Raw genomic sequence first — 57,671 nt, forward strand, 5'->3', positions numbered from 1 at the left:
ACGACCCTGTACCCGGCAAGGGCAACTTCCCGTCCTTCTCCATGACGGGCGCCTTCACGGTCACCGCACCGGGTGAGATCACGCTCTCGCCCGGCGACTACAACATCCACACCAGCTACATCATGGAGCTGGACACCCCCTGCACGGTGACGAACCCGCCCGCCCCCGTCTCCCAGACGGTCATCGCGACGAACGGCGGCGGCCAGGTCAACGAGCGTGCCATCCAGCTCGGTACGGCCTCCGGCAAGGCGGGCGATCCGGTCACCGTGACCGGATCGAAGTTCACCGCGGGCGCGAACGTCACCCTGGCGGGCCGGGCCGGAGGCACCCAGACCGCGGACACGGTCACGGTGACGGCCGACAGCCACGGCGGTTTCACCGGACAGCTCACCGTCAACGATCCGGCGACCACCGGCATCGTCGCGTACGAGGGCTCCGGCTGGGACGCCGACAAGGGTGCGGGCCCGCAGGCGTACACCGTCACCGGTGGCGGCGGGGAGATCCCCGGCGACAGCCAGCGACTCACCTCGTCCGTCAAGGCGGGCACCCTGTCCATGACCCAGGCCGGCGACACCGTCGAGATGTCGGCGGTCGACTTCGGCACGGGCGGCGCCTCCCGCGGCTCCCTGCAGACGGTGACGGTCCAGGACTTCCGCGGCGGTCCTGCGGGCTGGTCCCTGACCGGCAAGGTCACCGACTTCAGCGGCCCCGGCGGTGCGACGATCGGCGCCTCCGCGCTCAGCTGGACCCCGGTCTGCGGGACAAAACCCGGGAGCCCGAGCACCTGCGCCGCAGGTTCCGAGGGTTCGGTCGGCAGTGCGGGCGCCACCCTGGCGTCCACCCCGAACGGGGCGTTCACCGGCGGTGAGTTCGCCGTCGACGCCCGGCTCGCCCTGGACGTACCGGCGTACACCGCGACCGGCACGTACTCCGGCGTGCTGACGCTCACCCTCACCTGAGCGTCGGTCCCCGACCGACCGGTGGGCCGGGCGGTGAACCCGGCCGGCCCACCCTGTCCGTACCGAGCACCCTGGGGGTTCCGCACCGTGCGCAAGCTGTACGTACTCCTCCTGGCCGCCGTCCTGCTGCTGTTCGGCGCACCCGCGGGCCATGCCGCCGACAACGGCAGCTGGTCCGTCTACCCGGCCACCACGAAGTACGGGCAGCGCCCGTACTTCTATCTCTCCGCCGACCCCGGTGCCACCCTCACCGACAAGGTCACCGTCACCAACAAGACCGCCGAGCCCCTGACCTTCCGGCTGTATGCCGCCGACGCCTACAACACCGAACGCGACGGCGGGTTCGCCGTCCGCTCCCCGGACGAGAAGCAGCGTTCCGTCGGCGCCTGGGCGAGGACCGGCCGCGACAAGGTCACCGTGAAACCGCACGGCTCCGTCACCGTGCCGGTCACCGTCACCCTCCCGGAGACCGCCGAGCCCGGCGACCACCCGGGCGCCCTCGTCGCTCTCGACGAACGCATCGACCCCGCCGACCGGGGAGCCGTCGCCGTCGGCATCCGGAAAGCGGTCGGCGCCCGCATCTATCTCCGGGTCAACGGACCGACGATGCCCGCGCTGTCCGTCGACGACGTCACCGTCGAGCACACCCAGCCGCTCGTCCCGGGCACCGGAAGGAGCCGGGCCGTCATCTCGTACACCCTCCACAACCGCGGGAACGTCACCCTCAACCCCAAGGTCGCCCTCAAGGCCCAGGGGCTCTTCGGCCGCACCCTGCTCGCCCGCGACCTGAAGAGGATCCCGTCCGAGCTGCTGCCCCGCCAGGAGGTCCGGCTGACCGAGCAGTGGGCCGACGCGCCGCAGCTGGAATGGGGCGAGATCGAACTGACCGCGAGCGCCCGCGACACCCATGAGTCCGCCGCCGCCCGGTACGTCGCACTGCCCTGGCTGATGGCCGCGGTCCTGCTGGTGATCGTCGGCGGCGGTACGGGGATGTGGATACGGGCCCGGCGGAGCCGCATCCGCAGGGCCTGAGACGACAGCAGGCCGCCCGCTGTGCGGCGGGGCCGCCGGGATCGGGGACAATGGGCGCCATGAGCGCTCGACCGAACCCAGAAGCTGCTGCGCAGCAGGCTGAGAACAACGCCCCCCACCGGGCCGGCTTCGCCTGCTTCGTGGGCCGCCCCAACGCGGGCAAGTCCACCCTTACGAACGCTCTGGTCGGCCAGAAGGTGGCGATCACCTCCAACCGGCCCCAGACGACCCGCCACACGGTGCGCGGCATCGTGCACCGCGAGGACGCACAGCTGATCCTGGTCGACACCCCCGGCCTCCACAAGCCGCGCACGCTGCTCGGCGAGCGGCTGAACGACGTCGTGCGGACCACCTGGGCCGAGGTCGACGTCATCGGTTTCTGCCTGCCCGCCGACCAGAAGCTCGGCCCCGGCGACAAGTTCATCGCCAAGGAACTCGCGGGCATCAAGAAGACCCCGAAGATCGCGATCATCACCAAGACCGACCTGGTCGACTCCAAGCAGCTCGCCGAACAGCTGATCGCCGTCTCCCGTCTGGGCGAGGAGATCGGCCTCGAATGGGCAGAGATCATTCCGGTCTCCGCGGTGAAGGACAACCAGGTCGACCTTCTCGCCGACCTGATCGCGCCGCTGCTCCCCGAGAGCCCGCCGCTCTACCCGGAGGGCGACCTCACCGACGAGCCCGAGATGGTGATGGTCGCGGAGCTGATCCGGGAGGCCGCGCTCGAAGGCGTACGCGACGAGCTGCCGCACTCGATCGCGGTCGTCGTCGAGGAGATGCTGCCGCGCGAGGACCGGCCCGCGGACAAGCCGCTGCTCGACATCCACGCGAACGTGTACATCGAGCGGCCCAGCCAGAAGGGCATCATCATCGGCCCGAAGGGCAAGCGGCTGAAAGAGGTCGGCACGAAGTCGCGCAAGCACATCGAGGCGCTGCTCGGCACGCCGGTCTTCCTGGACCTGCATGTGAAGGTCGCCAAGGACTGGCAGCGCGACCCGAAGCAGCTGCGCAAGCTGGGGTTCTGAGCGCCGGCGGAGTCCGTGGGCGGGTCAGCCGCGCGTCGACCTCACGCGCCCTCCTTGAGGACGCGTGAGATCAGTGCGCGCTGGGCGTCGGTCAGGTGCGGATCCGCGCAGTGCGTCGTGCGGTCGTCGACCGTGATCCGGTACCGGAAGCCGTCCGGCACCCCGGACGGTGGGGTGCCGCGGCCCGCCGCGAGTGCGGATTCGGCCAGGGCTTCCCACTCCGCTGCGTCGGTGAGGCCCGAGGTGTCGATCTCGCGGTGGCGGGCGATGCCGGTGAAGCCGCCGGTGCGGGTGACCTGGATCCGCATGGTTCGACTCCTCTCGCGTTGTTTCCGGGGGTCTGCCCCGGACCCCGCTCCTCAATCGCCGGAGAGACCTGTTTTTGGCCGAGCTCCGGCGATCGAGGACAGGAACCGTGACCGGGCCTACGCGGACGGCACGCCCACCTCCGACCATGCCTTCCGTACCGCTTCCAACTCGTCGCCCTCGCCGAAGCGCTCCCTCGCCGCTTCGACCGTCAGGCGGGCGAAGTCCGTGAACTCCGCGTCCGCGGCCAGGCGGCGGCCCGTGAGGACGTCGAACCAGAGCTGTCCCGCCCGCTCCCACGCGTTGCCGCCGAGTGCGGTGGCCAACAGATAGAAGGCGCGGTTCGGGATGCCCGAGTTGAGGTGTACACCGCCATTGTCCTCGGTGGTGTGGATGTAGTCCTCCATCGACGCGGGCTGCGGGTCCTTGCCGAGCACATCGTCGTCGTACGCCGTGCCGGGCGCCTTCATCGAGCGCAGCGCCTCGCCCTGCACCCGTGGGGCCAGCAGACCTGCGCCGATCAGCCAGTCCGCCTGGTCGGCGGTCTGGCCCAGTGAGTACTGCTTCACCAGGGAACCGAAGACGTCCGACATGGACTCGTTGAGGGCGCCGGACTGGCCGAAATAGCTCAGGTTGGCCGTGTGCTGGGTCAGCCCGTGCGTCAGTTCGTGGGCGATCACATCGATGGCGACGGTGAAGTCGAGGAAGATCTCCCCGTCCCCGTCGCCGAAGACCATCTGCTCGCCGTCGAAGAAGGCGTTGTTGTACTTCTCGTCGTAGTGGACGGAGCCGATCAGCGGCAGCCCGTTGCCGTCGATCGAATGGCGGCCGTACGCCGTGAGCAGCAGTTCGAAGGTGGCGCCGAGTCCAGCGAACGCGCGGTTGACGCTCGCGTCCCTCGTCGGCTCCTCACCCTCGCCGCGGACCTTGAAGCCCGGCAACTGCGTGCCGTGGCGGCAGTCGTAGAGCGTGCGCTCAGGCTTGTCGGACAGCTGGTCCGTCGTCGTGGGGCCGGGTGTGGGGGTGACGAGGGTGGCCATCTGGCGGCGGGTGCGCCGGGCGGCGTCGCCCTCCAGGGTGCGGCGGGCCGGACCGGCCAGATCGGGGTCGTCGGCTTGTGACAGCTTGTCGAGTACGTGGGGCGGCACGATCGTGCAGAAGACGGGCTGGAACCCGTGCTGAGGTCGAGGCTGCATGAGTTCGACTGTGGCACTGCGTCATCGTCGTGTCACTGTTTGCCATCAGGATTGGACAAATGGAGTGATCGATCACTGTTTACCCGTTACCGAGGTCCGGTCCCGCATACTGATACACGACCGACGTCTCAGGCGCCTCTCGGTTAGTCTCGTCGCATCATGCGTTTCGGGCTGCTTCTTCTTAGCTGCCGCGGCGAGGGCCTGTAGTCGTAGGCCGACCCCCTCCCCGCGGAGTCTGGTGTTGCAGCGACACAGTCGGCCGTCCCACCGCTGGACCCCGAGGAGCCGTACGTCATGACCGCCGCGAATCCCGCTCAGACCCCCGTCGAGAACGCCGTCGGCCGGCCCACGCCGATCACCAACGCCACTCAGCTGCAGAAGCCGTCCGGGATGCCGGTCCACAAGTACGGCCGGTACGAGGCCGTCGAGATCCCCGACCGCACCTGGCCGGACAACCGGATCACCGTGGCGCCCCGCTGGCTGTCCACCGATCTGCGTGACGGCAACCAGGCACTGATCGACCCGATGTCGCCGGCCCGCAAGCGCGAGATGTTCGACCTGCTCGTACGCATGGGGTACAAGGAGATCGAGGTCGGCTTCCCGTCCTCCGGCGAGACCGACTTCGCGTTCGTGCGCTCCATCATCGAAGAGGGTGCGATCCCCGAGGACGTGACGATCTCCGTCCTGACCCAGGCCCGCGAGGAGCTGATCGAGCGAACTGTTGAATCACTGGTCGGTGCGCGGCGCGCCACGGTGCACCTGTACAACGCCACTGCTCCCACCTTCCGCCGTGTGGTCTTCCGCGGTTCGAAGGAGCAGGTCAAGCAGATCGCGGTGGACGGCACCCGACTGGTCATGGAGTACGCGGAGAAGATCCTCGGCGACGAGACGATCTTCGGCTACCAGTACAGCCCGGAGATCTTCACCGACACCGAGCTGGACTTCGCCCTGGAGGTCTGCGAGGCCGTCTGTGACGTCTGGCAGCCCGAGGAGGGCCGCGAGATCATCCTCAATCTGCCCGCCACCGTGGAGCGTTCGACGCCGTCCACGCACGCGGACCGGTTCGAGTGGATGTCGCGCAACCTGTCGCGCCGCGAGCACGTCTGCCTGTCGGTCCACCCGCACAACGACCGCGGCACCGCCGTCGCCGCCGCCGAGCTGGCGATCATGGCCGGTGCGGACCGGATCGAAGGCTGCCTGTTCGGCCAGGGCGAGCGCACCGGCAATGTCGACCTGGTGACGCTGGGCATGAACCTGTTCTCGCAGGGTGTCGACCCGCAGATCGACTTCTCGCAGATCGACGAGATCCGTCGCACCAGCGAGTACTGCAACCAGATGGAGGTCCACCCGCGCCACCCCTACGCGGGCGACCTGGTCTACACCGCCTTCTCCGGCTCCCACCAGGACGCCATCAAGAAGGGCTTCGACGCCATGGAGGCCGACGCGGCCGCCCAGGGCAAGACCGTCGACGACATCGAGTGGGCGGTGCCGTACCTGCCGATCGACCCGAAGGACGTCGGCCGCTCGTACGAGGCGGTCATCCGGGTCAACTCGCAGTCGGGCAAGGGCGGAATCGCCTACGTCCTGAAGAACGACCACAAGCTGGACCTGCCGCGCCGGATGCAGATCGAGTTCTCCCGGATCATTCAGGCCAAGACCGATGCCGAGGGCGGCGAGGTCACGCCGACACAGATCTGGTCCACCTTCCAGGACGAGTACCTGCCCAACCCCGAGAACGCCTGGGGGCGCGTACAGATCCGCTCCGGTCAGACCACGACCGGTTCCGACGGCCGGGACACGATCACCGTCGACGCGACCGTGGACGGCGCGGACACCGTGCTGACCGGTACCGGCAACGGTCCGATCTCCGCGTTCTTCGAAGCGCTGCAGGCCATCGGCATCGACGCCCGTCTGCTGGACTACACCGAGCACACGATGAGCGAGGGCGCGAGCGCCCAGGCCGCCTCGTACATTGAGTGCGCGATCGACGGAAAGGTCCTGTGGGGCATCGGCATCGACGCCAACACCACGCGGGCCTCGCTGAAGGCGGTCGTCTCCGCGGTCAACCGCGCGACCCGCTGACCCCGCGCCCGAAAGGGCGTAGAACCGCACGGCCGACGGACCCCGCCCACCCGCTCCAGGGGGGCGGGGTCCGGCCATCTCCCGACGGTTGTGACGAGCGAGGTGCTGACGTCACCTCGCGACTGTGGTTAACATCACGTCAACACGGCAATGTTGCCGGAGCGTTACGGAGGTGTGCGACGTGCGGTCAGCCCTGGGACAACGCGCCATAAAGCTGCGTATCTGCGGCATCCGCACCATCTGGGACGCCGTCGGTGACGGCGAGTTCTTCTGCCCCGGCTGCGGTGGTGACCGCAACTACCGCCGTCTCACCGGCCGTCGTCGCTTCGCCGTGCTCGGCGTGCCACTGCTGCGCCGCGGCACCGTGGGCCCCGTCGTCGAATGCGCCGCCTGCCGGACCCACTTCGGCACCGATGCGCTCGACCACCCCACCACCACCCGGTTCTCCGCGATGCTCCGGGACGCCGTCCACATCGTCGCGCTCGGCATCCTCGCCGCCGGTGGCACCGCCTCCCGCACCGCGTTGGAGACGGCGGCGGCCACCGTGCGCGGCGCCGGGTTCGACGACTGCACCGAGGACCAGCTCTCCACCGTCGTCGAGGTCCTCGCCGCCGACATCGGACACGGCTCCGCGTTCGACGCCGCCGCCGAGGCGTGCGGCGCCGCCCTCGCCATCGAGCTCCACGAGGCGCTGGAACCCCTCGCCCCGCATCTCGCGCCCGGCGGACGCGAATCGATCCTCCTGCAGGGCGCCAGGATCGCGCTCGCCGACGGCCCGTACAGCCAGGCGGAGCGCGAGGTGCTGACCACGGTCGGCGCCGCGCTGCAGCTCTGCCCGGACGACACGGCCCGGCTGCTCGCCGCGGCGGCGCGCACCCCCTCGTGACATACGCCGCTCCGCACCGCGCCCGTACTCCCGCGGGAGTACGGGCGCCCCTTCGCCCACCCCGGCAGTAGCCGCGAAGTCGGTCCCCGGCGCGACGAATCGGCCCCCGGCGGCCGGGAGTCTGGACACGTACCGGACAACCGGCCGAAGGGGGGCCCGTGATGAGGGCCGTAACAGAAGACAGCGGCACACCGCTCCGGGCGGGCAGCCGCAGACGCATGCTGCCCTGGGCGGTCCTCGCGCTCTGGGTCGCCGTGATCGCGCTCGCCGGACCGCTGGCGGGCAAGCTCGCCGACGTACAGACGAACCGGGCCGTCGACTACCTGCCGGCGAGCGCCGACTCCACGCAGGTGGCGAAGATCCAGGACGCGCTGCCCGGCGGGGAGTCCACCGATCTCGTCCTCGTCTACCACCGCGACGGCGGTCTGACCGCCGCCGACCGGGCCACGGCGGACCGGCAGGCCGCCGCGCTCGCGGGCGGCCACACCCTGACCGGAACCCCCAGGGGCGTCCCCGCCAAGGACGGTACGACGCTGATGTACCCGGTCTCCTCGACGGAGCCCGGCCAGGACGACGAGGCCAGGAAGGCGTTCGTCGACGAGGTGCGCGACGTCGCGAAGGGCGGCGGCGGGCTGAGCGTCGAAGTGGGCGGCCCCGGGGCGCTGATCGTCGACTCCCAGGAGGTCTACACGTCGCTGGGCGGACCGCTGCTCTACACGACCGTCGCGGTCGTGGCGATTTTGCTGATCGTCATCTATCGCAGCCCGCTGCTGTGGCTGGTGCCGCTCGTCGTCGCGGGCGTCGCCGACGCGCTGTCCATGGCCGTCGTATACGGGCTCAACCGGGGCTTCGACGTCACCGTCACCGGCCAGAGCTCCGCCGTGATGACCATCCTCGTCTTCGGCGCGGGCACCGACTACGCGCTGCTGCTCGTCTCCCGCTACCGCGAGGAACTGAGCCGCGCCGCACGGCCGTACGACGCCATGGCCGCAGCCCTGCGCGGCTGCGGACCCGCTGTTCTCGCCTCCTCCGGCACCGTCGCCGCGGGCCTCCTGTGCCTGCTCGCCGCCGACCTCACCAGCAGCCGCGGCATGGGCCCCATCGCCGCCGTCGGCGTACTCTGCGCGCTGCTCGCCATGCTGACGCTGCTGCCCGCGCTCCTTGTCCTGCTCGGCCGCCGGGTGTTCTGGCCACTCGTCCCCGCGTACGGCAGCACACCCGGGCAACGGCGTTCACTGTTCGCCGCGATGGGCAGCTCGGCCGGACGCCGGCCCGTCGCCGTACTCGCCTGCGGCGGTGTGCTGCTGGGGGCGCTGGCGCTCGGCGCGTTCAACATGCCCGGAGCCCTGAAGCAGGAGGACTCCTTCACCAGCAAACCGGACTCGATCTCCGCGATGGAGACACTCGCCGCCGCCTACCCCGAGCGGTCCACCCAGCCGATCACCGTGATCGCCCCCACCGACCGGGTGGCCGAGACCATGGCGAAGGCCGGCGCCACCGACGGTGTCGCCGCCGTCGAACGAGGCCGCAGCGGCGGCGGCTGGACCGAACTCTCCGTCGCCGCGACCGACGCCCCCGAGTCCGCGGGTGAACAGGCCACCATCAAGGCCCTGCGCGACGGACTGGACGGCAGCCATGTCGGCGGTCCCAGCGCCCAGCAGATGGACCTGGAGACGGCCGACGCCCGGGACCTGAAGATCGTCGTCCCGCTCGTCCTCCTCTCCGTCCTGCTGATCCTGATCGCGCTGCTGCGCAGCCTCGTCGCCCCGCTGTTGCTCGTCGCCGCCGTCGTCGCCGTCTGGGGCGCCGCCCTCGGCATCGGCGGGCTGGTCTTCGAACCGGTCCTCGGACTGAAGGGCGCCGATCCCGGACTGCCGTTGCTCTCCTTCGTCTTCCTGGTGGCGCTCGGCGTCGACTACGGCATCTTCCTGATGCACCGGGTCCGCGAGGAGGCACTCTCCGGCGCCGAACCGACCGCCGCCGCACTCACCGCCCTGCGCACCACTGGCGGCGTGATCGCCTCGGCCGGGCTGGTGCTCGCGGCCACCTTCGCCGTCCTGACGAACATGCCGATGGTCAGCCTGGTCGAGATGGGCTTCGTCATCGCGGTCGGTGTCCTCCTCGACACCTTCCTCGTCCGCACCTACCTCGTGACCTCGGCGAGCGTGGCACTCCAGCGCACCATCTGGTGGCCGGGGAAGCTCAGCCGGACGCCCGCCGCCCCCGGGCCGCGCGAGCCCGAACTCGTACGGAACCGGTGACGGTGCCCGTGCGCGTACCGGAGGATGGCGGCGTGTCCCGATCCACGCGCCGGCGCGAACGCATCCTGGCGGTCGTCAACCGCGACCCCCTGCATGCACCGCACAGGACGCGCACCGACGCCCTCGTCGCGGGGGGCGCCGGTGCGCTCTCCGCCGTCCTCGCCCTCACCACCGACCAGGCGCGGACGCCGGACGCGCTCGGCTGGGTGCTGCTGATCGCGAGCGCCGTACCGATCGTGTGGCGGCGGCGCAGCCCACTGCTCGCCCTGGTCGCCATGATCCCGATCCTGATGCCGTACCACGCGCTCGACAACGCGCACTCGGCACCGATGCCGCAGACCTGGATCGCCCTCTACACGGTGGCGGTGACCGGACGGCCGCTGCGCACGCTGCTGACCGGGATCGGTGTGCTCTCCGTCATGGTGACGGTGGTGCTCACCATCAACACCCATGAAGGCCTGCAGCTGCTGCGGATTTCCGGGTGGATCATCGCCGTGCTGTTCTGCGGTGTCGATGTGCGCATCTACCGCCAGTACGTCGCCTCCGTGCTGGAGCGCGCCGAACGCGCCGAACGGACCCGTGAGGAGGAGGCCCGGCGCAGGGTCGCCGAGGAGCGGCTGCGGATCGCCCGCGACCTGCACGACCTGCTGGCCCACAGCATCACGCTGATCGGCGTCCAGACCTCGGTGGCCTCGCACATTCTGACCGTCGACCCGGACCGGCTCGACCGGCAGGCGGTCGCCCGGTCGCTGGAGGACATCGCCGACACCTGCCGGGAGGCACGCGCCGAACTGCGCACCACCCTGCAGGTGCTGCGCGGCGACGGACACGAGTCGGACGGACCGCTGCCGGACCTGGCGGCGCTGCCCGGTCTCGTACGGGCCGCGGAGGCCGCCGGGGCCCGGGTCGACCTGGCCGTCCGCACACCGGGCAGCAGGGTGGCCCCGGCGACCGGCGCGGCCGCGTACCGGATCGTGCAGGAGTCGCTGACCAACGCCCTGCGCCATGCCGGACCCGAGGTACGGATCACGGTGGCCGTCGAACCCGACGGCCGCGGCGCACTGAGCGTCAAGGTCACCGACGACGGCGCAGGACCCCGGGCGAACGGCTCGGCACCCGGGTTCGGCATAGTCGGGATGCGCGAACGCGCACGCAGCACCGGCGGCACGCTGACGGCCGGGCCGGGCCCGGCCGGGGGCTTCGAGGTCGCGGCGGTGCTGCCCTGCCACGAGGGGGAGACCGCGCCATGATCCGCGTACTGCTCGCCGACGACCAGACCCTTGTCCGGGCGGCGTTCGCGATGCTCGTCGAGTCGGCGTCCGACATGGAGGTCGTGGCACAGGCGGGCACCGGCCTCGAAGCGGTCGGCCTGGCCCGCACGCACCGGCCCGACATCGTCGTCATGGACATCCGCATGCCGGAGCTCGACGGCATCGAGGCGACCCGGCTGATCGCCGCCGACGGGGAGCTCGCCGGGGTGAAGGTACTGGTCCTGACCACGTACGACACCGACGAGCATGTCGTCGAGGCGCTGCGCGCGGGCGCCTCGGGCTTCCTGGTCAAGGACACCCGGCCCGCCGAACTCCTCGCCGCGATCAGAACGGTGTCCGCGGGCGATGCCCTGCTCTCGCCCGGCCCGACCGCCCGGCTGATCTCCCGTGTGCTGCGCGGGCCCGAGCTGCCGCTCCGGGGCGCCCCGGGCGGTCCGGACTGCCTCTCGGACCGGGAACGGCAGGTGCTCGGCCTGGTCGCGCGCGGACTCAACAACACCGAAATCGCCGAGACCCTGGGACTCAGCCCGCTCACCGCCAAGACCCATGTCAGCCGGATCATGGGCAAACTGGGCGCCCGGGACCGGGCGCAGCTGGTCATCGTGGCGTACGAGTCGGGGCTCGCGGTACCGGCCGGCGGCGCGGCCGACGGAAGCTGAACCGGGGCGCCCGTCCCGGACGGTCTTCGGGGGCGGGCCCGCTCCGGTGGCCGGGTACAGGACAATGGGCGCATGAGCTTGTTCCGGGACGACGGCGTGGTGCTGCGCACGCAGAAACTGGGCGAGGCCGACCGGATCATCACGATCCTGACCCGAGGCCACGGCCGGGTGCGGGCCGTCGCGCGCGGGGTGCGGCGTACGAAGTCCAAGTTCGGCGCCCGCCTCGAACCGTTCTCCCATGTGGACGTGCAGTTCTTCGCCCGCGGCAGCGAGCTGATCGGCCGCGGACTGCCTCTCTGCACCCAGAGCGAGACCATCGCGCCGTACGGGGGTGGCATCGTCACCGACTACGCCCGGTACACCGCGGGCACCGCGATGCTGGAGACCGCCGAGCGCTTCACCGACCACGAGGGCGAGCCCGCGGTCCAGCAGTACCTGCTGCTCGTCGGAGGGCTCCGCACCCTCGCCCGCGGGGAGCACGCCCCGAACCTGATCCTCGACGCCTTCCTGCTGCGTTCCCTCGCGGTCAACGGCTACGCACCCAGTTTCGAGGACTGCGCGAGGTGCGGAATGCCCGGTCCGAACCGGTTCTTCTCCGTCGCGGCGGGCGGCGTCATATGCGGCGACTGCCGGGTGCCCGGCAGCGTCGTACCCTCAGCTGAGGCCGTCGCCCTGCTGAGCGCGCTGCTCACCGGTGACTGGGAGACGGCGGACGCGTGCGAGGCGCGGCATGTCAGGGAGGGGAGCGGGCTGGTGTCCGCCTATCTCCACTGGCATCTGGAGCGCGGACTGCGCTCGCTGCGATACGTAGAGAAGTAACACAGGCACAGCAGGCACAGGGAGACGAGACAGCTCATGGCAGTACGCGGGATCCTCGGTGGCCGTAACCGGCGCACGTACAAGACCCCCGAGCCGCACCCCTCGGGCGCCACGCCCCCGAAGATCCCCGGCGAGCTGGTGCCCAAGCACGTCGCCGTCGTCATGGACGGGAACGGCCGCTGGGCCAAGGAGCGGGGTCTGCCGCGCACCGAGGGCCACAAGGTCGGCGAGGGCGTCGTCATGGACGTCCTCAAGGGCTGCATCGAGATGGGTGTCAAGAACCTCTCGCTGTACGCGTTCTCCACCGAGAACTGGAAGCGCTCCCCGGAGGAAGTGAAGTTCCTGATGAACTTCAACCGGGACGTCATCCGCCGCCGCCGCGACGAGATGGACGAACTGGGCATCCGCATCCGCTGGGTGGGCAGGATGCCGAAGCTGTGGAAGTCCGTCGTCCAAGAGCTCCAGGTCGCCCAGGAGCAGACCAAGGACAACGACAGGATGACGCTGTACTTCTGCGTCAACTACGGCGGCCGGGCCGAGATCGCCGACGCCGCGCAGCGCATCGCGGAGGACGTCGCCGCCGGAAAGCTGGACCCCGCGAAGGTCAACGAGAAGACCTTCGCGAAGTACATCTACTACCCGGACATGCCGGACGTGGACCTCTTCGTCCGCCCCAGCGGCGAGCAGCGCACCTCCAACTACCTGATCTGGCAGAGCGCGTACGCCGAGATGGTCTTCCAGGACGTGTTGTGGCCGGACTTCGACCGCCGTGACCTGTGGCGGGCCTGCCTGGAGTACGCCCAGCGCGACCGGCGTTTCGGCGGCGCGGTGGAGGCGGCGGAAGAGACCGAGCCGACGGCCTGACCCCGGGGGAGCGAGCGGACCGAGGCACCCGGGTGCCTCGGTCCGCTCGCTCCGTACGCCGACGGGATCAGGCCAGCTTCGCCAGCTCCTCGGCCATGACCTTCACCGTGTACTCGATCTGCTCCTCGGTGTGCTCGGAGGTGATGAAGAACCGGAGCCGGGCCAGCCGCTCCTCGACCGCCGGGTGCAGGATCGGGTTGGCGCTGATGCCCCGCTGGTAGAGCCGGTCGGCGAGCTTGAGCGCCTTCTCCGAGTCGCCCGTGATGCACGGCACGACCGGCGTGCCCTCGCTGGTGCCGACGTCGATCCCGGCCGCCGTGGAGAGCCGCAGGAACAGGGCCGAGCGCTGGTGGAGCCGGTCGAGCCGCTCGGGCTCCTCCTGGATCACCTGCAGTGCGGCCAGAGAGGCGGCGGTGTTCGGCGGGGTGAGGCCCGCGCTGTAGATGAAGCCGGGGAGGGTGTAGCGGAAGTGCTCGATCAGCTCGTGCCGGCCGGCCACGTAGCCGCCGCAGCTCGCCAGTGACTTGGACAGGGTGCCCATCCACACGTCGACGTCGTCGGCGTCGACGCCCCAGTGCTGGCCCATGCCGCCGCCCGTCTTGCCCATCACGCCGATGCTGTGGGCCTCGTCCACCATCAGCAGCGCCGCGTGCCGCTGCTTGACGGCGATCAGGGCGGGCAGGTCGGCGATGTCGCCGTCCATGCTGTACACGCCCTCGACCACGATCAGCACCCGGCGGTAGCGGTCGCGCACCTGGTGCAGGATCCGGTCCAGGGCGGCGATGTCGTTGTGCGGGAACGGCTGGCGGCTCGCCCCCGAGAGCCGACAGCCCTGGATGATGCTGTCGTGGGCGAGCGCGTCGTGCAGGATCAGGTCCTCGGGGCCCACCAGGTGGCCGATGACGGTGACGTTGGTGGCGTGGCCGCTGACCAGCGTGACGGCGTCCTGGGCGCCGACGAGGCGGGCGAGGCCCCGGTCGAGCTCCTCGTGCAGCGGACGGTTGCCGGACAGGATGCGGGCGGCCGAGACCGAGCTGCCGTACTGCTTGACCGCCTTGGTCACGGCCTTGACGACAGTCGGATGGCCGGACAGGCCCAGGTAGTTGTAGCTGGAGAACGAGATCAGTTCGGTGCCCTCGACCCGGGTGACGTCCCGGATCGTGCCCTCGTGCGGAAGGTAGTAGGGGTTGCGGACGCCGAAGTGCTCGTACATGCGCGAGCGTTCGAGCGTGGCGACGACTTCGGGCAGGACCCTGACATCACCGGTCGCGGTGAGGTCCGACGCGGGGACGGCTTCAGCACGCGGCTCGGGCACGGAGGGTACGGCGGGGGCCTCGACGGGTGCCGGTGCGGGGGTGGCCGGAGCGGTACCGAGGAGCTCCTGGACCGTTGTGATCAGCTCGCCGACGGTGCTGATCTTCACCACGTCCGAGGTCCGCACCTCGATGTCCGGCCACTGTCTGCGTAGGCCCGCGGCGAGCTCGGCGAGCATGATCGAGTCGAAGCCGAGGTCGGTGGCGAACACATGCCCCGGCTGCAGGAAGTCCTCGGAGTACGCACTGATCTTGGCTATCGCGGAGACCACGCGGGACGTCACCACGTCCGCGGCCTCTGCGGTCGCGACGGCGGGGGCCGCCGGGGCGTCCACGACGGCCACCGGGCCGGCCGGCGCGTCGGCCGTGGGGACGGCGGCCGACGGCACCAGGACCGGGTACGCACCGGCGGTCACGGTAGCCGACGCACCGTTCGGTACCGGGCCGTCGGCCGCGGCGCCGAACGACTGCAGCAGATTCACCTGGGCGTGGAGGAACGAGATAAGGCTGCTCATGCTCGATTCACCGTTCGAGGAGGTGGAGGCGGAGGCGGAGGCGGCGGCGGACGTGTGGGTGACCGTGGAGCGGATCGGCACGGTCGTTGTGGACGCGGACCGGACGACGACCGGGGCAGCGGCCGGGACCTCGGCCACGGAGGCCGCGGAGGCGGCAGGCGCCGGGGCACCGGCACGTCGGGCATCGGCGGTCCGCTTCCGGCTCGATCGCTTGAGGACCGAGAACGACGACGTCTCCAGGGGCGACGCCGGAAGCGACAGCAACGGCGGGGCGTCCGCCGGGAAGAGCGGGGCGGGATCCACCGGCACACCTGCCACGGCGAGCCGGCCCAGCCCCGTCAGGAATGCCCGCGCGCCATCCGGCCCGCTCGTGGTGAGCGGTACGACGTCCAGCGCCTCGGCAGCCGGGGTGCGCCGGGCCATCCGCAGCAGCGAGTCGCCGCCGTAGATCTGCACCAGGAAGCGGGCACCGGCGTCCGTCACCGAGGTGACGGCGTCGCTGAAGCGCACGGGGACGCTGTTGTGCCGGCCCCACAGATCCCGGATCTCCTGCGGCTCGTCGCATCCCCGGCCGCTGACACTGGAGACGAAGGCACGGGCGGGCGCCACGAGCGGGAGGGCCGCGATGTGGTGGGTCACCGCCTTGTCGGCCGCGGCCACCAGCGGCGAGTGGAAGGCGTGCGACACCTGCAGCCGCACCGCCGCCACGCCGCGCTCCGCGCAGTGTTCGCGCAGCCGCTCCACGGCCGCCTCGCCGCCGCTGAACACCACCTGGTGCTCGTGGTTGTAGCAGGCGGGCCACACCCCGTCCACGTCGGCGGCGAGCTTCTCCGCCTTCTCGTGCGTCGTCTGGACGGCGAGCATCACACCGGTTCCGGCCGGTACGGCCGCGGCGAGCGCCGCGCCCCGCCGGGCCATGAACCGGACCGTCTCGTCCGCCCCGATCGCGCCGGCCGCGGCCGCCGCCGGGAACTCGCCGACGCTGTGCCCGACGGCGAGGGAGGGGACGACACCGCAGGCGGCCAGCAGCTCGGCGGTGGCGACCCCGCTGATGCCGAGCGCAGGCTGGCACAGGTCCGTGACCGTGAGGGCCGCCATCGCCCCGTCGTCGTCGGACGCGTGCTCTGCCCACAGCAGCCCGGGCAGGTGCGCGGGGAGCTCCGCCGACTCCTCGGCGATCAGGGCGGTCAGTTCCTCGGCGCGCCGGGCCAGCGCCGGGAAGCGCCGGACCAGGTCCGCGAGCATCCCCGGCCGCTGCGCCCCCTGCCCGGGGAAGGCGAAGGCGACCTTCCGCTCCGCCTCGGGCAGCGGCTTGGCCGCGGCATGGATACCGGGGGCCAGCTCGCCGGTGGCGCCCTCCGCCAGCCGCCGGGCGGCCAGGTCGAGCCGGTCGAGGAGCTCCTGGCGCGTGGCGGCGACGAAGGAGAGGCGGGCGGCGAGCAGTTCACGGGTGGCCAGGGTGCGGGCCACCGCGGCGGGTTCCGCGGCGGACGCGGCGACGGCGTCCCGGATCTTCCGGGCGTGCCGTGCCAGTTGCGGCACCGAGCCGGCGGACAGGAGGAACAGCCACGGCTCGTCCTCCCGTGCGGGCTGCCCCGGGGCGGGCTCGGGGAGCGGCGCGCCTTCGAGGACGGCGTGGACATTCGTGCCGCCGAAGCCGAACGAGCTCACCCCGGCCCGGCGCACCTCGCCCTGCGGCCACTGCTGCGGCGTGGTGGTCAGGCGCAGCCCCGACTCGTCGAGCCGCAGCTCGGGGCTGATGCGGTGTTCGGCGGGCTGCGGCGGTACGACGCCGTGGTGCAGGGCCAGGGCGGCCCGTACGAGACCCGCCGCGCCGGCCGCGGAGAGGGTGTGGCCGATGAGGGCCTTGGACGAGGAGACGTAGCAGGGCCAGGTCCGGCCCGCCTCGTCGCGCAGCAGGCGCATCGCCTCCATCTCGGTGCGGTCGCCGACCGGGGTGCCGGTGCCGTGGGCCTCCAGCAGGTCGATCGCCCCAGGCGCCACCCCGGCGTCCTTGTAGGCGGCGCGCAGCGCGGCGAGCTGCCCCTGGGCCTGCGGCGTCATCGGGCCGCCGCCGCGCCCGTCGTTGGCGGTGCCGACGCCGCTCACGACGGCGTAGACCCGGTCGCCGGCCGCGAGGGCGTCCGCCAGCGGACGGAGCACCAGCACGCCGCCGCCTTCGCCGAGCACGAAGCCGTCCGCCCGCTCGTCGAACGGCCGGCACACGCCGTCCCGGGAGAGCGCGCCGGCGCGGGAGAAGCCGATCAGCGCGTTGGGCGTGAGGTTGACGAAGACACCGCCGACGAGGGCGACCGAGCACCCGCCCGACCGCAGGCTCCGCACCGCCGTGTCCAGCGCCACCAGCGCCGACGAGCAGGCCGCGTCGACGGCGTACGAGGGGCCGCCGAGGTCGAACACCTCACTCACGGCGGCCGGCACCATGTTGCCGATGACGCCGGCGATGGAGAACGGCCCCACGGGCATGACCGCCGACCCGGCGGCCTCCTCCAGGCCCGCCCGGAGCTCGGGATCGTCCTCGCCGGCATGGAACGAACCGTCCACGAGGAGCCTGGAGCTGATCCTCGCGAAGGTCGCGTCGCGGTAGTCGGTCGAGGACACCCCGGCGAACACGCCGGTCGTCGCGCGGTCGAAGGAGCCTCGTTCCCAGCCGGCGTCCTGCAGGGCCTCCCGGGCGAGGTCGACGAAGAGGCGCTGCTGGGGGTCCATGGCCTTCGCCCGGCGCGGCGGCACGCCGTAGTGGGAGGGGGCGAACTGATCGACGGCGGGGAGGAAGGCCACCTTGTCGGTGTAGGTGCTGTGCGGCTCCCGGAAATCGCCCGGTCTGTGGTATTTGGAGTGATCCCAGCGCGATTCGGGCACCCCTGCGAACTGCGGCTCGGCGTTGACGGTCATCTGCCAGAACTCATTGAGGTCCCCGGCGCCGGGAAAGCGGCACGACATGCCGACGATGGCTATACCAGTCACGGCTGATACCCCGATCCGATATCGATGGATTGCATGACGCAGCGTCAGAAGCAGGTGAATGGCAGGTCATACGGAAACGTTCGGATAACGGGCAGCCGAGAAGCCCGTATTGACGGAACGTCAAGATCCAGCCAAGCGTCAACTTCGCGCCGCGCCTTCAGTTTTCGACAAGCGGGGAGGGTCAGCGATATGCCTTTTCACTCAGTGGAATGAACGCGGTGTAAAGGGAAAACATCGGCCTGTCGTCGCGTGTGTCCTGGGGATGTCCGTACGGTATTGCCGCCCCGGCGGCCGGGCGGGCCAGGGCGGCCGGGGCCGGGGCTGCGCCGGGCCTGTACGGCTACCGGCCGGGGCTGCGTCGGGCCTGTACGGCTACCGGCCGGCGGCGGATTCGGCGGCCGATCCGGTGCCGGTGGGGCGCAGGCCGGCCTGGTGTGCCAGGTCGAGCACCGCCCGGTCGAACACGTCGTCACGGGCGTCGATGATTCGGTCGAACCGCCCGAACACCTCGAAGCTGATCAGCCCGAAGAGCTGCGCCCAGACGGCGACCAGCCGGACCGCGGCCGTCAGCGGGATCGTGCGGCCGGGGTCCTGGAAGAGCCGTCGGGCGTCGGCGCTGACCCCCTCGTCCTGCTGTCCGCTCCCGGGGAACGAGGCGAGCGTACCCGCCGCGTCGGCCGCTTCCACGACGCCGACCAGGGCGAGGGGGACGCGTGAGGCGGGGCCGACGGTGTCCGGCGGGGCGTCGTACCCGGGGACGGGCGAGCCGTAGATCAGGGCGTACTCGTGCGGACGGGCGAGCGCCCAGCCCCGGATCGCCCGGCAGACCGCCATCCAGCTTCGCAGCGGATCCGCCGTCCCGGCGTCCGCGAGCGCGGTCTCGGCTGCGGCACCGAGGGCGTCGTACGCGCCGACGATGAGGGCCGTGAGGAGATCGTCGCGATTCGGGAAGTAGCGGTAGACCGCCGACGGTGCCAGTCCCAGCTCACGGGCGACCGCCCGCAGCGACAGCTGCGCTGCCCCCTCGGCCGCGAGCTGGCGTCCGGCCTCCTCCTTGATGGCCGCCCCGACCTCGGCGCGGGCCCTTTCCCTGGCTCCTCGGATCACGCTCATGGCCTCAAGTTTGCCCCATGGTCACTGATTGGACCACTGCTCCACAATCGGAGCACCGCCCTTGAATCAGTGTTCACTAAACCGTAACGCTGTTTCATATCGAGACCAGTGCTCTCGAATGGGAGCATCACTCTGACTCGGGGTCGGCCCATCAACAGGCGTGTCCCGCAGGGGACGAGTCGTGCTCCTCGACGCAACGCCCAGTACCTCCGCGCCTCCAGCACCGATGAGGCCCGACAGCGCTCGGCAGAGCCCGGACAGGCATCGGGCGAACCATCAGAGAAAGACGAAAGGACCTCCCATGGCGACCACTTCGGTGCCACCTCAAAGCGGTCGGCAGAGCCGACGCGGCCCGTGGTTCACACTGCTCGCCGGACTGCTGTTCCTGATCATCACCGGCGCGGCCGGCGCCGGGGTGCTCGAGAACCTCAAGTCCGGCGGGTTCGACAACCCCGACTCCGACTCCGTGGCCGCCGCCTCGGCGCTGGAGCACTCCTTCCCGGAGAGCCAGCCCAACCTGTTGGTCCGGATCGAGGACACCAAGGGTGGGGTCGACAGCTCCGAGGCGCACGCCGCCGCCGACAGGGTCGTCAGGACGATCGGCGACGACTCCGGCGCCCGGGTCGTCGCCTCCTACTTCGACACCCCCGACCCGGCGCTGCGCTCCGACGACGCGGGGCTGGTCCTGGTCCGGATCAACGGTGACGAGAACGAGAGTCTCAAGACCACCAAGAAGCTCCACGAGGAGCTGTCCGACCCGGACGGCGCCGTGGCGGTGTCCTTCGGCGGCATCAACGCCGTCAACAACGACATGAACGCGCAGATCGAGAAGGACATCGTCGCCGCGGAGACCATCGCGATCCCGCTGACGCTGCTGCTGCTCATCCTCGTGTTCCGCGGCGTGATCGCGGCGCTGCTCCCGCTGCTGCTCGCGGTGCTCACCGTGGTCGGCTCGTTGGGCATCCTCAACGTCCTCTCCCGGTTCACCGACGTCTCGGTCTTCGGGGTCAACCTCATCACCGCGCTCGGTCTCGGTCTGGCGGTCGACTACAGCCTGCTGATCGTCACCCGCTACCGCGAGGAGCGCGCCGCCGGCCGCAGCAATGCCGACGCGCTGCGCGTCACCCGCGCGACCGCGGGCCGCACCGTGTTCGTCAGCGGTGGCGTCGTCGGCGCCGCCCTCGCCACCCTGCTGGTCTTCGACCAGTACTTCCTGCGCTCCTTCGCCTTCGCCGGCATCTCGGTGGTCCTGCTGTCCGTCGGCGGCGCCCTCCTGCTCCTGCCCCCGGCCCTCATCCTGCTCGGCGACAAGATCGACGCCCTGGGCTGGGCCCGGCGGACCGCCCCGAAGCCCGCCATGAACACCACCTGGGGCCGCATCGCCGGCCTTGCGTTCCGCAAGCCGCTGCTGCTCGCCACGCCCGTCGTGATCCTGCTCATCGCCATCGCCCTGCCCTTCGGCCACTCCCAGTTCGGCGTCCCCGACGAGCGGGTGCTGCCGAAGGACAGCGAGAGCCGGGTCGTGGCCGAGGCGCTGCGCAAGGACTTCGGCACCGGTGACGAGCACGCGCTCAACGTCGTCGCCCAGAACTGGAAGGGCTCCGACGCCGACCTCGCGATGTACGCCACCGCCCTGTCCCGTGCGGACGAGGCGACCAAGGTCGTCAGCGCCGCGGGCATCTTCGAGAAGGGCGCCAAGGTCAGCCCCCTGCCGGCGGCCCAGGTGGCCCGCTTCGACAACGGCACCGCGACCTGGCTCCAGGTCCAGACGGACGTGGCCCCGTACTCCTCGGAGGGCTCCCAACTCGCCCGCGACGTACGGGACATCGCCCCCCCGGCCGGTAACCGCGTGCTCGTCGGCGGCCAGGCGGCCCAGGTCACCGACATCAACCAGTCCATCGCCGACAAGCTGCCGATCGCCCTCGTCCTGATCGTGGTCTTCAGCCTCCTGTTCCTCTTCCTGCTCACCGGCAGCGTGGTGCAGCCGATCAGGGCGCTGCTGCTCAACCTCCTCAGCCTGGTTTCGATCCTCGGCGTGACGGTCTGGATCTTCCAGGACGGCAACCTCTCCGACGCCCTCGGCTTCACCCCCTCGCCGCTCGCCGTCTCCATGCCGGTCCTGGTCTTCTGCATCGCCTTCGGACTGTCGATGGACTACGAGGTCTTCCTGATCTCCCGGATCAAGGAGCACTACGAGCGCTCCGGCGACCTGGCCACCGCCGTCCGCGAAGGCCTCGGGGCGAGCGGGCCGGTGATCACCGCGGCCGCGGCCATCCTCGCGGTCTCCTTCTTCGCGATGCTCACCTCCGGTGTCTCCCTGATCAAGCTGTACGGCGCCGCCACCGGCCTGGCGATCCTCATCGACGCCGTCCTGGTGCGCGGCGCGCTCGTACCGGCGTCGCTGCGAGCCACCGGCCGCATCAGCTGGTGGGCCCCCTCCTGGCTGCGGAGCGTCCACGTCCGCTTCGGTATCCGCGAGTCGGCCGAGGAAACGGCCGCCGCCATCACTGTCCCGGCCACCGGTCCGGCCGAGGATCGACGTCACAAGGACGGAGTCAGAGCATGACGAGCCCCGAGAACACGACCACGTCCCTGGACCGGCTGAGAGAGGTCGCCGCCGAGGCGGCCCGGGCGGCGAACGCGCACAACACCCAGCCCTGGGAGCTCCGTCCCGGCACCGACCGCGTCGAGGTGGGCTGGCGCGCCGAGGACGCGCTGGGGCCGAGCGACCCGGCCCACCGCGATCTGCGGCTGTCGCTCGGCACGTACGTGGAGAGCCTGCTCATAGCCGCGGCCGAGCAGGGCATCGCCGTCTACTTCGAGCTCGACCTCGACACCGAGACCCGGCGCGTGGGCCGGCTGCTGCCGGCCGACCGGCCGTACGACACCGGCTTCCGGACGTCCGACATCGCCGGCCGCCGGGTCTGGCGCGGCGCCTGGAAGCCGCAGCAGGTCGACACGAAGGCGATCGAGGCCGCGCAGGAGACCGCCCGCGCGGCGGGCTTCCGGGTGGCCGCGATCAGCGCGGCCGCGGCCAGGCCGCTGCTCGTCCGCGCCTACCACTGGTTCTTCGGCGACCCCGGGATCGCCGCCGAACTGATGGCGTGGACGCGGCTGAGCCCCCGTCACCCCAAGTACCGCAGCGACGGTCTGAACGACGTCATGCTGGTACTGAACCGGGTGGAGCGCTTCCTCATGGGACTTCTCTTCTCCCCGGTCGTCTACCGGGCACTGCGCCCGCTGGGGCTGCCGCGCTTCCTCACCCCGCTCTCCTCCAGCGCGACCGCCGGTGATGGCGTCGTCCTGGTGATCCTGGGCAAGGGCGAGGACACGGCCCAGGAGGTGGCGGCCGGACGCCTGGTCACCCGCCTCTGGCTGGACCTCTTCCGGCAGGGGATCTACGTCCACCCCCAGAGCCATGTCATCGACTGCCCGCACACCGTCGGAGACCTCGCGGCCCTGTGCGGGGCCGAGGACGGCGAACGCCCGCTGGTCTTCTTCAGAGTGGGCATCCCCGCGGTCGACCCCTCGCTGCGCCCCCGGCACCCGCGCCGCGACCTGCCGTAGCAGTGAACCCGGCACGGTCGCGGGGCCGAGGCCCGACGCCCCGTCACGCGGCCCGTGCGGCACCCGGGGTGACGGCCGGTCCGTAAAAGCCTGTCGGCCGCCGGCGATCACCCGCCCGTCCGGCGACGGCCCTCGTGCCGTCGCCGGACGGACGGGTGACGTGGTTGTTCGGGCGCTGGCTCCCTCGGTGTCACCGAAGTGACCTTCACCATTGCTCCACGTCTGTGAGGGTCTTGTTCGTAGCGTCGGGGGATCGCAGCGCATCAAGGTGCACCAGGCGAAAGCGAGTCACTACGGATGGAAATCCGCAACACCACGGAAAATCGATCGGTCGTCGAGCGCGCTTTCAGTGTTCTCGGTGTCTTCAGGGGCAGGGACCACTCGCTGTCGGTGAGCGATATCAGCCGCCTTTCCGACCTTCCCGTGGCGACGGCCCACCGCATGGTGACAAAGCTCGTTTCCCTGGGGGTCCTGGAACGGGTGGAAGGAAGCAGATACACCATCGGACTCCGGCTGTGGGAACTCGCCGCGCACGCGCCGAGGCACCGCGCGCTGCGCGCGGCGGCGATGTCGCACATGCTGCGACTTCACGAGAAGACGAAAGCCATGGTGAACCTCTCGGTGCGTGACGGCGCCGAGGGAATCTGGCTGGAGAGTCTCGGCTGGGGCGGCCCGGTGCACGTGGCTCCGATGATCGTCGGCGACCGGTTCCCCCTGCACACCACGGCATCGGGAAACGTCCTGCTCGCCTACGCGAGCTCCGAAGCGCAGGAGGACATCCTCGCCCGTGCGCTGACCCGGAACAGGCAAGAGGGGCTGGCCGGTCCCCTGGTTCTGCGCAGGATCGTCGGTCAGGTCAGGCGCTGGGGCTACGCCGCGGGCGACTTCCAGACGGAGCGGCGTACCTTCGCGGTCGCCGCCCCGCTGCGGGACCGCGGCGGGGCCGTCGTCGCGTCCCTGTCCCTGGTGACGGATCTCGCCGGTGCCGGCGGACCGCAATGCGTCGGCCCCTTACTGGCGACGGCCGTACGCATATCCAGGGAAATCGCGACCGCCCAGGACCGGGACGACACCGATCCGCACCGCCTGGCACATGCCCAGGGAGGACGTCCCACTCCGCTCCACACATTCGAAGCCGTGGAATCAGCCGTGGAATCAGTTGTCGAAGCAGCCGTGGAAGGAGGAAGAGAAACCGCACTCATCCGCCATTCCTGACCATGTGGTCGTTCCGGAGAACCAGTACGGACCGGAGAGAACCGGAACAAGTCTCGCACCCCAGGCCGTGCCCTTCGAGCAGCGCACTCGAGGCCGCGCAATTCCAGACGTGGAGAAAAGATTTCTGTGGAAAAGAAAAACCGCACTGTAGTGGTCACCGGCATGGGCGCGACCACGCCGCTCGGTGGCGACACCACCTCGACCTGGGACGCCCTGCTCGCCGGGCGCTCCGGCGTCCGCCGGCTCCCGCACGAATGGGCCGAGGAACTCCCGGTGCGCATCGCCGCCGAGATCGCGGTGGAGCCCACGGAGATCTTCCCGCCCGCCCAGGCGCGCAGGCTCGACCGCGCGGCCCAGTTCGCCCTCATCGCGGCCCGCGAGGCGTGGGAGGACGCCGGATTCAAGGGCCGGGCGGGCGAGGACGAGCCGGTCGACCCCGACCGTCTCGGCGTCGTGGTCGCCACCGCGGTCGGCGGGGTGACGTCCATGCTCCAGCAGTACGACATCCTCAAGACGCGGGGAGCCCGCAAGGTCTCCCCGCACACGATCCCGATGATGATGCCCAACACTTCGTCGGCCCACATCAGCCTCGAAGTCGGTGCCCGCGCCGGGGCCCACACCTTCGTGAGCGCCTGCGCCTCCGGCGCCGAGGCCATCGGCTACGCCATCACCATGATCCGCAGCGGCCGCGCCGATGTCGTCATCGCCGGCGGCACCGAGGCGGCGGTGCACCCACTGAACTTCGCCGCCTTCGGCAACATGATGGCGATGTCCAAGAACAACGACGACCCGACCGGCGCCTCACGGCCCTTCGACACCGGGCGCGACGGCTTCGTCCTGGGCGAGGGCGCGGGCCTCGTCGTCCTGGAGTCCGCCGAGCACGCCGCCCGGCGCGGTGCCAGGGTCTACGCCGAGGCCCTCGGCGAGGGCATCTCCTCCGACAGCCACCACATCACCCAGCCGGAGCCGACGGGCCGCGGGATATCCGCCGCACTGCGGTCCCTGACGGACTCCACCGGCCTCGAACCCGGCGAGATCGCGCACATCAACGCACACGCCACCTCCACCCCGCTCGGCGACGTCGCCGAGATCAGGGCGCTGCGCCAGGTCTTCGGCGACCACACCGACCACTTCGCGATATCGGCCACCAAGTCCATGACCGGCCATCTGGTCGGCGGCGCCGGCGGCGTGGAGACGATCGCCACTGTGCTCGCCCTGCACCACCGGCTCGCCCCGCCGACCATCAACGTCGACGCCCTCGACCCGGCGATCGACGCCGACATCGTCCGCGGCGAGCCCCGCCCCCTGCCCGACGGCCGGATCGCGGCGCTCAACAACTCCTTCGGCTTCGGCGGCCACAACGTCGTGCTGGCGTTTCGCACCGTCTGACCCACCGGCGGCCACCACAACGCACGGGCGGGCGGCGCTCCTTTGAGCACCGTCCGCCCGTACCGCTACCCCGCTCAACTCTCCGGCAGCGCCGCGCACTCGGCGCACGTCCCGAAGATCTCCACCGTGTGGGCCACGTTCACATAGCCGTGCTGCGAAGCGATCGTCTCCGCCCACTGCTCCACCGCGGGACCCTCGACCTCGACCGCCTTGCCGCAGACCCGGCACACCAGATGGTGGTGGTGCTCGCCGGTCGAGCAGCGCCGGTAGACGGACTCACCGTCCGTCGTGCGCAGGACGTCCACCTCGCCCGCGTCGGCGAGGGACTGCAGGGTGCGGTAGACGGTGGTCAGCCCGACCGAGTCACCGCGGTGCTTGAGTACGTCGTGCAGCTCCTGGGCGCTGCGGAACTCGTCCACCTCGTCGAGCGCCGCCGCCACCGCGGCCCGCTGCCGGGTCGACCGGCCGCGTACCGGGGCTGCGTTCGTTCCACTGATCGGCGCCGTCGCCACAGGTGCCTCCTCGTGTCGCCCGTACATGTGTCGGGCCATTGTGCCAGCCCGCCCCGGCACCGGGGTCAGACCCGGACGCCGTTCGTGGCCGGGCGGGCAGCCGGTACTTCCGGAGTCTCCCCTTCCAGGGTGCACTCCGCCGAGACCGTGTCGCTGCTGCGGGCACGCCTTCTGGCCAGCGGCGTGGCGAGCAGGGTCAGCACGACGAAGACGCCGATGGCCAGCAGCACGATGGTCGCACCGGGCGGTACGTCCTGGTAGTAGGAGGTCACGGTGCCGGCCAGGGTCACCGCCGTACCGATGACGACGGACAGCACGAACGTCACCTTGAAGGACTTCGAGATCTGCTGCGCCGCGGCGACCGGGACCACCATCAGCGCGCTGACCAGCAGCAGACCGACGACCCGCATCGCCACGGTGACGGTCACCGCCGCCGTGACCGCGATCAGCAGATTGAGTGCGCGCACCGGCAGCCCGGTGACCCGCGCGAACTCCTCGTCCTGACTGACCGCGAACAGCTGCCGCCGCAGCCCCAGCGTCACCAGCAGCACGAAGGCGGCGAGCAGGCAGATCGCGGTGATGTCCTCGGACGAGACCGTGGAGAGGGAGCCGAAGAGGTACGAGGTGAGGTTGGCGTTGGAGCCGGTGTCGGAGAGATTGATCAGCAGCACACCGCCCGCCATGCCGCCGTAGAAGAGCATGGCCAGCGCGATGTCGCCGCGCGTGCGTCCGTACCAGCGGACCAGTTCCATGACGATCGAGCCGACGACGGCGACGGCCGTGGCCATCCAGACCGGGCTGGTGGAGAGCAGGAAGCCGAGACCGACACCGGTCATCGCGATGTGGCCGATGCCGTCGCCCATCAGGGCCTGGCGGCGCTGCACGAGGTAGATGCCGACGGCGGGGGCGATGACGCCGACCAGTACGGCGGCGAGCAGGGCCCGCTGCATGAAGGGGGGCTGGAGAAATTCCATGATCAGGTCAGCAGTCCCGTCCGGACGGGCTCGGAAGCCGCATGGGGGTGTACGTGGTCGTGGCCGGGCAGCGCGTGCTGGCCGACGGCCTTCGGGGGCGGCCCGTCATGCATCACACAGCCGTCGCGGAGGACGATCGCGCGGTCGATGAGGGGTTCCAGCGGGCCCAGCTCGTGCAGGACGAGCAGCACGGTGGTACCGGACGCCACCTGTTCGCGCAGCGTCTCGGCGAGGATCTCCTGGCTGGCCAGGTCGACGCCGGCCATGGGCTCGTCCATGATCAGCAGCTCGGGCTCGGCGGCGAGCGCCCGCGCGATCAGCACCCGCTGGTGCTGACCGCCGGAGAGCGCGCTCACCGAGTCCCCGGCCCGGTCGGCGAGGCCGACGAGCGCGATGGCGCGGTCGACGGCGGCCCGGTCCGCCTTGCGGAGCAGCCCCAGCTTCGTACGGGACAGCCGCCCGGCGGAGACGACCTCGCGGATGGTGGCGGGGACCCCGCTGGCCGCCGTGGTGCGCTGCGGTACGTAGCCGATCCGTGCCCAGCTGCGGAAGCGGCGCAGGGGGGTGCCGAACAGCTCGACCGAGCCGCCGGTGAGCGGGACCTGGCCGATGACGGACCGGACGGCGGTGGACTTGCCGGAGCCGTTGGCGCCGAGCAGGGCGGCGACCTCGCCGCGGTGCACGGTGAGGTCGATGCCACGCAGCACGGGGCGCGCGCCGAGGGTCGCGGTGGCTCCGCGCAGGGCTATCACGGGGTCGGGCTGGGTGCTCTCGGGCTCGGGCATGAGCGCCTCCGATGCTGCTGTGGCGGGTGTTACGAGGGTCACTTCGCGCCGAGCGCCTTCTGAAGGGCGGCGAGGTTGGACTGCATGACCTCGAAGTAGTTATCGCCCTTGGACTTGTCGGTGATTCCCTCGAGCGGGTCGAGGACGTCGGTCCTCAGGCCGGTGTCCGCCGCGACGGTCTTCGCGGTCTTGTCGCTGGCGAGGGTCTCGAAGAAGACGGTCGTGGCCTTGCTCTTCTCCGCGATGGTGTGGATCTCCTGGATCCGGGCGGGGCTGGGCTCGGCCTCGGGGTCGATGCCGGCGATGCCCTCCTGGACCAGGCCATAGCGCTCGGCGAGGTAGCCGAAGGCGGAGTGGGTGGTGACGAACGTCTTGGTGGCGGTGTTCCGCAGGCCCGTCTCGTACGCCGTGTTCAGCGCGTCGAGCCTCTTGACCAGGGCGTCCGTGTTCTTGCGGTAGTCCGCGGCGTGGCCGGGGTCGGTCTTCTCCAGGGACGCGCCGACGCCCTTGGCGACCTCGGCGTACTTCACCGGGTCCAGCCAGATGTGCGGGTCGGCCCCGGCGCCCTCGCCCTCGTGCTCGTGGCCGTGTTCGTCGCCGCCGGTCTCGGTGCCGTGGTCCTCCAGCGTGGTCAGCTTCGCCGCGTCGACGCTGTGGGTCGACGCGGACAGCTTGATCGCGTCGTCGACAGCGGGCTGGATACCCTTGAGGTAGAGGATGTAGTCGGCGTCGCCGAGTCCGCCGATCTGCCGAGGACTGAGCTCCAGGTCATGCGGCTCGACGCCCGGCTTGGTCAGCGTGCTGACGGAGACGTGGGTCCCGCCGATCTCCTCGGCAAGGAACTGCATGGGATAGAACGACGCCACCACATTCAGCTTGTCGGCGGGCTTGCGGCCGGCGGCGTCCGACGTGGAGCAGGCGGAGAGGGCTGTGAGCCCGAGGGCGACTGCCCCGGCGACGGCAACGGTGGGTATGAGGCGGCGTACGTTCATGACAGTCATTTTCAACAAAACTGGAAACGATTGTCAACAAGCCCGATGGGGTGACCACTGAGTGAGCTGTCCGCACACCGATTTGATCCGGAGGGCGTGCCCGCCGGTAATCTGAAGCATTCGCCGTTCGTCGTCGTCGTAATGAAGAGAGCACCGTGGCCGCCGACAAGATCGACTCCATCGTCAGCCTGAGCAAGCGCCGTGGCTTCGTTTACCCCTGCAGTGAGATCTACGGTGGCCAGAAGGCCGCCTGGGACTACGGGCCGCTGGGCGTGGAGATGAAGGAGAACCTCAAGCGCCAGTGGTGGCGCTACATGGTCACTTCGCGCGAGGACGTGGTCGGTCTCGACTCGTCGGTCGTCCTGGCCCCCGAAGTGTGGGTCGCCTCCGGCCACGTCGCCACGTTCACCGACCCGCTGACCGAGTGCACCTCCTGTCACAAGCGCTTCCGCGCGGACCACCTGGAAGAGGCGTACGAGGAGAAGCACGGCAAGCCGCCCGTCAACGGCCTCGCCGACCTCAACTGCCCCAACTGCGGCAACAAGGGCACCTTCACCGAGCCCAAGCAGTTCTCGGGTCTGCTCTCCACGCACCTCGGCCCGACCCAGGACTCCGGCTCGGTCGCCTACCTGCGGCCCGAGACCGCGCAGGGCATCTTCACCAACTTCGGTCAGGTGCAGCAGACCTCGCGCAAGAAGCCGCCGTTCGGTATCGCGCAGATGGGCAAGTCCTTCCGGAACGAGATCACTCCGGGCAACTTCATCTTCCGCACCCGCGAGTTCGAGCAGATGGAGATGGAGTTCTTCGTCAAGCCGGGCGAGGACGAGCAGTGGCACGAGTACTGGATGGAGCAGCGCTGGAACTGGTACACGGACCTGGGCCTGCGCGAGGAGAACATGCGGTGGTTCGAGCACCCGAAGGAGAAGCTCTCCCACTACTCCAAGCGCACCGCTGACATCGAGTACCGCTTCCGCTTCGGCGGCAGCGAGTGGGGCGAGCTGGAGGGCGTCGCCAACCGTACGGACTACGACCTCAAGGCCCACTCCGCCGCTTCCGGCACGGACCTGTCGTTCTTCGACCAGGAGGCCGGCGAGCGCTGGACTCCGTACGTCATCGAGCCCGCGGCCGGTGTCGGCCGTTCGATGCTCGCCTTCCTCCTCGACGCCTACATCGAGGACGAGGCGCCCAACGCCAAGGGCGTCATGGAGAAGCGCACCGTGATGCGCCTCGACCCGCGCCTCGCGCCGGTCAAGGTCGCGGTGCTGCCGCTGTCCCGCAACCCGCAGCTGTCGCCGAAGGCCAAGGGCCTCGCCACCGACCTGCGGAAGAACTGGAACATCGAGTTCGACGACGCGGGCGCCATCGGCCGCCGCTACCGCCGCCAGGACGAGATCGGTACGCCGTTCTGCGTCACCGTCGACTTCGACACCCTCGACGACAACGCGGTGACGGTGCGCGAGCGCGACACGATGAAGCAGGAGCGCGTCTCGCTGGACCAGATCCAGGCGTACCTCGGCGCCCGTCTGCTCGGCTGCTGACACATCACGGTTCCACCGCGAAGCTCCCGGTTCCTCGTACGAACCGGGGGCTTCGTTGCACACTGGGCACCACGCGACCACGCGTCAACAGGAGGCTCGGATGCCGTCCATGACCACGAGCAAGGTCAGCCGATGGGATCAGCACGGCCGTGAACATGTCGTCCATGTACGGAAGTCGGGGATACAGCGACAACTGAGCTGCGACACGTGCGACTGGCGCAAGGGCGTGCAGTTCCTGCCCTGGCTCAAGGCCGAGGAACACCTGGCCCAGATCCACCAGGCGACGATCGACCCGACGGCCTGACGGCCGCCCGGCGTGACCCGCCCCTGTGTGCGGGACGGTCAGGCGCGCAGGCCGCGCAGCAGCAGGTCCGACACGGCGGTGAACTCGGCGCCGATGGCGGGGTTCTGCCACTCGGCGGCGTACGCCGGGTCGTGGAAGCGCGCCGTCGCGTCGAAGACCGCCTGCGCGGTGACCGCCGGATCGTCCACCGCGAACTGCCCGCTGCGCACACCCTCCTCGATGATCTCCCGCAGCTGGCCGACCAGTTCGCGGATGTGCTCCTCGACGACCGTGCTCTCCCCGGTCAGCACGATGTAGGTCGCGAACAGCTCGGGGTCGTCACCTGCCTTGTGGCGCTTGGACTCGAACAGCACCGCCAGCCAGTGCCGCAGCTTTGACGGGGCGGGTTCCGTCGAAGCGCTGATGATCTCGGTGAGGGTCACCTCGGTCCGGGTCAGCCAGCGGGCGGTCACCGCCTCGCGCAGCGCCGCCTTCGTACGGAAGTGGCGGTAGACGCTGCCGTGGCTGACGCCGAGCGCGCGGGCCACGTCGACCACCGTCGCCTTGGCGGGGCCGTAGCGGCGCAGCACGTCCTCGGTGGCTTCGAGGATGCGCTCGGGGGTCAGCGGGTCGGCTGGCGTCATGGTGTCTGTGCTGCCTTTCGGAGGGCACCGTTCGGGGAGCTGCCCTGCGGGGGCCGCACCCCGACGACCGTACCCGGAGCTCAGCGCTCGCTGTCGAGGTGGGCCATCTGGTTCTCCGGGTAGCGCGAACCGGCGGCCGCACCTGCCGGGACGGCCTCCTCGATCGCGGCGAGGTCGGCGGCGTCCAGCGTGACATCCAGGGCGCCGAGGGCCTCGGTGAGCCGGTCGCGGCGGCGGGCGCCGACAAGCGGCACGATGTCCGTACCCCGGCCGAGGACCCAGGCGATGGCGATCTGGGCGACCGAGACGCCCTTCTGCTCGGCGATCTTGCGCAGGGCGTCGACCAGGTCGAGATTGTGCTGGAGGTTCCCGCCCTGGAAGCGCGGGCTCATGGCCCGGAAGTCGCCCGGGGCCAGCTCGCGGTCACGGCTGAAGTGCCCGCTGATCAGGCCGCGCGACAGCACCCCGTACGCCGTGACGCCGATACCCAGTTCACGGCAGACCGGCAGGATCGCGTCCTCGACGGACCGGGAGATCAGCGAGTACTCGATCTGCAGATCGGAGATCGGGGCCACGGCCGCCGCCCGCCGGATCGTGTCCGCGCCGACCTCGGACAGGCCGATGTGGCGGACATGGCCGGCCTCGACCAGCTCGGCGATGGCGCCGACGGTCTCCTCGATCGGGACATCGGGATCGACGCGCGCGATCCGGTAGATGTCGATGTGGTCGGTGCCGAGCCGCTGGAGCGAGTAGGCGGCGAAGTTCTTCACGGCGGCAGGCCGGCCGTCGTACCCCGTGAAGGCGCCTTCGACCGTGCGCAGCGCGCCGAACTTCACGCTGGTCAGCGCCTGTTCGCGGGCGGCGCCGGGGGCGGTGCGCAGCGCCTCGTTGATCAGCAGTTCGTTATGGCCCATGCCGTAGAAATCGCCGGTGTCCAGCAGGGTGATGCCCGCGTCGAGCGCGGCGTGGATGGTGGCGATCGACTCGGCGCGGTCGCTCTCGCCGTACAGCGCGGACATGCCCATGCAGCCGAGGCCCAGAGCGGAGACCTGTGGGCCGGTGGAGCCGAGCGTGCGGGTGGCGGTCATGAGGGACTCCCGTGGTGGAGAAGAAGAAAGCGTGCGTGGAAGACAGGAGAGGGATGGGCTGTGACACAACCATGGCATAGGGGCTGACAGATTTCAATATCTGTCAGTTCATTGTTCTGTGGTGCTTCGCGCGGGCAGGCCGAAAACCGGGTGCTGCGGCCGGTGCGGCCGGGGTACGGTTCCCGTATGTCTTCGTTCTTCCAGATCTACGAGTGAGAGCGCGGCGGGCTCGACCGCCCGTCGCCCACCGGATCGATTCCAGGTCGCTCACGACCTCACGTCTCAATGACGTCTCACCACGAATGGGAGAACCCCGTGGCCAAGAGCCGCAACAACCTTCTCGGTGTCGGCGGACAGCGCAAGAAGCTGTCCCGCGCCGATCAGCACGGCGCGGGCAGCGCGCGCAACGCCGACCGCAGGACTGCGGACGAGCAGAAGCAGGAGCTGCTGCGCAAGATGCGCGAGCGCGCCGGGTCCGGGCAGGCCCCGGCGTCCGCCGATGCCGCGACGTCGAACCGCGAGGGCGACTCAGCGGCGCAGAGCTGACGCCTTCTCGACGCCCGTACGACCAGTGCCCCTCCCGGCAAGCCTTGCCCCGTCGCGCCGCCCGGCACGCCCGCTCGGACGACGCTCCTCATGGGGCAAACATTGCCGGTCACGGCCCACGCGGCCCTGTCCGGCCCACCATGATCGGCCGGACAGGACCGCGTGGGCCCGGATCACCCTCGGTGATCCGGGCCCACGCCCGTTCCCGTGCCCCGTCCGTGCGCGGGCTCACGCCACCGTGCGCGGCAGCCGCAGGCTCAGCAGCACCGTCAGTGCCACTGCCGCCAGCTGCACCAGCAGCGTCACGGCCAGCGCGTCCCGCATCCCGGAGCCGGGGACCAGCGCGAGGAAGAGCGTCCCGAGTGTCGCCACGCCCAGCGTCAGCGCCGCCTGCTGCGTCGTCGTCATCACTCCGCCGCCCACCCCGGCCCGCTCGGTCGGCACGTCGGAGAGCACGATGCGGAAGAGGACCGGCAGCTGCAGCCCCTGACCGAAACCGGCGAGCGCGACGCCCGGCAGCAGCTGAAGCAGCCCCAGGTCCGGCCAGCCGCTCCACACGGTGAGCGCGAGCACCGCAACGCCCACGCCCTGGATCAGCCCGCCCGCCGTCACGACCCGGGTGCCGAACCGACGGACCAGCCGCGGACCGGCCAGCGACGCCACGAAGAAGGCCGCGGCCATCGGCGCCAGCGAGAGCCCCGCGGCCGCCGGGCCCATCTGCAGCCCCTGCTGCAGCGAGACCGCGATCACGAACATGAAGCCGCCGAAGCCGAGCGAGAACGGCAGCACCAGAGCCAGACCACGCCGCAGCGAGTCCAGTCGCAGCAGGCTCGGCGGGATCAGCGGGATCTGTCCGCGCCGGTCGGCCCGCTGTTCGACCCGGTAGAAGGCGAATGCGGCGAACGGGAACAGCGCCAGCGAGATCCACGTCCACGCCGGCCAGCCCGCGGCCCGCCCCTCCGTCAGCGGTGCCAGCAGCGTCATCAGCGACGCGCCGAGCAGCAGCGTGCCCGGCACGTCGACGGGCGCGGGCCGGTCCGAGCGGGTCTCCGGTACGGCGCGTGCGGCCAGCATCAGCCCCACCGCCACCACCGGCACGTTCACCAGGAAGACCGAGCGCCAGCCCGCGCTCTCGCCGAACACCGACGACAGCGGCGCGGCGGCGACCAGCACGCCGCCGACGATCTGGCCCGCGACCATCGAGAGCCCGGCCGTCGCCCCGTACAGGCTCATCGCCCGCGCCCGCCGGTGTCCGGCAGTGGCCGCCTGGATGGTGGCGAGCACCTGCGGCAACATCAGCGCGGCCGAGGCGCCCTGTGCGACCCGCGCCCCGACGAGCGTCCAGGCGTCCGGGGCTAGCCCGCAGGCCAGCGAGGTGAGCCCGAAGGCCGTCATGCCAGCCAGGAAGAGCCGGCGCCGACCGGCCATGTCGCCGAGCCGGCCACCGAGGACGAGCAGGACGGCGTACGCGAGTCCGTACCCCGCGACGACGAGTTCCAGCAGCGCCGGGCCGGCGGCCAGGTCCTTGTCGATCGTCGGCAGGGCGACATTCACGATGAAGAAATCGATGAGCGGCAGGGCCGCCCCGAGCAGCACCGTGAACAGGCCGAGCGAGCCGAGTACCGGGGTGGGGTGGTCGTGCCGCACCACGGGGGTGGAGATGGCGGATGTCTGCGTCCGTACAGGGGATTCACTCACGACATCGACGATCGTCCTCATCTCAGCCTGGTACCAGAGTGTCTTTATCCTGGTACAAGCAGCACCTGGCAGAGCAAGACGGGGTTCGGCAGGCTGGAGGCATGACGACGATGGCGAGTGAGCTGTCCCAGGTGCGCGAGGAGGCCCAGGTCTCGGAGAACGAGGTCCGGCGGCACGAGCTCGCGGGCTTCCTGCGCAGCCGCCGCGAGCGGATCACCCCCGAGCAGGTCGGTCTGCCCCGGGGCAGACGCCGTCGCACCCCCGGCCTGCGACGCGAGGAGGTCGCCCAGCTCTCCGCCGTCGGCGTCACCTGGTACACCTGGCTCGAACAGGCCCGTGACATCCAGGTCTCGCCCCAGGTTCTCGACGCCCTCGCCCGCGCCCTGCTGCTCGACCGCAGCGAGCGCACTCATCTCTTCTCCCTGGCCGGTGCCGTCGACCCGACGCCCGACGCGGACTGCCCGAGCATCACCCCGGCACTGCGCGAGATGCTGTGGCAGCTGGACCCGATCCCGGCCTGCATCCAGAACAGCCGGTACGACATCCTCGCGTACAACCGGACCTACGGGCGGCTGCTCTGCGACATGGACGCCGTCGCCCCCGAGGACCGCAACTGCATGATCCTCTCCTACACCAACCCGGACTGGCGCTCCGCCGTCGTCGACCTCCCGGAGATGAACCGGGTGATGGCCGCCAAGTTCCGCGGAGCGATGGCGGAGCATCTGGCGGAGCCCGCCTGGAAGGCCCTCCTCGGTCGGCTGGAGGCGGCCTCGGCCGAGTTCCGGGAGATCTGGGCGCGCCACGAGGTGGTCGGCCCGGGCGGCCGGACCAAACTCTTCCGCAACACCCACGTCGGACTGCTGCGCCTGGACCACACCGACCTCTGGCTCGGCCCGTCGACCGGTCCGCGCATGGTGACGTACGCCCCCGCCGACGAGGAGTCCCGCGAGCGGCTGCGGCGGCTTCACGCCCTGGAGCTCGCCGAGGCCTGACCCCCGGTGCCGGCGGGCGCGGGTGCCTCCAGCCGCTCCGCGGTCCGGCGGGCGGTCTCCCGTGCCCAGCGCCCGCTGGTCAGCGCGCCGACGAGGAGGACGCACACCCCGCAGCCGGTGATGATCCACCAAGCGGGCTTGCTCGCGTCCACGAAGGCGGTGGCGTACGCGGCGCCGCGCGGGGAACCGGTGCCCGTCACGCCCGCCGCCAGCACCGCACCGATCACGGCGACGCCCAGCGTCCCGCCGATCTGTCGACTGGTCGAGGCGACTGCCGCCGCGACCCCGGCCTGCGAGCGCGGCATCCCGGAGACGGCGGTGTTGGTGATCGGCGCGTTCACCATGCCGAAGCCGAGGCCGAAGAGCACGTAGCCGGTGAACAGCAGCACGTTCTGGGTCTCCGCGTCGAACGCCGCGAACAGCAGCCCGCACGCCGTCATGGCCGCGCCCGCCACGAGCAGGGGGAGCCGCGGCCCCCGGCTGCCGACGAGCCGCCCGGACAGCGGGGCGCAGACAAAGGTCAGGGCCGCCATCGGCAGCATGTACAGGCCGGCGTGCAGGGCGGTCAGGCCGCGCACGTTCTGCAGGTAGAGCGTGTTGAGGAAGAGGAAACCGCTCAGCGCGGCGAACGCGCTGACCGCGATGGCGGTGGCGCCGCTGAACGGGGCGCTGTGGAAGAACCGCAGATCGATGAGGGGCTCGGCGCGCCTGGGCTCGTACACCAGCAGCCCGGCCAGGGCGCACATGGCGAGCGCGGCGAAGACCAGGATCCGCGGCGAGGCCCAGCCCACGGAGGGCGCCTCGATGATCGCGTACGTCAGTGAACCGAGCAGGGCGATCACCAGCAGCTGACCCACGGGGTCGGGGCGGCGCGGCTTCGGGGCGCGGGACTCCGGGACGTAGCGCCAGGTGAGCAGCAGCGCGGCGAGACCCACCGGCAGATTGATCCAGAAGATCGACCGCCAGCCGACCGAGTCAACCAGCAGACCGCCGACCAGCGGTCCCGCCGCCATCGAGATGCCGACGACTCCGCCCCAGACGCCGATGGCGCGGGCGCGCTCGCGCGGGTCGGTGAAGGTGTTGGTGATGATCGACATCGCGACGGGGGTGAGCATCGAGCCGCCGACCGCCTGCACCATCCGGAACGCGACGAGTGACTCCAGGTTCGGAGCGACGGAGCAGAGCACCGAACCGAGGGTGAACAGGACCAGCCCGGCCTTGAAGACCTTCCGCCGTCCGATCCGGTCGGCGGTGGAGCCCGCCAGCATCAGCAGTGAGGCGAGGACGAGGGTGTACGCGTCGATCGTCCACTGCAGGCCGGCGACGGTGGCGTGCAGTTCGTGCTGCATGGAGGGCAGGGCGACGTTGAGGACGGTGCTGTCGAGACTGACGATCAGCAGACTCAGGCAGCAGATCGCCAGTACGAGTTGCCGTCGGTGGTGGCTGAGCTCGGGCATACATGGATAGTACGGCTAACTAACGACTGTCACCGCATGGTTGCCCGCCTCTCGCCCCGGCGCCCGCCGGAGACGGTCGCGCCGTACGCGACAATGGAGCAATGACCACGCTCGCCCCCTCGCTCCCGCAGCTCCGGATCGGCCCGCACACGGTGCAGCCGCCGGTGGTGCTCGCTCCCATGGCCGGTATCACCAACGCCCCGTTCCGCACCCTGTGCCGGGAGTTCTCCGGCGGCAAGGGGCTGTTCGTCAGCGAGATGATCACGACGCGGGCGCTGGTCGAGCGCAACGAGAAGACCATGCAGCTCATCCACTTCGATGCGAGCGAGACCCCGCGCTCGATCCAGCTGTACGGAGTGGACCCGGTCACGGTCGGCAAGGCCGTCCGCATGATCGTCGACGAGAATCTCGCCGACCACATCGACCTGAACTTCGGCTGCCCGGTTCCCAAGGTGACCCGCAAGGGCGGCGGCTCGGCGCTCCCGTTCAAGCGGCCCCTGCTGCGCGCGATCCTCAACGAGGCCGTCTCCAACGCGGGCGACCTGCCGGTCACCATCAAGATGCGCAAGGGGATCAACGACGACCACCTCACCTACCTCGACGCGGGCCGGATAGCGGTGGAGGAGGGTGTCACGGCCGTCGCCCTGCACGGCAGGACCGCCGCCCAGCACTACGGCGGCACCGCCGACTGGGACGCGATCGCCCGCCTCAAGGAGCACGTCCCGGAGATCCCGGTCCTCGGCAACGGCGACATCTGGTGTGCGGACGACGCCCGCCGGATGATGCGCGAGACCGGCTGTGACGGCGTGGTCGTGGGCCGCGGCTGCCTCGGACGCCCGTGGCTCTTCGGTGACCTGGTGAGTGCCTTCGAGGGGACGGAGGCGAGGCAGGCGCCGACGCTCCGGGAGGTCGCGACGGTGATGCTGCGGCACGCGACGCTCCTGGGGGAGTGGATCGGCGACGAGACCCGTGGCGTGATCGACTTCCGTAAGCATGTGGCCTGGTACCTCAAGGGCTTCTCGGTCGGCTCGGAGATGCGCAAGAAGCTGGCGATCACCTCGTCGCTGGACGAGCTGGGTGCGCAGCTGCACGAACTCGACCTCGACCAGGCCTGGCCGGACGGGGCGGACGGGCCGCGCGGGCGCACGTCCGGCAACAACCGTGTGGTGCTGCCGGACGGCTGGCTGAAGGACCCCTACGACTGCTCGGGCGTGAGCGCGGAAGCCGAGCTCGACACCTCGGGCGGCTGAGGCACCCGGTGCCCTTGATTCACTCCCGCTCATCTGAGCGTCAATCTGGGGTGAATCGAGGGTGGACGGGATGGTGCGGGGCGCCGTGGCGTGCGATGGAGATGCCTCGTCCGCACTTCTTTCACCCCTTGCGGTCGGCGCGTGACCATACGTGCCCTCGGGGGTGTCCGGATAGTGACATCTGAGCGCCTGTCGGGGCGTGATTCTCGCCACCCCTGAGGGGTTCATTGCTCAGATGAGCGGGTTTTTGGGAACTGCACTTCTCAAATGGTGGCACTCGGTGCCACCCGACTTTACTTTGATCGATCGACGCATCCACTACGTACCGTGCACAATTCTCGCGATCTTGGGAGCTGCGAGTAGTGATGTATTCAAGAAGTGAATGAATGGCCTCTCCTGCGAGTCCGGAACGAAACTTTCGATCTACTGGCGGACGAGTGGTTAAGGCCGCATGACGCGCAAGTGGACGTACCCAGACACCTTCGATCTGGGTATGTTCCTCGCCGTCAGGGCAGCCACCCGAGTCCTCTAGGAGTCGAGACCCGTGTCGGAAAACAAAGATCCTCACGTACCCACGCCGGAGCTCCTGGGTCAGAAGTTCGTTTATGACTTCACCGAGGGCAACAAGGATCTGAAGGACCTGCTCGGCGGCAAGGGTGCCAACCTCGCCGAGATGACGAACCTCGGGTTGCCCGTCCCTCCGGGCTTCACGATCACCACCGAGGCGTGCAAGGTCTACCTCGACAGTGGCGAGGAGCCGACGGCGCTCCGCGACGAGGTGAGTGCGCACCTCGCCGCCCTGGAGGAGCGGATGGGCAAGAAGCTGGGCCAGGCCGACGACCCGCTGCTGGTCTCCGTCCGCTCCGGCGCGAAGTTCTCGATGCCCGGCATGATGGACACGGTTCTCAACATCGGTCTCTCCGACGAGTCCGTCGTCGGTCTCACCGCCCAGGCCGGCGACGAGCGGTTCGCGTGGGACTCGTACCGCCGCCTGATCCAGATGTTCGGCAAGACCGTCCTCGGTGTCGACGGCGACCTCTTCGAGGAGGCGCTGGAGGCCGCGAAGGAGGCCAAGGGCGTCACCGTCGACGTGGATCTCGACGCGGCCGACCTGAAGAAGCTGGTCAAGCAGTTCAAGAAGATCGTCACGCGCGACGCCGGGCGTGACTTCCCGCAGGACCCGCGCGAGCAGATGGACCTGGCCATAAAGGCCGTCTTCGACTCGTGGAACACCGACCGCGCCAAGCTCTACCGTCGCCAGGAGCGCATCCCCGGCGACCTCGGCACGGCCGTCAACGTCTGTTCGATGGTCTTCGGCAACCTCGGTCCCGACTCCGGTACGGGCGTCGCCTTCACCCGCGACCCGGCCAGCGGCCACGCGGGCGTGTACGGCGACTACCTGCAGAACGCACAGGGCGAGGACGTCGTCGCGGGCATCCGCAACACCGTGCCGCTCGCCGATCTGGAGTCGATCGACAAGAAGTCGTACGACCAGCTGATGCAGATCATGCAGACCCTCGAAACGCACTACAAGGACCTGTGCGACATCGAGTTCACCATCGAGCGCGGCCAGCTGTGGATGCTTCAGACCCGGGTCGGCAAGCGCACCGCCGGTGCCGCGTTCCGGATCGCGACGCAGCTCGTCGACCAGGGGCTCATCGATGAGGCGGAGGCGCTCCAGCGCGTCAACGGGGCACAGCTGGCGCAGCTGATGTTCCCGCGCTTCGACGAGGACGCGAAGACGGTGCTGCTCGGCCGTGGCATCGCCGCGTCTCCGGGCGCCGCGGTCGGCAAGGCGGTCTTCGACTCGTACACCGCGGTCAAGTGGTCCCGGTCGGGCGAGAAGGTCATCCTGATCCGCCGCGAGACCAACCCCGACGACCTCGACGGCATGATCGCCGCCGAGGGCATCCTGACCTCGCGCGGCGGCAAGACCTCGCACGCCGCCGTCGTCGCCCGTGGCATGGGCAAGACCTGCGTCTGCGGCGCCGAGGAGATCGAGGTCGACACCAAGCGGCGCCGGCTGACCGTCGGCGGGACCGTCGTCGAGGAGGGCGATATCGTCTCGGTCGACGGCTCCACCGGCAAGGTGTACCTCGGTGAGGTCCCCGTCGTCCCGTCCCCGGTCGTCGAGTACTTCGAGGGCCGGATGCACGCGGGCGCCGACGACGCCGACGAGCTGGTCGCAGCCGTGCACCGGATCATGGCGTACGCGGACCGGGTGCGCCGGCTGCGGGTGCGGGCCAACGCGGACAACGCCGAGGACGCGCTGCGGGCGCGGCGCTTCGGTGCCCAGGGCATCGGCCTGTGCCGCACCGAGCACATGTTCCTCGGCGAGCGCCGCGAGATGGTCGAGAAGCTGATCCTCGCGGACACCGACGACGAGCGCGAGGCCGCGCTCGCCGCGCTGCTGCCGCTCCAGAAGGCCGACTTCATCGAGCTGTTCGAGTCGATGGACGGGCTGCCCGTCACCGTGCGACTGCTCGACCCGCCGCTGCACGAGTTCCTGCCCGACATCACCGAGCTGTCGGTACGGGTCGCGCTCGCCGAGTCCCGCAAGGACGCGAACGAGAACGATCTGCGGCTTCTCCAGGCCGTGCACAAGCTGCACGAGCAGAACCCGATGCTCGGTCTGCGCGGCGTGCGGCTCGGGCTGGTCATCCCCGGTCTGTTCGCGATGCAGGTGCGGGCGATCGCCGAGGCGGCCGCCCACCGCAAGAACGCCAAGGGCGACCCGCGCGCCGAGATCATGATTCCGCTCGTCGGCACGGTCCAGGAGCTGGAGATCGTCCGCGAGGAGGCCGACCAGGTCATCGCCGAGGTCGAGGCGGCCACCGGCACCAAGCTGAAGCTGACCATCGGCACGATGATCGAGCTGCCGCGCGCCGCGCTGACCGCCGGTCAGATCGCCGAGGCCGCGCAGTTCTTCTCCTTCGGCACGAACGACCTGACCCAGACGGTGTGGGGCTTCTCCCGCGACGACGTGGAGGCCTCGTTCTTCACCGCGTACCTGGAGAAGGGCATCTTCGGGGTGTCGCCGTTCGAGACGATCGACAAGGACGGCGTCGGTTCGCTGGTCCGCAGCGCCGTCGCGGCCGGCCGGGCCACCCGCCCGGACCTGAAGCTCGGTGTCTGCGGCGAGCACGGCGGTGACCCGGAGTCGGTGCACTTCTTCCACGAGGTGGGCCTCGACTACGTCTCCTGCTCGCCGTTCCGGATCCCGGTCGCCCGCCTGGAGGCGGGCCGCGCCGCGGCAGAGGCGAAGGGCAGCGACAGCCGCTGACCTGATCCCCGGACTCCGGGGCTGTCGGCTCACGTAAACCCTCAACTGGTCGACAACGGCTCCGGACCACCCTGAAGCGGCGGCACCCTGTGCGGGGTGCCGCCGCTTCGCCATGTCCGTATCCCGGACGGAGACAAAAGGAACGCGCAAGCGCTTTCGTCGATTGCCGCACCCATTGCTTCGTTCAATACGCAAAGATATACACGGTGAACGGACCGGGGTGCGGCCCATGGATCCCCATCCATGGGCCGCACCCGGCTTACCCCCGTCGGGCACGGAGCCGCACCGTTCACCGACCGCCGCCGAACGAGCAAACCCCCCACGGCCTTCACTCGCTCTTCCGGTCGGCTCAGGTTTCGCACCCGACGCCGTACAGCCTTTCGGGTGACGGTGGGTCGGGGCGAGACGTTTCACCTCTGGCCGAAACCCCGTGGTGACGTCCTGTGACGGCTCACATACTCTTGAGCAGGGGGAATTGCGGATGCAACAAGTGGGGGTTCGGTGCTGCGTATTCATGTGTCCGGAATGGACCTTTCCAAGGTGCGCATGGCCACACGGCCGGACGCATTGTGGGAAACCATTCTGAGTTTTCATCGGCTGAGGGACCGGCGCGCTTCCACCGTCTTCGGGAAATGGCGGACGGAAACCCGGCCCCGGTTGAATGGTGAGACACGCCTGCTGGCCGCCCTGGTGCCGCCCCGCGGCTATTTCCCGGACTTCCTGACGCCCTCCCGGGCGGCCGGCGAGCCGTACGGCCTCGACGCAGGAATAGAGGCGCTGCGCGGAACCCCGCCCGAGCGGCTCCATGCCGAGCTGGCCCTGCTGCGCACCGGCCGCCACGAGCCGGGGCGGCCGGCGCCACTGGGCGGGCGGCCCGGCGGCCGCGGCGGGTTACGTGCCGGTGGGGTGCGGCCCGTGGGCGGGCGCCCCGGCGAGGGACGGCCCGTGCCGCCCCTGCGGCTGGACGCGCTCTCCGAGGGGCGCGCCGAACCTCTCGGGCGGCTCATCGTCGACCTGCGCAGCTACCACCGCGCCGCCGTCGAACCGTACTGGCCGCATATCCAGGCCAGCATCGAGGCCGACCGTGCCATCCGCGGCCGAGCCCTCCTCGACGGCGGCGCAGACGAGCTGCTCGCCTCCCTGCCGTCCATGATCCGCTGGCGGGCCCCGGTGCTGGAGGCTGACTATCCCGTCGACCGGGACCTGCACCTGGACGGGCGGGGACTGCTGCTCCAGCCGTCGTTCTTCTGCCGCTCCACCCCGGTCGTCTACCGCGACCCGAAGCTGCCGCCGGTGCTCGTCTACCCGGTCACCCACTCCGCCGCCCCGGTCTTCGCCGACCCCGGTCCGGGCCCCTGGCTGGGACGGCTCCTCGGCAACACCCGGTCCACCGTCCTCCAGGCCATCGGCAACGGCTGCACCACCAGCGAGCTCGCCCGCCGGGCCGGGGTGTCCCTGGCCTCGGCGAGCCAGCATGCCTGCGTACTGCGCGAGGCGGGGCTCGTGCTCACCCTGCGGCACGGCAGTTCGGTCCTGCACACGCTGACACCGCTCGGCGGCTCGCTCCTGCGGGGCGGCGCGCCGCTCGCGCTGTCATGACGGGCCGGATTGCTCCAGCAGTGCCTTGAGGGCGTTCAGCCGGTCCTTCCAGAACGCCCGGTACGTGGCGACGGCCTCGGCGCCCGCGAGCTTCTCGTGGGCGAGACCCAGCTGGGTCCGTCCGTCCGGCAGCGCCGTCACCCGCACCGAGAGCCGTCCCGTCGCCGCCCCGGAGTCTGCGAAGTCCGCGCTCAGGGACCTGGCCGGGCGGTGTGTGCGCAGGATCAGTCCGGCGTCGGGGAGCCAGTCGCCGCGCAGCGCCGGATCGGTGAACGCCGCCAGTACACGTTCCGCCGGAGCCGCGACCGTACGACTGGCCGAGGTCCGCCAGTCGCCGGTGGAGGCCTGCCCGACCTGGCGCAGCCCGCGCTCCTGCTCGTATCCGACGGTGACCGACTGGGCGTACCAGCCGTCCATACCGTGCTCCGTACGCAGATGGGCGGCGATCTCGGTGTGGGTGTGCCGGGTCGCGTCCCAGGCGTCGAGTACGGAGAACCAGTCGTCCCAGTCCCGGCCGGTCCGTTCCCGGAGCGCGTCGGCCGACAGCTTCTCGGTGATCCGTCGGCCGGTCGATCCGCTGCCTACTCCGTCCTTCGATACGTTCATGGCTCCGACGATAGGAGGCCCGGAAGATTTTTTCGCCGTCCGCGATGAGTTCGGCGGCGGCCCGCCGTCTACCCCTCGGAAGCGCTCGAAGGAGGCGCCACCGATGAGCAGAGAAGAGTGGACATGAACCAGATGATCTTCGTGAACCTGCCGGTCAAGGACCTTGAGACGACGAAGGGCTTCTTCGCCAAGCTCGGCTTCTCCTGCAACCCGCAGTTCAGTGACGAGAACACCGCGTGTCTCGTCATCAGTGACACGATCTTCGCCATGCTCCTCACCGAGCCCCGCTTCAGGGAGTTCACCAAGAAGGAGGTCGCGGACGCGTCGAAGTCCACCGAGGTGATCATCGCGCTGAGCGCCGAGAGCCGCGAGAAGGTCGACGAGCTGGTCGATACGGCGCTTGCCTCCGGCGGTTCGCCCGCCAACGAGCCCATCGATCACGGGTTCATGTACGGCCGGTCCTTCCAGGACCCGGACCACCACATCTGGGAGGTCATGTGGATGGACCCGGCCGCCGTCCAGGGGCAGGGCTGACGCGTCGGAACACCCCGGGCCTCAGGGGGCGAGGCCCGGCCAGGTCACCCCGGTGAGCTGCTCGGACGCCACCCACAGGCGTTCGCTCGCCACATCGTTCCGCGTCCAGCCCGTCCGCCAGGACGGGGCGGGCGCACCCCGCCAGCCCAGCAGCTTCGGGCCGGTGAACGAGTCGGGGCGAACCCCGGGCGCGGTGGCCGCGTACAGCGTCGGCAGCGCACCGGAGGACGCGGGCTGGGCGAGGATCCGGTTGCCGAGTCCGACCACCCGTTCCGCGGTCCTGCGGTTCTCCATCCTGACGCCCGCCGTCTGCAGATTGGTCGCCGCGTATCCGGGGTGCGCGGCCGCGGCGACGACGTCGGAGCCGGCCGCGGAGAGCCGGCGCGCCAGCTCATGGACGAAGAGCAGATTGGCGGTCTTCGAGCGGCCGTAGGCGATCCAACGCCGATAGTTCCGCTCGCTGTTGAGATCGCCCATGTCGATGTTGGACAGGGCGTGCATCCCGCTCGACACGCTCACCACCCGGGCGCCCGGGGTGTTGAGGAGCTTCGGCAGCAGCAGACCGGTGAGAGCGAAGTGCCCGAGGTGGTTGACGCCGAACTGGGTCTCGAAACCGTCGGCCGTCTTCCGGTACGGCAGGGCCATCACACCGGCGTTGTTGATCAGCAGATCCAGCCGGTCGGACCGGTACGAAGCGGCGAACTCCCGCACGGAGGAGAGGTCGGCCAGATCCAGCGGTGCGAACTCCACCTCCGCGCCCGGCACGGCCGCCCGGATGCGTGACTCGGCCTCCTTGCCGCGGGTCTCGTCACGGCACGCGAGCAGCACCCGCGCACCGCTGCGCGCCAGTTCGCGTGCCGTGACGAGTCCGATACCGCTGTTGGCTCCGGTGACCACGGCCGTACGGCCGCTCTGGTCGGGGATGTCGCTCGCGTTCCAGCCCTGGGTCATGGATCAAGCGTACGACCGGAGCCCCACGGCCGGAATCAGCTGCGGAACGGCCCCTTCACCTCGTACGTGATGCCGCCGGATGAACTGCCGCTGGTGCCGCGCTGCGAGGAGAAGTAGAGCCGGGTGCCGTCCGGCGAGAACGCCGGTCCGGTGATCTCGGAGCCGGACTGGCCGCTGATCCGGAGGAACGGGGCGACGGTGCCGTCCGGGGTGATCAGGCAGATCTCCATGTTCCCGCCGTCCTCGGCGACAAAGAGGTCCCCCGAGCCCGAACGGGTGACGTTGTCGACGCCGGTCAACGGGGCGGTGCCGCCGGTGACCAGGGAGTCGTCGTAGACGAGCGAGATCGACGAGGCATTGGCGTCGTACGCCCACACCCGGTTGTCGCCCTTGGTGGTGAACCAGCAGGTGCCCGCCGCGTAGAAGCAGCCCTCACCGCCGTTGAAGACCTTGGCCCCGGAGACCTGGTAGCGGGTCTGGGTGGGGGAGCCGTCCGGGTCGGGGACGGCCGCCCAGGTCACCGGGCCGCTGGTGGCGGTACCCGCCACGAGTACCTCGAGGGTGCCGCTCGCGAGGTTGCCCCAGGTGGTGGGGCGGAAGCGGTAGAACCGGCCGTCGGTCTCGTCCTCGGTGAGGTAGATGTATCCGTGGTCGGGGTCCGCGGCCGCCGCCTCGTGCTTGAACCGGCCCAGCGCGGGGCGTTGCACGGCGGCATTGACCCCCCACGGGTCGGTCTCGTACACGAAGCCGCGGGTGACCTCCTCGCAGGACAGCCAGGTGTTCCACGGGGTCCGGCCGCCCGCGCAGTTGTTGTTGGTGCCGGACAGGATGCGGGACGCCGAGGTGACGTTCCCGGCCGAGTCGAAACGCACGGCACTCGCGCCGCCGCCGCTGCCCGATGACACCTCGGAGTTGGAGACGTAGATCCAGCCGCTGCCGTCGGCGAAGACCGCACCGCCGTCGGGGGCGCTGTGCCAGGTGTACGAGGTGCCCGGGACGCTCTGCCCGGAGCGCGCGACGATGCGGCTGGTGAAACCGGCGGGCAGCGCAATGCCGTTGGCGTTCGCCGCCTGCAGTGCCCCGTAGGGTCCGGTGCCGGGCTGGGCGGGTGCGGCATACGCGGCGCCGCGCCAGAGCGTTCCGCCGAAGGCCGCCGCCGAGCTGCCGACCACCGCTGTGCGCAAGAAGGTCCGACGTTCCACGATCACTCCACTGGTGACGTGAGGGCCCGCCGGTCCGGTTGGCCCGGCGGGTCGCGCGTCAGGAACCTAGGGGGCGGTGTTTGACGGAGCGTCAACAGCCGGTGAATGGTCTGCGGCGGCGGCCCTATCGTTCGCCGTCAGGCGGCGCGTACCGCGTGGACCGGGACCGACACCTCGTCGTCGTCCAGGCAGGCACCCGTCGCCAGGTCGAAGCGCTGCTTCAGCAGTGGCGAGGCGACGAAGGGGCGCCCCTCGACGGACCCGACCAGGCCGCGTGAGAGGACGTACGCCCCCGTGAACGGGTCGCGGTTGTCGATCGCGTACGCACGCCCTGCCCGGTCCACGAAGAGTGCGACCTGGCGGCCGTCCGGGAGGAGCGCGGCGACGCCGCGCCCGGGGGTCAGCCGCGACAGCGCGCAGACCGTGAACCAGTCGTTCCCGTCGGCGAGCTGGACCACGGGGGTCTGCTGCGTCGTCTCCATCGTCGGTGCGGTCATCGGGAAGAGGTCCCTTCGAGAGTACGGACGGCGAGCACCGGTCCGGCGAGGATGTCCAGGTCGGGCTTGACCTGGTCGCGTTCGGGAACGAACCGCACCGACGGGTCGGGTGCGTCGGGCGCGTTGACGAAGGTGACGAACCGGCGCAGCCGGTCCGGGTCGTTGATGGTCTCGGCCCATTCGTCGCGGTAGCCGGCGACATGGTCGGCCATCAGCCGCTCCAGCTCCTCGCAGAGCCCCAGAGAGTCGTGGACGACGACGTCGCGTACGTGGTCCAGGCCGCCCTCGATGCGGTCCAGCCAGGTCGAGGTGCGTTCCAGGCGGTCGGCGGTACGGATGTAGAACATCAGGAACCGGTCGATGAGGCGCACCAGTTCGGCGTCGGAGAGGTCCTGGGCGAGCAGGTCCGCGTGGCGCGGTTCGGCACCGCCGTTGCCGCCGACATACAGGTTCCAGCCGTTGGCAGTGGCGATGATCCCGAAGTCCTTGCCGCGGGCCTCCGCGCACTCCCGGGCGCAGCCGGAGACCGCCGACTTCAGCTTGTGCGGCGAGCGCAGCCCGCGGTAGCGCAGTTCCAGGTCGATGGCCATCTTCACCGAGTCCTGCACGCCGTACCGGCACCAGGTCTGTCCCACGCAGGACTTGACCGTCCGCAGTGATTTTCCGTACGCGTGCCCGGACTCGAACCCGGCGTCCACCAGACGCGTCCAGATCAGCGGCAGCTGGTCGACGCGGGCGCCGAACATGTCGATCCGCTGGCCCCCGGTGATCTTCGTGTAGAGGCCGAAGTCGCGGGCGACCTCACCGATCACGATCAGCTTCTCCGGGGTGATCTCACCCCCGGGGATGCGCGGCACGATCGAGTACGAGCCGTTGCGCTGGAGGTTGGCCAGGAAGTGGTCGTTGGTGTCCTGCAGGGCCGCCTGCTCGCCGTCCAGCACATATCCGCTCGCGCCGAGCGTCGGCGCGAGCGAGGCGATGATCGAACCGACCGTCGGCTTGCAGATCTCACAGCCGTCCCCGCCGCGCGCCGCCTCCCGACCGTGCGAGTCGAGCAGTTCGGCGTACGAGGTGATGCGGAGGGTGCGGACGATCTCGTACAGCTCGCTCCTGGTGTACGAGAAGCAGCCGCACAGACCCTTGTCCTGGCTCTGCGGCAGCAGTTGACCGATCACCTTCACGCAACTGCCGCAGCCGGTACCGGCCTTGGTGCACTTCTTCACCTCGGGCAGCGTGGTGTGCTCGCAGATCGCCCCCTTGGTCACGTTGTGGCAGGAGCAGATCACCGCATCGTCCGGCAGCGCGGACGGGCCGAGGGTGACCGGGCCGCCCGCACCGGCCGGCAGCACGAGCTGCTCGGGGGCGACGGGCAGGACCGTACCGGTCATCGGCCGCAGCGTCCCGTACTGATCGGCGTCCCCGACCAGTACCCCGCCGAGCAGCGTGCCGTCCCGGCCGATCACCAGCTTCTTGTAGACGCCGGAGCGGGAGTCGGCGTACACCACGTCGAGGCAGCCCTCGGCCGTGCCGTGCGCGTCGCCGAACGACGCCACGTCCACCCCGAGCAGCTTCAGCTTCGTCGACAGATCGGCGCCGGTGAACGCCGCCTCCTTGCCCGCGATCACCTCGGCGACCGTCTGCGCCATCTCGTACCCGGGCGCGACGAGCCCGTACACCCGGCCGTCCGAGGCCAGCGCGCACTCGCCGATCGCGAAGACCGCAGGGTCCGAGGTGCGGCACTCCTCGTCGACGATGATGCCGCCGCGCTGCCCGACCGCCAGACCGCAGTCGCGGGCCAGCTGGTCCCGGGGGCGTACCCCCGCCGAGAAGACCACCAGGTCGGTGGCGAGCGACGAACCGTCGGAGAGCGACATGCCGTTCACCGTGCCGTCCTCGCCCGCGGTGACCTCCTGCGTGCCGACGCCCGTGTGCACGGTGAGACCCATGGACTCGATCGTGCGCAGCAGCGCCGCGCCCCCGCCCTCGTCGACCTGCACCGGCATCAGCCGGGGCGCGAACTCCACGACGTGTGTGTCGAGCCCGAGCCCCTTCAGCGCGCCCGCCGCCTCCAGCCCGAGCAGCCCGCCGCCGACGACCGCGCCGGTCGTCGCCGTCCTCGCGTACTCCTCGATCGCGAGAAGGTCCTCGATGGTGCGGTAGACGAAGCAGCCCTCGGCGTCCTTGCCGGGGACCGGCGGGACGAACGGGTACGAGCCGGTGGCCAGCACCAGCGTGTCGTACGCGAACGTCTCCCCGGAGCGCGCGGTGACCGTGCGGGCCTCGCGGTCGAGGGACTCGGCAGGGTTGCCGAGGTGCAGCTCGAAGCCGTGCCGCTCCATGAAGCCGGGCTCGACGAGCGACAGATCGTCCGGGGTCCTCCCGGCGAAGTACGAGGTCAGCTGGACCCGGTCGTAGGCGGCGCGCGGCTCCTCGCAGAGCACGACGACCCTGGCCGTGCCCGCGGCCGCGGTCAGACCGCGCTCGGCGAGCGCCTCCAGGAACCGCTGGCCGACCATGCCGTGTCCGACGACCACGATGGTCGGGAGGGCGGAGGTACGGTCGGTCGGGGGAGTGGACACCGGCATCTCAGAAGCCTCCGTCGTTGGTGAGCAGGTGGAGCAGGGACGTTTCGGCGGGGAGCGGTTCGTCGTCCTCCCAGGTGCGGGCGAGGGTGCCGACCGCGGCGAGATCGCCGAGCAGCACACCGCCCGCCAGCCGGTCGCCGCGGACGACGACCGCGCGGTACGCACCCCGGGTCGCGTCGGCCAGCCGGACGACGTCATCGCCGGGCAGCGGCCGGGAAACCCCGAACGCGGCCAGATCGAGCGCACCGGCGGGGTCGGCGGGCGGGCCGTGCAGCGTGAGACGGGTCAGGGCCCGGGTGCCGTCGTAGCGGGCGGGCCGCCCCGCCAGCACCTCGGCGAGCACATCGGCCTGCTCCAGCGCCGGGCCCGCGAGCCCGTAGAGCGTGCCACGGTGCTCGGCGCAGTCGCCGACCGCGTGGATGTACGGGTCGGAGGTGCGCAGCTCGTCGTCGACGACGACCCCCTTGCGGACGTCCAGACCTGCCGCCTGGGCCAGCCCGGTCCTGGGCCGTACCCCGCAGGCCAGCACCGTGATCTCGGCCGCCAGCTCATAGCCGTCGGCGAGCTCCACGGCCCGCACCGCGCCGTCGGCGCAGCGCAGCCCGCGGACCCGGCACTCGGTGTGCACCTCCACCCCGAGGGTCTCCAGATGGCGCCGGAGCAGTCCGGCCGATCCGGCGTCCAGCTGCCGCTCCATGAGGTGCTCGCCCTGCTGGGCCAGCACCACCTGGGCGCCGCATTCGGCGAGCGCGCGGGCGGCGGAGACGCCGAGCAGGCCGCCGCCGATGACGACGGCGCGCACGCCCGCACCAGTGTGCCGCCCCACGGCTTCTCGCAGCGCCAGGCAGTCGTCGAGCGTGCGGAACGCATGCACTCCGTCCGGCATCGTGGTGCCGAGTCCGCGCAGCGGCGGCAGCACCGGGTTCGAACCGGTCGCCAGCACCAGCCGCTCGTACCCCACGACGCTTCCGTCGTCGCAGTGCACCAGCCGGTCGGCCCGGTCGATCCGCACCGCCCGCACCCCGCGCCGTACCTCGGTCGGGGGCAGGGCGATGACCTCGGCCGCGTACCGCCCGGCCAGCACCTCGGCCAGCAGCACCCGGTTGTAGGGGGCGTGCGTCTCCTCGCCGATGACGGTGACGCCGGGCACCCGGGCGGCGAGCCGTGCGCCCGCCATCCCGGCGCCGATCACCACCACACGCGCCGCGTTCTCCGTCTGTGTCCTCATGGTGAGAAGCGTGCGCGGCGGGTGTTACCCGATCGGATCCCCGCTGTTTCCCGGGAGGAACCTTGCGCTCAGCGCGTCCGAAGAGGGTCTGTGAGGGCCGCGGAGCCCCGGAAGCTCAGAGTTGGCTCAACTTTCCGGCGATCCCGCGGAAGCAGTTGGACGGGACACGTATCGCCTCCATAGGGTCGCGAGCATGCCCGACATAACCCTGACCACCCTGGTTGTCCTGTGCCTCGCCGCTGCCGCCGCGGGCTGGATCGACGCGGTGGTGGGGGGCGGCGGGCTGCTCCTGCTGCCCGCGCTGCTGCTCGGTCTGCCGCACGTCCCGGCCGCGCATGTCCTCGGCACCAACAAGGCGGTGGCCATCGTCGGTACCTCGGGCGCCGCCGTGACGTACGTGCGCAAGGCGCCGGTGAAGGTCGGGACGGCGGTGCGGATCGGGCTGATGGCGCTGGCCGGATCGATGACCGGGGCCTTCTTCGCTGCCGGGATCAGCAGTGACGTGCTCCGTCCGGTGATCATGGTGGTGCTGCTGGCGGTGGCGGCGTTCGTGATGCTGCGGCCGCAGTTCGGCAAGGAGACGGGCGGGGGCACGGACCGGAGGGTCACCCGGGCCCGTACCGTCACCGCGATCGTGCTGGTCGGCGGTGGCATCGGCTTCTACGACGGGCTGTTCGGGCCCGGCACCGGCACGTTCCTGGTGCTCGCGCTGACCGCCGTGCTCCACCTCGACCTGGTGACGGCGTCCGCCACCGCCAAGATCGTCAACGTCTGCACCAACGCCGGTGCCCTCGCGATGTTCGCCTACCAGGGCAGCGTGCTGTGGCAGCTGGCCGCGCTGATGGCGGTGTTCAACCTGGCGGGTGGGCTGCTCGGTGCGCGGATGGCGCTGCGCAAGGGCAGCGAGTTCGTCCGTGGTGTGCTGCTGGTCGTGGTGTTCTCACTCGTCGCGAAGCTGGCGTTCGACCAGTGGGCCTGACGGCCTCCCCCACTCCCTGTCGTGGGGGAGGCCGTCAGGGTGCGCGACCGGCGTCAGCGCACTCCCGTGAGGTGTGCGTACGCGACCACGTTGCCCTGGTAGCCGGTCTTCGGTGAGAAGCCGCCGCCGCAGGTGATCAGTCGCAGAGCGGGGAACAACGAGGCGCCGTACACCCGCCGGTCGGGGAAGTTCTTGTTCTTGTACACCTCGATGCCGTCGAGCGAGAAGACGGCGGTGCTCCCGTCCTGCCGGACCACCTCGACGGTGCTGCCCTTGGCCAGGGACCCCAGGTCGTAGAAGACGGACCGTCCCTGTGCGTTGTCGACATGACCGGCGACGAGCGCGGTGCCCTTGGCACCGGGCGGAGTGCCGTCCTTGTACCAGCCGACGACATTGCGGTTCTCGGCCGGCGGCACGTCGAGGCTGCCGTCGGACCCGAGCCCGAGCCGGATCATCGGGGCGTCCACCCTGATGCTGGGGATACGGAGACGGACGGGCGTCGAGGGCCGCAACGGGGCGGCGACGGGTGAGCCGGGCTGTACTCCGGGACCGGCGGCGAAGGCCTGGGCCGTGGTCGGCTGCGGCGGCACCAGCGCGGTGTCGGCGCCGTTCTGGATCAGCCAGACGCCGACCAGCGCTGCGACGGCGACCAGCCAGCCCTTGGCCTTCTGGGACACGGTCGTCCTCCGGGGGGTCGTCCTCCGGAACGGGAAGGACGTGAGGAAGGAAGTGAGGTCCGTCCCGGTGGCGCGCGGCCACCGGGACGGAATCGTGGCGGTACGGGGACGTGGATGCGTCCCCGTCAGCTGTCCGCCTGCGTGCCGCTCGCCCGACGACGCAGGAGCCAGGCTCCGCCGACGGCGGACGCGGCGAGAACGCCGGCACCCGCCGCGATCTGGGAGGTGTCCGGACGGACGCTGCCGCCTACACCAGTTTTGACGTGCCCGGAGGGAGAGGTGGGCACGGTGGAGCTGTCCTGACCGCGTCCGTTTCCGGTGTCGCGGCCGGTGTCCTGACTGCGTCCGTTCCCGGTGTCGCCACCGGTGTTCTGGCCGCGTCCGTTCCCGGTGTCGCGCCCGCTCTGGCCTCCGGTGTCGCGACCGGTGTTCTGGCCTCCGGTGTCGCGCCCGCTCTGACCGCCGGTGTCGCGACCGGTGTTCTGGCCTCCGGTGTCGCGCCCGCTCTGACCGCCGGTATTGCGCCCGCTCTCGTTCCCGGTGGAGGAGCCGATGCTGCCGAAGGGGTTCTGGTTCCCGAGGAGGCTCTCGCCCCTGGCGGCCAGGTCGTCGAGGGAAGGCACCCCGAAGCCGTTGTCCGTGTCGTCGCCGGAGGCGTTGTCCTCCACGGCGTCGGCCGTGGCGCCCGCTGCGGCGTTCTTCGCGGTGTCCGCAGCCTTCACCCGCAGCGTTCCGGTGGCCCCTTTGCCGTTCTCGCAGGACACGTCGATGCTGTACCGACCCGCCTCGGTCATCGTCGGCACCGTGAACGTGCCGACCACCACCTCCTTGCGGGTGGTGGGCCCCAGCTTGAAGTCCCCTGCTTCCAGGGAGTTCGTATCCCCGGTGGCCTTCGCGCCGTTCCCGCAAGCGGTGGTGTTCACCGTGACTGTGGTGCCCGGTGCCACGTCCGCCGGTGATATCTCCAGCTGACCGAGGTCCCCTGCATACGCGGGCGTCGCGGCGGTGGACAGGCCGAGCGCGGCAGCGGTGAGCGCCGCGGCGGCGGTGCCGGTCACGAGGCGGGCAGGACGGCGCATGGGGGTTCCTCCGAGCAGGGGCGCTGGTGGGGCATCTCCTGATGCAGAGCTAACGGGCGGCGCGCCACCCATGCATGCTGACACTGAGTCAGCTTTCACTCGACCGGTCCGGGCCGGACCCTTTGTCGAGCGGTAAGTGTGCAGGTCACGGCGGTGATGAGAGGGTGTGTGGCGGGTCTCGCGACACACCGTGCTGATCGGGTGACGAGCCGCGAGGAATGAGTGCCGCACATCACATGCATGGCCTCGTCGGCCCCGGGCACACGCATGACACCCCCCACGGGACGGCTTTCCCCCCGCCGCCCCAGGCCGCCGCCCTCATCGGACCCACCCCCCTGGGCCCGATGGGGGCGGTCCCGCCGTCACTCGGGAGCGATGGCGGACCAGGTGACGACCGGCGGCCGGACGCGGGCGCAGAGCGGCTGCCCCTTGGCGTCGGAGAGGCGCAGGCGTGCGGTGAGGTGTCCGGAGCGCACGGCGGCCTCGAGTACGGCCGGATCGACGTCGCCGAACATCAGCTTGGCCCGCCGGAACATGGAGAAGACGCCGTGATCGTCCACGGTGCCCCAGGACAGATAGACGAAGCGCCCGCCGAGCCGGTTCTGCACGTACGGCCCGGTGACCGTGATGCCGTCGTCGGTCGCGGTGGCCGTGCAGTCCAGTGTCCATGAGGCCGACGGGGCGTCGCCGGGGCACAGTCCCAGCAGCTCACCGGGCCTGTCCTTGCGCTGTACGCCGACATGGATGTTCCGGGCGCCGGGGAAGTCGCTGTCGGCCCCGCAGGTGAGGCCGGGGAGGTCTGAGCCCTCGATGTGGATCTGCATGGCCTCCATGTTCCCGTCTCAGACGGTGTCCCAGGGCGCGGCCTCGTAGGCCAGCCCCACCCGCTTCATCAGTTCCTCGTCGACCACGAACTCCGTGTCGTCGATCCGCCGGATCGGCGCGATGCCCTGCGAGTTGGTGAGGAATGCCGACCGGTAGCCGCCGATCCCGTCCAGCGTCACCGGACGGCGTACGGACTCCAGCCCGGCGCCCGGAAGTTGCTGCTCCAGCAGGGCCATGGTGATGCCGAGCAGTGCGGGTGCGTCGGGCCAGACGACAGAAGTGCCGTCCCAGAAAGCGATGTTGGTGATCGCTCCTTCCGTCACCGTCCCGTCCGGTGCGATCAACAGTGCCTCGTCGAAGCCGGAGCGTGCGGCGAGTTGCCCGTAGTAGGTCTGGCCGAATTCGCCGGGGCGCTTGATGTGCGGGACGGTACGGACATACGGAACGGACATCAGGCTGTGCGGTTCGGTGGACTTCTGCGCCGGTCCGCGCACGGTGACCATGACGGTCGTCCCGGTGTCGCCCGGCGGCAGGAAGGCGTGCACCCGGGTCGAGGCGTCCCGTGCCCCGGCACTGTCCAGCGCGTGCCGGATCAGCTCGCGCACCCGGCCGCCGTCGAGCCCGTGGCCGAAGAGTTCCCGGTTGGCGGCGTCCAGCCGGGCCAGGTGGAGGGCGAGGCCGCGTACCCTCCCGTCCCTGACCTGCATGGCAGTGAAGTGGCCGTAGTTGGAGAATGCGGGGATCCGGAGATCCGCCTCCGTTGCGGCGTGTCCGTTGAACTCGACGTACAGGGGTGCGGCGGTCGTCATGTGTTCCACCGTATGCCGGAGAGGTGAGGGGCGGCGCTTGACCTCATCCTTGGTTGACGTACGAGTCTCGCCGCATGGAACTCACCACACCACCCCTGAAGGTCGCGGTCATCCTCGCCAGCAATCGCGAGGGCCGCTTCGCCCCGGTCGTCGCCGACTGGTTCCTCTCCCGTACCGCCGGCCACCCGGGCATCGAGACCGACCTGATCGACGTCGCCGAACTCGATCTCCCGTTCGCGCTCACCTACCGCCCGGGACCGGACGTACAGACCCGACTGGCGAGAGCGTCCCTCCGGTTGGCCGCCGCCGATGCCTTCGTCGTCGTCACGCCGGAGTACAACCACTCGTACCCCGCCCCGCTGAAGAACCTCATCGACTGGCATCACGCCGAATGGCAGGCCAAGCCCGTCGCCTTCGTCTCGTACGGGGGAGTGTCGGGTGGTCTGCGGGCCGTCGAACATCTTCGTCAGGTCTTCGCCGAGCTGCACGCCGTCTCCCTCCGCGACACCGTGTCGTTCCACAACGCGGGCGCTCTCTTCGACGACGAGGGTCGGCACAAGGACCCCGTGGCCGTCGACGCGGCGGCGAAGACACTGCTCGACCAGTTGACCTGGTGGGGGAGTGCGCTGCGGGACGCCAAGGCGGTCCGCCCGTACGGAGGCTGATCGCTTCTCGGCTGGACGCAGGTCCCGGCACCAGTGTGTCCGGGACCTGCTCCCTGTCAGCCGACCGAGACCGCGGACCAGGTCGCGGCCACCGCGTTCTGTTCCGCGCTGCCCGCCCCGTACAGGTCCTTCGCCGCGTTGAGCGTCGCCGTGCGGGCGGCGGCGTAGTTGGTCGAGGACGTCATGTAGACCGTCAGCGCCCGGTACCAGATCTTGCCGAGCTTGTCCTTGCCGATGCCGCTCAGCGTCGCCCCGTTGCACGTGGTGCCGTTGTGCTGGACGCCGCCGATCGTCTTCGGGCCGCTGCCCTCGGCCAGCAGATACGCGAAGTGGTTGGCCACACCGGACGAGTAGTGCACATCCAGACTGCCGACCGAGGAGCTCCAGCAGTCCGCCGATTTGCCGTCCTTGGAGGGCTGGTCCATGAACCGCAGGGCGGCCTTCCCGAAGCCGGACTTCACGATCTTCTCGCCGATCAGGTAGTCGCCCGGGTCCTGCGCGTTGTTCGCGTGGAACTCGACCAGCGTGCCGAAGATGTCGGAGGTTGCCTCGTTGAGACCGCCCGGCTCACCGGAGTAGGTGAGGTTCGCGGTCTTGGACGTCACGCCGTGCGACATCTCGTGCCCGGCCACGTCCAGCGCGACCAGCGGCCCGAAGGTGGAGCCGTCGCCGTCGCCGTACGTCATGCAGAAGCAACTGTCGTCCCAGAAGGCGTTGTTGTAGTTGTTCCCGTAGTGGACACGGTTGTACGAGCCCTTGCCGTCACCGGCGATGCCGTTCCGGCCGTGCACGTTCTTGTAGTAGTCCCAGGTCGTGTCCGTGCCGTACTGGGCATCGACCGCCGCGGACGCGCGGTCGGAGGTGGCGCCGTTGCCCCAGTGGTTGTCGGCATCGGTGAACAGAACCGCGGGGGCCCGGCTCCAGCAGATGGAGAAGATGCAGCCGTCGGTCTTGTTCTGCGCGTCCCCGGTGTACGTGTTGCCGCGCGTCGCGTCCTTGAGCTGGTATGTCGACCCGGACTGGGTCGTCTCCAGCGGGACCGTACCGCCGTAGAGGGACCGGCCGTCGCCGCCGGCCGTCTCCAGGCTGTCCCAGGCGTCGATCTGCCGGCCCGTGCGCGCATCGGTGAGCACGACACGGGCGACGGGGTTGCCCAGCGAGTCCTTGCCCGCGGCCTCGGTGCGCCAGGCCAGCTTGGGTGCGCCGTGCAGGGCGTCCACGACGAGCTGCGGTTTGGCGGCGACCTTGCGGAGCTTTTGGCCGCGGTGGGCGGAGCGCAGGGCGGCCGCACCCAGGTCCGCGGCCATCGGTGCGGAGAGGGACGGAGCCACGGTCGGCACCGAGAGATCCCCGCGCACGGCCCGGTCGGCGCTCCGGTACGCACCGTCGGGCGCCAGATGCACGATGAAGTCGCCTCCCAGTACAGGGAGTTGGCGGTAAGTGCGGCTGTAGCGCACATGCTGACTGCCGTCGTTGTCGATGACCACATCGCGCACCGCGGTGTCCTGGGCGCCGGTGAGGCCCAGGGCGATGGCGTGCCCGGTGATCGCGGCCTCGGCGTGACGGACGGCGGTGGCGCGGCTGGGAGACGGGTGACCGGCCGCGGCGGCGCCGGTGGTCGCGGTGAGGGCGGAGGCCAGCAGGGTGGCGGCGGCCGCGGCTATGCCGAGCGGGGTGAGGCGCGATGCATGCCGAATCGATCTCATCGGACTCCTCGGAGTGCGTGGGGCGGAGGGCGATCTGAGCGATGGTTCTGAGTTCGCATCAGATTTAAGGGTTCATGACATGTCATGTCCATACCGCAACGGCGAGAGGGGAGGACACGGCACCGAACCGCCCCGACAATCGACGAGAAGGACACGCCGCAGGCACAAGAGATGAAGAGCAAGAGCAGAAGAGCTGAGGAGATCGACGGTGACATCGCCGGCATGGCTGA

Annotated in this window: 48 protein-coding genes (2 of these 48 cut by a window edge); 25 read left to right on the forward strand and 23 right to left on the reverse strand. The window is 70.5% G+C overall.

Going from position 1 to position 57,671, the window contains the following annotated elements; all coding sequences use genetic code 11:
• The 3 genes from OG972_RS27520 to era form a co-directional block, all read left to right on the forward strand.
• Positions 1-959, forward strand: the 3' portion of a protein-coding gene (locus OG972_RS27520; RefSeq protein WP_266985834.1) for a beta-xylosidase. 421 nt of this gene lie to the left of the window's left edge; 959 of the gene's 1,380 nt are visible here — the last part of the coding sequence; its start codon lies off the left edge, out of view; it ends in the stop codon at positions 957-959.
• A gap of 87 nt (positions 960-1,046) precedes the next feature.
• Entirely contained in the window at positions 1,047-1,991 is a 945-nt protein-coding gene (locus OG972_RS27525; protein WP_266985836.1) for a DUF916 domain-containing protein, read from the forward strand.
• Positions 1,992-2,041: 50 nt separating this feature from the next.
• Positions 2,042-3,016, forward strand: a complete 975-nt coding sequence (gene era / locus OG972_RS27530; protein WP_266985838.1) for a GTPase Era — start codon at positions 2,042-2,044, stop codon at positions 3,014-3,016.
• Positions 3,017-3,057: 41 nt separating this feature from the next.
• Here era and OG972_RS27535 read toward each other — a convergent pair whose 3' ends face one another.
• Both OG972_RS27535 and OG972_RS27540 read right to left on the reverse strand, forming a co-directional pair.
• The gene (locus OG972_RS27535; protein WP_266985840.1) at positions 3,058-3,324 is read right to left on the reverse strand and encodes a protealysin inhibitor emfourin; all 267 of its coding nucleotides are present in this window, start codon (positions 3,322-3,324) and stop codon (positions 3,058-3,060) included.
• A gap of 117 nt (positions 3,325-3,441) precedes the next feature.
• Positions 3,442-4,518 (reverse strand): M4 family metallopeptidase, encoded by a 1,077-nt coding sequence (locus OG972_RS27540; RefSeq protein ID WP_266985842.1) that lies wholly within the window; start codon positions 4,516-4,518, stop codon positions 3,442-3,444.
• A 294-nt stretch (positions 4,519-4,812) separates the two neighbouring features.
• Here OG972_RS27540 and leuA point away from each other — a divergent pair, with 294 nt between their 5' ends.
• The 7 genes from leuA to OG972_RS27575 all read left to right on the forward strand — a co-directional run bounded on the left by leuA (position 4,813) and on the right by OG972_RS27575 (position 13,360).
• Positions 4,813-6,600: a 2-isopropylmalate synthase gene (gene leuA, locus OG972_RS27545; RefSeq protein WP_266985844.1), complete on the forward strand. Its 1,788-nt coding sequence runs from the start codon at positions 4,813-4,815 to the stop codon at positions 6,598-6,600.
• A gap of 181 nt (positions 6,601-6,781) precedes the next feature.
• Entirely contained in the window at positions 6,782-7,486 is a 705-nt protein-coding gene (locus OG972_RS27550; RefSeq protein WP_266985846.1) for a TerB family tellurite resistance protein, read from the forward strand.
• A gap of 161 nt (positions 7,487-7,647) precedes the next feature.
• Complete coding sequence (locus OG972_RS27555; protein ID WP_266985848.1) at positions 7,648-9,747, forward strand: MMPL family transporter; 2,100 nt, start codon at positions 7,648-7,650, stop codon at positions 9,745-9,747.
• A 32-nt stretch (positions 9,748-9,779) separates the two neighbouring features.
• Complete coding sequence (locus OG972_RS27560) at positions 9,780-10,997, forward strand: sensor histidine kinase (protein WP_266985850.1); 1,218 nt, start codon at positions 9,780-9,782, stop codon at positions 10,995-10,997.
• A complete protein-coding gene (locus OG972_RS27565) occupies positions 10,994-11,677 on the forward strand; it encodes a response regulator transcription factor (RefSeq protein WP_266985852.1) in 684 nt (227 codons plus the stop codon). The genes OG972_RS27560 and OG972_RS27565 overlap by 4 nt, the downstream gene beginning before the upstream one ends.
• A gap of 72 nt (positions 11,678-11,749) precedes the next feature.
• Positions 11,750-12,496: a DNA repair protein RecO gene (gene recO, locus OG972_RS27570; RefSeq protein ID WP_037698093.1), complete on the forward strand. Its 747-nt coding sequence runs from the start codon at positions 11,750-11,752 to the stop codon at positions 12,494-12,496.
• Between the two features lie 36 nt (positions 12,497-12,532).
• The gene (locus OG972_RS27575; protein ID WP_266985856.1) at positions 12,533-13,360 is read left to right on the forward strand and encodes an isoprenyl transferase; all 828 of its coding nucleotides are present in this window, start codon (positions 12,533-12,535) and stop codon (positions 13,358-13,360) included.
• 67 nt (positions 13,361-13,427) lie between these two features.
• On the opposite strand, the gene OG972_RS27580 is transcribed toward OG972_RS27575, so the two are convergent.
• Complete coding sequence (locus tag OG972_RS27580) at positions 13,428-18,173, reverse strand: type I polyketide synthase (protein ID WP_266985858.1); 4,746 nt, start codon at positions 18,171-18,173, stop codon at positions 13,428-13,430.
• A 372-nt stretch (positions 18,174-18,545) separates the two neighbouring features.
• Positions 18,546-19,286, reverse strand: a complete 741-nt coding sequence (locus OG972_RS27585; protein ID WP_266985860.1) for a TetR/AcrR family transcriptional regulator — start codon at positions 19,284-19,286, stop codon at positions 18,546-18,548.
• A 301-nt stretch (positions 19,287-19,587) separates the two neighbouring features.
• On the opposite strand from OG972_RS27585, the gene OG972_RS27590 reads away from it, so the two are divergent.
• From OG972_RS27590 to fabF, 4 genes are all read left to right on the forward strand, one after another.
• Positions 19,588-21,852 (forward strand): MMPL family transporter, encoded by a 2,265-nt coding sequence (locus tag OG972_RS27590; RefSeq protein WP_266985862.1) that lies wholly within the window; start codon positions 19,588-19,590, stop codon positions 21,850-21,852.
• A complete protein-coding gene (locus OG972_RS27595) occupies positions 21,849-22,853 on the forward strand; it encodes a hypothetical protein (protein ID WP_266985864.1) in 1,005 nt (334 codons plus the stop codon). Before OG972_RS27590 ends, OG972_RS27595 begins: the two co-directional genes overlap by 4 nt.
• A 297-nt stretch (positions 22,854-23,150) precedes the next feature.
• Positions 23,151-24,068: an IclR family transcriptional regulator gene (locus OG972_RS27600; protein ID WP_266985866.1), complete on the forward strand. Its 918-nt coding sequence runs from the start codon at positions 23,151-23,153 to the stop codon at positions 24,066-24,068.
• Positions 24,069-24,194: 126 nt separating this feature from the next.
• Positions 24,195-25,457 carry a beta-ketoacyl-ACP synthase II gene (gene fabF, locus OG972_RS27605; RefSeq protein WP_266985868.1) on the forward strand — a complete coding sequence of 421 codons (1,263 nt, stop codon included), beginning with the start codon at positions 24,195-24,197 and terminating at the stop codon, positions 25,455-25,457.
• A 74-nt stretch (positions 25,458-25,531) separates the two neighbouring features.
• Here fabF and OG972_RS27610 read toward each other — a convergent pair whose 3' ends face one another.
• From OG972_RS27610 to OG972_RS27625, 4 genes are all read right to left on the reverse strand, one after another.
• Positions 25,532-25,969, reverse strand: coding sequence for a transcriptional repressor (locus OG972_RS27610; RefSeq protein ID WP_323135899.1), 438 nt, complete (start codon positions 25,967-25,969; stop codon positions 25,532-25,534).
• A 65-nt stretch (positions 25,970-26,034) separates the two neighbouring features.
• Complete coding sequence (locus OG972_RS27615) at positions 26,035-26,943, reverse strand: metal ABC transporter permease (RefSeq protein WP_266985872.1); 909 nt, start codon at positions 26,941-26,943, stop codon at positions 26,035-26,037.
• 2 nt (positions 26,944-26,945) lie between these two features.
• On the reverse strand, positions 26,946-27,728 hold the full coding sequence (locus tag OG972_RS27620) for a metal ABC transporter ATP-binding protein (protein WP_266985874.1): 783 nt from the start codon (positions 27,726-27,728) through the stop codon (positions 26,946-26,948).
• Positions 27,729-27,766: 38 nt separating this feature from the next.
• On the reverse strand, positions 27,767-28,720 hold the full coding sequence (locus OG972_RS27625) for a metal ABC transporter substrate-binding protein (RefSeq protein WP_266985876.1): 954 nt from the start codon (positions 28,718-28,720) through the stop codon (positions 27,767-27,769).
• A gap of 155 nt (positions 28,721-28,875) precedes the next feature.
• Between OG972_RS27625 and OG972_RS27630 the strand changes: the two genes are divergently transcribed.
• Together OG972_RS27630 and OG972_RS27635 are read left to right on the forward strand one after the other, a co-directional pair.
• Complete coding sequence (locus tag OG972_RS27630) at positions 28,876-30,258, forward strand: glycine--tRNA ligase (RefSeq protein ID WP_266985878.1); 1,383 nt, start codon at positions 28,876-28,878, stop codon at positions 30,256-30,258.
• A gap of 100 nt (positions 30,259-30,358) precedes the next feature.
• Positions 30,359-30,562, forward strand: coding sequence for a hypothetical protein (locus OG972_RS27635; protein WP_266985880.1), 204 nt, complete (start codon positions 30,359-30,361; stop codon positions 30,560-30,562).
• 38 nt (positions 30,563-30,600) lie between these two features.
• Here the strand turns inward: OG972_RS27635 and OG972_RS27640 are convergent, their stop codons facing one another.
• Together OG972_RS27640 and OG972_RS27645 are read right to left on the reverse strand one after the other, a co-directional pair.
• A complete protein-coding gene (locus OG972_RS27640; protein ID WP_266985882.1) occupies positions 30,601-31,185 on the reverse strand; it encodes a TetR family transcriptional regulator in 585 nt (194 codons plus the stop codon).
• Between the two features lie 80 nt (positions 31,186-31,265).
• Positions 31,266-32,273, reverse strand: coding sequence for an aldo/keto reductase (locus tag OG972_RS27645; RefSeq protein WP_266985884.1), 1,008 nt, complete (start codon positions 32,271-32,273; stop codon positions 31,266-31,268).
• A gap of 315 nt (positions 32,274-32,588) precedes the next feature.
• Between OG972_RS27645 and OG972_RS27650 the strand changes: the two genes are divergently transcribed.
• Positions 32,589-32,819, forward strand: coding sequence for a DUF6243 family protein (locus OG972_RS27650; protein WP_266985886.1), 231 nt, complete (start codon positions 32,589-32,591; stop codon positions 32,817-32,819).
• A gap of 228 nt (positions 32,820-33,047) precedes the next feature.
• Here OG972_RS27650 and OG972_RS27655 read toward each other — a convergent pair whose 3' ends face one another.
• Positions 33,048-34,538 carry an MFS transporter gene (locus tag OG972_RS27655; protein WP_266985888.1) on the reverse strand — a complete coding sequence of 497 codons (1,491 nt, stop codon included), beginning with the start codon at positions 34,536-34,538 and terminating at the stop codon, positions 33,048-33,050.
• 80 nt (positions 34,539-34,618) lie between these two features.
• Between OG972_RS27655 and OG972_RS27660 the strand changes: the two genes are divergently transcribed.
• Positions 34,619-35,509, forward strand: coding sequence for a helix-turn-helix domain-containing protein (locus tag OG972_RS27660; protein ID WP_266985890.1), 891 nt, complete (start codon positions 34,619-34,621; stop codon positions 35,507-35,509).
• On the opposite strand, the gene OG972_RS27665 is transcribed toward OG972_RS27660, so the two are convergent.
• A complete protein-coding gene (locus tag OG972_RS27665; RefSeq protein ID WP_266985892.1) occupies positions 35,482-36,966 on the reverse strand; it encodes an MFS transporter in 1,485 nt (494 codons plus the stop codon). The genes OG972_RS27660 and OG972_RS27665 overlap by 28 nt on opposite strands.
• Positions 36,967-37,067: 101 nt before the next feature.
• On the opposite strand from OG972_RS27665, the gene dusB reads away from it, so the two are divergent.
• The 3 genes from dusB (at position 37,068) to OG972_RS27680 (ending at position 43,098) form a co-directional block, all read left to right on the forward strand.
• Positions 37,068-38,216: a tRNA dihydrouridine synthase DusB gene (gene dusB, locus OG972_RS27670; protein WP_266985894.1), complete on the forward strand. Its 1,149-nt coding sequence runs from the start codon at positions 37,068-37,070 to the stop codon at positions 38,214-38,216.
• A gap of 544 nt (positions 38,217-38,760) precedes the next feature.
• On the forward strand, positions 38,761-41,499 hold the full coding sequence (gene ppdK / locus OG972_RS27675; RefSeq protein WP_266985896.1) for a pyruvate, phosphate dikinase: 2,739 nt from the start codon (positions 38,761-38,763) through the stop codon (positions 41,497-41,499).
• Between the two features lie 501 nt (positions 41,500-42,000).
• Positions 42,001-43,098 carry a helix-turn-helix transcriptional regulator gene (locus OG972_RS27680; protein WP_266985898.1) on the forward strand — a complete coding sequence of 366 codons (1,098 nt, stop codon included), beginning with the start codon at positions 42,001-42,003 and terminating at the stop codon, positions 43,096-43,098.
• On the opposite strand, the gene OG972_RS27685 is transcribed toward OG972_RS27680, so the two are convergent.
• On the reverse strand, positions 43,093-43,704 hold the full coding sequence (locus OG972_RS27685) for a DUF4287 domain-containing protein (protein WP_266985900.1): 612 nt from the start codon (positions 43,702-43,704) through the stop codon (positions 43,093-43,095). The genes OG972_RS27680 and OG972_RS27685 overlap by 6 nt on opposite strands.
• Before the next feature lie 123 nt (positions 43,705-43,827).
• On the opposite strand from OG972_RS27685, the gene OG972_RS27690 reads away from it, so the two are divergent.
• Positions 43,828-44,238, forward strand: a complete 411-nt coding sequence (locus OG972_RS27690) for a VOC family protein (RefSeq protein ID WP_266985902.1) — start codon at positions 43,828-43,830, stop codon at positions 44,236-44,238.
• 21 nt (positions 44,239-44,259) lie between these two features.
• On the opposite strand, the gene OG972_RS27695 is transcribed toward OG972_RS27690, so the two are convergent.
• The 5 genes from OG972_RS27695 to OG972_RS27715 all read right to left on the reverse strand — a co-directional run bounded on the left by OG972_RS27695 (position 44,260) and on the right by OG972_RS27715 (position 50,701).
• Positions 44,260-45,189, reverse strand: a complete 930-nt coding sequence (locus OG972_RS27695) for an oxidoreductase (RefSeq protein WP_266985903.1) — start codon at positions 45,187-45,189, stop codon at positions 44,260-44,262.
• Positions 45,190-45,224: 35 nt separating this feature from the next.
• On the reverse strand, positions 45,225-46,391 hold the full coding sequence (locus OG972_RS27700) for an alkaline phosphatase PhoX (protein WP_266985904.1): 1,167 nt from the start codon (positions 46,389-46,391) through the stop codon (positions 45,225-45,227).
• Positions 46,392-46,528: 137 nt separating this feature from the next.
• The gene (gene nirD, locus OG972_RS27705; protein ID WP_266985906.1) at positions 46,529-46,888 is read right to left on the reverse strand and encodes a nitrite reductase small subunit NirD; all 360 of its coding nucleotides are present in this window, start codon (positions 46,886-46,888) and stop codon (positions 46,529-46,531) included.
• Positions 46,885-49,473, reverse strand: coding sequence for a nitrite reductase large subunit NirB (nirB, locus tag OG972_RS27710; protein WP_266985908.1), 2,589 nt, complete (start codon positions 49,471-49,473; stop codon positions 46,885-46,887). The genes nirD and nirB overlap by 4 nt, the downstream gene beginning before the upstream one ends.
• Before the next feature lies 1 nt (position 49,474).
• Positions 49,475-50,701 (reverse strand): NAD(P)/FAD-dependent oxidoreductase, encoded by a 1,227-nt coding sequence (locus OG972_RS27715; RefSeq protein WP_266985910.1) that lies wholly within the window; start codon positions 50,699-50,701, stop codon positions 49,475-49,477.
• Between the two features lie 193 nt (positions 50,702-50,894).
• Here OG972_RS27715 and OG972_RS27720 point away from each other — a divergent pair, with 193 nt between their 5' ends.
• Positions 50,895-51,680: a TSUP family transporter gene (locus tag OG972_RS27720; protein WP_266985912.1), complete on the forward strand. Its 786-nt coding sequence runs from the start codon at positions 50,895-50,897 to the stop codon at positions 51,678-51,680.
• Positions 51,681-51,733: 53 nt separating this feature from the next.
• On the opposite strand, the gene OG972_RS27725 is transcribed toward OG972_RS27720, so the two are convergent.
• From OG972_RS27725 to OG972_RS27740, 4 genes are all read right to left on the reverse strand, one after another.
• Entirely contained in the window at positions 51,734-52,357 is a 624-nt protein-coding gene (locus tag OG972_RS27725) for a class F sortase (protein WP_266985914.1), read from the reverse strand.
• 125 nt (positions 52,358-52,482) lie between these two features.
• Entirely contained in the window at positions 52,483-53,436 is a 954-nt protein-coding gene (locus tag OG972_RS27730) for a hypothetical protein (RefSeq protein WP_266991058.1), read from the reverse strand.
• A gap of 362 nt (positions 53,437-53,798) precedes the next feature.
• Positions 53,799-54,260, reverse strand: coding sequence for a DUF5990 family protein (locus OG972_RS27735; RefSeq protein WP_266985916.1), 462 nt, complete (start codon positions 54,258-54,260; stop codon positions 53,799-53,801).
• Between the two features lie 18 nt (positions 54,261-54,278).
• Entirely contained in the window at positions 54,279-55,070 is a 792-nt protein-coding gene (locus OG972_RS27740; protein ID WP_266985918.1) for an aminotransferase class IV family protein, read from the reverse strand.
• Between the two features lie 74 nt (positions 55,071-55,144).
• Between OG972_RS27740 and OG972_RS27745 the strand changes: the two genes are divergently transcribed.
• Positions 55,145-55,735 carry an NADPH-dependent FMN reductase gene (locus tag OG972_RS27745; protein ID WP_266985920.1) on the forward strand — a complete coding sequence of 197 codons (591 nt, stop codon included), beginning with the start codon at positions 55,145-55,147 and terminating at the stop codon, positions 55,733-55,735.
• A 56-nt stretch (positions 55,736-55,791) separates the two neighbouring features.
• On the opposite strand, the gene OG972_RS27750 is transcribed toward OG972_RS27745, so the two are convergent.
• Positions 55,792-57,441 carry a M4 family metallopeptidase gene (locus tag OG972_RS27750; RefSeq protein WP_266985922.1) on the reverse strand — a complete coding sequence of 550 codons (1,650 nt, stop codon included), beginning with the start codon at positions 57,439-57,441 and terminating at the stop codon, positions 55,792-55,794.
• A 208-nt stretch (positions 57,442-57,649) separates the two neighbouring features.
• Between OG972_RS27750 and cutA the strand changes: the two genes are divergently transcribed.
• On the forward strand, positions 57,650-57,671 hold the 5' portion of the coding sequence (gene cutA / locus OG972_RS27755) for a divalent-cation tolerance protein CutA (RefSeq protein ID WP_266985924.1). It continues 317 nt past the right edge of the window; the window shows 22 of its 339 coding nt (coding positions 1-22); the start codon lies at positions 57,650-57,652; its stop codon lies off the right edge, out of view.

Origin of the sequence: Streptomyces sp. NBC_01669 (assembly GCF_026339735.1) — a bacterium.
Taxonomy (GTDB): Bacteria; Actinomycetota; Actinomycetes; order Streptomycetales; family Streptomycetaceae; genus Streptomyces; species Streptomyces yanii.

Bases quoted from the DNA above. Each gene is read 5' to 3' on its own strand.
- recO (WP_037698093.1), top strand. From the start codon at position 11,750: ATGAGCTTGTTCCGGGACGACGGCGTGGTGCTGCGCACGCAGAAACTG.
- OG972_RS27665 (WP_266985892.1), bottom strand. From the start codon at position 36,966: ATGCCCGAGCTCAGCCACCACCGACGGCAACTCGTACTGGCGATCTGC.
- OG972_RS27615 (WP_266985872.1), bottom strand. From the start codon at position 26,943: ATGGAATTTCTCCAGCCCCCCTTCATGCAGCGGGCCCTGCTCGCCGCC.
- OG972_RS27690 (WP_266985902.1), top strand. From the start codon at position 43,828: ATGAACCAGATGATCTTCGTGAACCTGCCGGTCAAGGACCTTGAGACG.
- OG972_RS27535 (WP_266985840.1), bottom strand. From the start codon at position 3,324: ATGCGGATCCAGGTCACCCGCACCGGCGGCTTCACCGGCATCGCCCGC.
- OG972_RS27695 (WP_266985903.1), bottom strand. From the start codon at position 45,189: ATGACCCAGGGCTGGAACGCGAGCGACATCCCCGACCAGAGCGGCCGT.
- OG972_RS27640 (WP_266985882.1), bottom strand. From the start codon at position 31,185: ATGACGCCAGCCGACCCGCTGACCCCCGAGCGCATCCTCGAAGCCACC.
- OG972_RS27745 (WP_266985920.1), top strand. From the start codon at position 55,145: ATGGAACTCACCACACCACCCCTGAAGGTCGCGGTCATCCTCGCCAGC.
- OG972_RS27685 (WP_266985900.1), bottom strand. From the start codon at position 43,704: ATGAACGTATCGAAGGACGGAGTAGGCAGCGGATCGACCGGCCGACGG.
- OG972_RS27600 (WP_266985866.1), top strand. From the start codon at position 23,151: ATGGAAATCCGCAACACCACGGAAAATCGATCGGTCGTCGAGCGCGCT.
- OG972_RS27555 (WP_266985848.1), top strand. From the start codon at position 7,648: ATGAGGGCCGTAACAGAAGACAGCGGCACACCGCTCCGGGCGGGCAGC.
- OG972_RS27660 (WP_266985890.1), top strand. From the start codon at position 34,619: ATGACGACGATGGCGAGTGAGCTGTCCCAGGTGCGCGAGGAGGCCCAG.
- OG972_RS27625 (WP_266985876.1), bottom strand. From the start codon at position 28,720: ATGAACGTACGCCGCCTCATACCCACCGTTGCCGTCGCCGGGGCAGTC.
- OG972_RS27715 (WP_266985910.1), bottom strand. From the start codon at position 50,701: ATGAGGACACAGACGGAGAACGCGGCGCGTGTGGTGGTGATCGGCGCC.
- OG972_RS27735 (WP_266985916.1), bottom strand. From the start codon at position 54,260: ATGCAGATCCACATCGAGGGCTCAGACCTCCCCGGCCTCACCTGCGGG.
- OG972_RS27635 (WP_266985880.1), top strand. From the start codon at position 30,359: ATGCCGTCCATGACCACGAGCAAGGTCAGCCGATGGGATCAGCACGGC.
- OG972_RS27595 (WP_266985864.1), top strand. From the start codon at position 21,849: ATGACGAGCCCCGAGAACACGACCACGTCCCTGGACCGGCTGAGAGAG.
- dusB (WP_266985894.1), top strand. From the start codon at position 37,068: ATGACCACGCTCGCCCCCTCGCTCCCGCAGCTCCGGATCGGCCCGCAC.
- OG972_RS27655 (WP_266985888.1), bottom strand. From the start codon at position 34,538: ATGAGGACGATCGTCGATGTCGTGAGTGAATCCCCTGTACGGACGCAG.
- OG972_RS27730 (WP_266991058.1), bottom strand. From the start codon at position 53,436: ATGCGCCGTCCTGCCCGCCTCGTGACCGGCACCGCCGCCGCGGCGCTC.
- OG972_RS27740 (WP_266985918.1), bottom strand. From the start codon at position 55,070: ATGACGACCGCCGCACCCCTGTACGTCGAGTTCAACGGACACGCCGCA.
- OG972_RS27750 (WP_266985922.1), bottom strand. From the start codon at position 57,441: ATGAGATCGATTCGGCATGCATCGCGCCTCACCCCGCTCGGCATAGCC.
- OG972_RS27590 (WP_266985862.1), top strand. From the start codon at position 19,588: ATGGCGACCACTTCGGTGCCACCTCAAAGCGGTCGGCAGAGCCGACGC.
- OG972_RS27585 (WP_266985860.1), bottom strand. From the start codon at position 19,286: ATGAGCGTGATCCGAGGAGCCAGGGAAAGGGCCCGCGCCGAGGTCGGG.
- OG972_RS27565 (WP_266985852.1), top strand. From the start codon at position 10,994: ATGATCCGCGTACTGCTCGCCGACGACCAGACCCTTGTCCGGGCGGCG.
- leuA (WP_266985844.1), top strand. From the start codon at position 4,813: ATGACCGCCGCGAATCCCGCTCAGACCCCCGTCGAGAACGCCGTCGGC.
- nirD (WP_266985906.1), bottom strand. From the start codon at position 46,888: ATGACCGCACCGACGATGGAGACGACGCAGCAGACCCCCGTGGTCCAG.
- nirB (WP_266985908.1), bottom strand. From the start codon at position 49,473: ATGCCGGTGTCCACTCCCCCGACCGACCGTACCTCCGCCCTCCCGACC.
- OG972_RS27720 (WP_266985912.1), top strand. From the start codon at position 50,895: ATGCCCGACATAACCCTGACCACCCTGGTTGTCCTGTGCCTCGCCGCT.
- OG972_RS27575 (WP_266985856.1), top strand. From the start codon at position 12,533: ATGGCAGTACGCGGGATCCTCGGTGGCCGTAACCGGCGCACGTACAAG.
- era (WP_266985838.1), top strand. From the start codon at position 2,042: ATGGGCGCCATGAGCGCTCGACCGAACCCAGAAGCTGCTGCGCAGCAG.
- OG972_RS27620 (WP_266985874.1), bottom strand. From the start codon at position 27,728: ATGCCCGAGCCCGAGAGCACCCAGCCCGACCCCGTGATAGCCCTGCGC.
- OG972_RS27645 (WP_266985884.1), bottom strand. From the start codon at position 32,273: ATGACCGCCACCCGCACGCTCGGCTCCACCGGCCCACAGGTCTCCGCT.
- OG972_RS27540 (WP_266985842.1), bottom strand. From the start codon at position 4,518: ATGCAGCCTCGACCTCAGCACGGGTTCCAGCCCGTCTTCTGCACGATC.